A 54,213-nucleotide genomic window follows, 5' to 3' on the forward strand; every position below is an offset into this window, starting at 1 on the left:
GCGGGACAAAGGCATCGATGTCTATCATGGTTATGGACGCTTTCGGGATCAGCATCACATCGCGATATCGGACGACGAGGTCATCTATGGCAAACGCATCGTGATCGCCACAGGCTCCAGAGCAGCCGTGCCTAAGATAGATGGGCTGAAGGACGTAGACTATCTGACCAATGAGGACGTATTCGACATGACGGCGCTGCCTTCCAGCCTCATCGTTATTGGAGCTGGGCCTGTTGGCCTGGAGCTGTCCCAGGCATTCGCGCGGCTAGGCTCGCAGGTTACGGTTATGGTAAGGGGCAGCAAGCTTCTGAAGCGTGAGGATGCGGATATCGCTTCCACCCTTCAAGACCTGCTCTCTAGAGAGCTGAACTTCCGTTTCCATACCGATGTGACGAAGATTGAGGCAGCAGCCGAGGGGCGAAAGCGCGTCTATGCGAAGCAGGCCGGCGAAGAGATCGTGCTGGAGGCCGATGCTATACTCATCGCTGCCGGCCGAACGCCGAACACCGATGGGCTCGACCTCTCCCTTGCCGGTGTGGCATGTGACGGGGAGCATATTATCGTGAATAAGTCGCTGCAGACCACCGTCTCTCATATCTATGCGGTTGGCGATGTCCTGAAGGCCTTCCCCTTCACCCATGCGGCGGGCATGGAAGGCAAGATCGTCGTCGCCAATGCCGTGTTCGGATTACGGCGCAAGGTCAGCTATACCCATGTGCCATGGGTTACCTACACCGATCCCGAGCTCTTCCATCTCGGCATGACGGAGGAGGAGGCGCGGAGGGAGCATGGGGATTCTATTGGGGTATACAAAGTGAATCTGGATCAGGTGGACCGATTCATAACGGATCAGGAGACCCACGGCTTGGTGAAAATCATCACAGACCGCAGAGGCGCCATACTCGGCGCGCACGCTGTTGGCCGAGGAGCCGGAGATTGGATGCAGGAGGCTGTATTCGCCAAGCAATTCCGGCACAAGCTGGGCTCCCTGTCGCAAGTTGTGCATCCCTACCCGGCACATAGCGAGGCGCTGATGAAGGCGTCCAGCCAGTACTGGCGTCAGAGGCTGGTCCGGGGCTGGCTGCCGCGCCTGATGAAGCGTTATGTGAAGTGGTTTCGCTAAGTTAAAAAAATAGAAGCTAAACAGGGGGATTGAAATGCGGCTTACCTATCGACGAACGATTATCACGCTTCTCCTATTCGTTATCTTCTCTATCGCCGTCTCCTGCTCGGCCCAGAATGAGAAGCAGAGCCAGAGCGACAATGGCGCCAGCGGCACTACCGATGACGCCCTCCTATCCGGCTCCTGGGAGCAGGTGCTGTCAGCGGCCAGAGGAGGCACGGTCAACTGGTATATGTGGGGCGGGAGCGAAGCCATCAATACCTTCGTTGATCAGAAGTATGGCTCTGTGCTCAAGGAGCAGTACGGCATTACGCTCCGCCGTGTTCCTGTGAGCGATACAGCGGAAGCCGTCACCAAAGTGCTGAATGAGAAGCAAGCCGGCAAGCACAGCAACGGCAGCGTGGACCTGATCTGGATTAATGGGGAGAACTTTGCGACATTGAAGCAAGGGGATGCCCTGTTCGGCCCCTTCGCCGACAAGCTGCCTCATTCCGCCTACGTGGACTACTCCAATCCGGTGGTGGGCAGAGACTTCGGCCTGGATACGAACGGCTATGAGTCGGTGTGGGGCAGCGCCCAGTTCCAGCTCGTCTATGATGCCGACCGGCTACAGGAGAGCGAGCTGCCGCGCAGCTATGCCGAGCTTAAGGACTGGATCAAGCAGCATCCAGGCCGCTTCACCTACAACGCGCCGCCAGACTTCATCGGAACCCGCTTCGTGAAGCAGCTCTTCTACGAGCTGACAGGCGGCTATGAAGGCTGGGAGCAGCCCTTCGACCAAGCTGTATTCGAGACAGAGTCGTCCAAGGTATGGGACTATTTGAACGAAATTAAACCCTACCTGTGGCGCAACGGGGACACGTATCCGAAGTCCATCGCCGAGCTGAACCGGCTGTTCAACAATAACGAAATTGATTTTACCTTTACCCAGGAGATTGGCGGCATAGCCTCGGATATTAACAGGGGCATTCTGCCAGAGACAGCGGCTCCTTATGTGTTCGACACGGGAACGATAGGCGATTATCATTATGTGGCTATCCCCTATAATGCGGCTAACAAGGCGGCAGCGATGGTGGTGGCCAATCTCATTCTGGAGCCAGGGCTTCAATTCCAGAAAGCTTCCGCTGCGAGCGGCTGGGGCGACGGACTCGGCATTGACCCCGCTCGGCTGACAGGAGACCTGAAGAAGCAGTATGACGAGATTAGCGAGGAGCAGGGCCAAACAGCGGTCCCTGCAGACGTGCTGCTGAAGTTTAAGCTCCCGGATCTGGCTGCCGCTTATACGCCTGCCCTGGAGGAGGGCTGGAAGACACATGTTCTATTCCAGAAGTAAGCGAGCGCAACGGCTCATGGTGTGCCTCATGCTGCTCCCCGCATTCGCGCTGGTGCTCGGCACCTTCCTTGCGGGGACCGCTATCAGCTTGATACAGAGCCTGGATTACTTGCCCTTCATCGGGCATACCCAGCTGTCTCTGCAGGCCTATAGGGATATACTGGGTTCTACGGTCATTCTCCATGGACTGGTATTCTCGCTTGCTGTAGCACTGGTCGCCACTATCATCTCCGCCATGATAGCCATGCTGCTCGCCCATCTTCTTCGGCCCTATACCAATCAAGGGGGATGGCTCTACTTCCTGCTGCAATTCAACATCCCCATTCCCCATGTGGTGGGAGCCGTCGCCATAGGCATGCTGTTCAGTCAGAGCGGACTACTCGCGCGATTGGCAGCTGCCGCAGGCATGATTCAGCAGCCCTCTCAATTCCCCGTGCTGATCAACGATCAGTACGGGGCAGGCATCATCATGGAGTATATATGGAAGGAAGTGCCCTTCATTGCCATTACGCTGCTGAGCATCTTGAAGTCATGGGTTGTTCCCTATGAGCAGCAGCTGCAATTGCTGGGTGCCGGCAGGTGGCAGCGGTGGAGAATGGTCACCTTGCCCTTCATGCTTCCACCCCTGATCTCGTCCTGCATGATTGTGTTTGCCTATACCTTCGGCTCCTTCGAGGTTCCCTATATACTGGGATCAGTGAGCCAGCCGACGCTTCCCTTGCTGGCTTATGAGGCGTATCTCCATCCCGACCTCCAGCGGCGTCCTGAGGCCATGGCCATCAATATGGTCATTACCCTCATCAGTATGATCCTTATCGCAATCTATATGAAGTGGGGGGAGACGCATGCCGCAAGGCGAAGCTAAGCTGAAAGCACGCAAGTCTATCCTTCTGATGGTTCTCTGCGCAGCGGCCGTCATCCCGTGCATCCCCATTCTGCTGTGGTCGTTCTCCCAGCAATGGCGTTATCCCGAGCTGCTCCCGGTCTGGTCGCTGCGAGCATGGCAATCTATCTTCTCTCCCCATTCGCAAGTGCTCCCTGCCGCATGGAATAGTCTGGGACTGGCGATCGCTACGAGCCTGCTGTCCCAAGCAGCCGCTTATCCCGCTGCCCGAGCGCTGGGACTCTATGTGAAAGCATGGAGCAAGCCGCTTAGGCTGCTCATGATCGGTCCTTTGCTTATTCCCGGCATATCCATCGCGATAGGTGTTCATATGCTGTTCCTGAGGATTGGACTTGCCGATCTGTGGATCGGTGTCGTGCTTGCACATTTGATTACCGCCATTCCGTACGCCATATACCTGCTCTATGGGTTCTATGCGACGTATGACAGCGGCTATGAGACGCAATTGAGGCTGTTAGGCGCCAGTCGATGGCAGACCTTCCTCATGGCGGAGCTTCCGCTGCTGCGTCCTGCTCTGTCTCTCAGCGTGCTCTTCAGCTTTCTCATATCCTGGAGCCAATACTTATTCACCGTATTCATCGGCGGCGGCCATCTCGTCACGCTCCCCATGCTGCTATTCAGCACCGTATCGAGCGGAGACTATGCGCTTACCAGCGCGCTTTCCCTGCTGCTGGTTGCACCCGCACTTGTCATCGTGATCCTCACGGCCCTCAGCGTGAACCGAGATCGTTATCATGGAAAGGAGGCGAAGCGGGTCACGCCCGTCATATGAAACCATATTTCTTGCAGGTTGACGATATCAGCTATCATTACCAAGAGGGGCATTCTGCGTTCAAGCTGAAGCCGCAAAGCCTCACCCTCAGCAAGGGCCAATTGCTTGTTATTCTGGGCCCGTCAGGCAGCGGCAAATCCACGCTGCTGCAGCTCCTGGCGGGCTTGCTGCAGCCGGATACCGGAACAATCCTAATGGACGGCGCCCCCGTTCACGGGCTGCCGCCCGAGAAGCGCGGCCTTTCGATGATTTTCCAGAAGCCTTATTTGCTCCCGTTCCTGACTGTGGGCGAGAATGTCGAGATTGGCCTGAAGCTCCAGGGCATCCCTCGCCGAGATCGAAGGGCCAAGGCGGAGCATATGCTTCAGCAGATGGGGCTGTCCGACATGTACAACCGATCCATCTCCTCCTTATCAGGCGGCCAGGAGCAGCGTGTGGCGCTGGCCCGCTCCCTTGTCATCGAGCCCCGGCTGCTCCTGCTGGATGAGCCGTTCAGCCAGCTGGACCCTATGCTTCGACGCAGCATGGGACGCTGGCTGATGGATATGAAGCAGCAGTGGGACACCCCGATGATCATGATCACCCATGATCGTGAGGAGGCGCTGACGCTTGGCGATCATTTCCTCATTATGCGGGATGGCGCCATGCAGCAATGGGGCACGCTGGAGGATGTCTATTACGAGCCGTCCAATGGCTGGACCGCCCAGTTCATGGGCTTCGATAATGTGATCTCCGGCATAAAGACTGGAGCTCAGGTCCATACTTGTCTTGGTGTAAGGAAGCTAAGAGAGGGCTGTGCCGGGATTTCGGATGGTCCGGTTCAGGTGACGCTGCGGTCGGAATGGCTGGCGCTCACTGAGCCCGGGGAGCATTCCGCCATGACGGGGAGGGTCATCGCATGCTCCTTCCAGGGTGAATATTCGGAGGTAAAGGTGCAGATGGCCGAGGAGATGGTGGTAATCAAGCAATTAGGCATCGCCAGGCTTGAACCACAAAGCTTAGTGGGCGTACATATTAAGAATGATGCAGTCTGGTGTCTGCCAAGGGAGGTAAGCTGATCGATGCTGGATTCTTATGCGCGGCGTATCGTTCAACCCGCTATTAGCGGAGGCGCCAAGCTTCTAAAGGGTGCTGGACTCTCTGCCAATACGGTATCATGGCTGGCTATGCTGCTGGGTGTGGGAAGCAGCGCCGTATGGATGGCCGGCTACCCAGCCGCTGCTGTGGCTGTTCTGTGGATATCCGGTTATCTGGATGCCGTGGATGGCACAATCGCCAGAATGACCAAGCCCTCCAAGTGGGGGAATATATTGGATATTACGTTCGACCGTGTTGTCGAGGGAACGATAATGGCAGCCATCCTGATCATGTATCCCGAGCATATTCTGCCGCTAGGCTTGATACTTGCTGCCATTCTCGTTAACGTGACAGCGTTCCTGGTAGCCGGCAATGTGATTAGCAACTCCGGGGTGAAGGGATTCCACTACAATCCCGGCATATTGGAGCGCACAGAGGCCTTCGTCTTCTTCTCCCTGCTCATGCTGCTTCCGTCGATGGTTGCCGTCATCGCCTGGATCTTCCTGGTCCTGCTTCTGTTCACGACGATCAAGCATCTGCGCGACGTTTATGTCTGGCTCGAAGAGAACAGCCCCGATTAGCCTGTTCGCTGTTCTCTTCCTGCCAGTCTGCCAGTCTGAATGGCTTACCTAATCACCAATGCATGTGTGCCCAACGCGTCGTAGGAGGCGAAGAAGGCATCCGCGTCATAAGTCACTTGCCCTTCCAGCGGATTCATGACATGCACGATATTGCTTGCTTTGTTGTAGCCGTTCAGCACGACGCAGTGCAGATTGACCGGCGCCTTGAACAGCTCGCCCGTATCGCTGAAATACCATGACGAAGTCACCTTCGGAGGCGACAGGTCCAGTGTAACCCAGATGACAACGGGGCGTCCCGCGTCGAGCTCGGTGTAGATCCCCTCACGAGTGCTGCCCGTCAGATCCACCGGCGTATAGCCGCCGCCGAACTCGTCGAACACCTTGTTAGCCGCTTCGATAATAGGCGGAGCATAGGAGAACCACGCGATGGCGTCACGCGGATTGCCCGCATAAGCCTTGTTGGGATCGGCGCCATACAGCTTGCCATCCTTGCGGTAGAAGGGCTCCTGCGGCAAATAATGATCCGCCATGTTCTCCTTCGTCAGGTCGAAGCCCAGGCCGTTCAGCACGGCCGTCAGCGACGTAATCTCGCAGCCATTGGGCAGCTCCGGCTTCTGCATGACGACCGGAACGTTGTCGATGTACACCTCGGATAGATCCAAGGAACCGTCCTCGCCCCAAGCGTACCCCCGGACGAAGTCCGGAATCGCGCTAGTGAGCGCGACCTCCTGATTCTTCTGCAGAAGCGAGACGCTGACAGCCTCCTGGCTCAGCTCGAACGGCGCCATCACCTTGCTCTGCTTCACCGCGTAATGATTCCCGTAATTCAGCGGCGACGTTACGGCGCGCCCTTCGGCATCCGTCGTCACAACCTCCAGGGTCCTATTGGACGTCGTGTCGACAATTGCGATTTCTGTTCCCGGAATGGGATGCTGCGTTGCGCTGTCGGTATGAACAATTGTAATAGTGCCTTGCTCGATTACTGCTTCCTCCACAACCTTAGGGGCGTTCCCGGCTTGTCCACCCGAGTCTCCTGCAGGTCCCGCTCCGCCGCCTCCAAGCTCCAGGTCGCCTCTTGCGACCAGCACAGCTGCCGCGATGATGCCGAGTGACAACACGAACCAAATCAACCTTTTCAACGCTCCGTACCTCCATGCTAGACTGATTGCCAGGCTCAACGCTATGCTCAAGCTATACGCGGCCAGCTACTGGCTGATAAACCTCTGGTATGCCTCTTCGTCGAATACCCGGTCGATCTCGCCGATATATTCCGTATAGCGGTCGGGATGGCAGAAGCCTTCCTTGAAGCGGTACAGGCCGTCCGACTGATCCAGCTTGAACACCCCGCCGAAGTCATACCGCGCCTTGCCCTGCTCCACCGACCATTTGATCATTTCCCATTGCAGCAAATGAGGGGCCATCAGATTCCGTTTGTCGTTGCCGCTTGCGCCGTAAATGTACCAGGTTTTGTCCCCGTAGCTGATGGCAACGGCGGCCGCGATCGTCTCGCCCTCATGCTCCGCCAGATACACCCGCGTATACTCCCGGTAGGCATCCAGCATCCGGGAGAAGTAGCCATACGGCCGATACGAGATGCCATGGCGGTTGCTCATGATGACGTACAGATCATGGAAGAGCTCCAGATCCGACTTCTCCGCGCTGTATCTGGTCGTCACGCCCTTGCGTTCCGCCAGCCGGATATTGTAGCGCGTCTTGTGGTGGAAGCTCTCCAGCAGCTCCTGCTCCGACTTGCCCTTCAGATCAAGCACCATGTTGAAGCGCGGCTGCGTCGTGTCCTTCGCGGACACATTGCGGCTCCGCAGCACATAGCCGAGCTCCGCATACCGCTCACACAGCCCCTCGTCGTAGACCGTCTCCGGATCGAGTCGCAGCACGAAGGCGTTCTGGGCTCGCACAGCCGCCTCCGCCTCCTGCACCAGGCGGTGCACCAGCTCCGCGTCCCTCGGGTCGCACACGGGACCTTTGCACGCATAAGCGAGCTTCCCGTCGCCTACGGCGTTCACCATCAGCACCGACATCGCCGCGATGATCTCGCCCCCTTCTTCCAGGTACACGTACAGCGGAAGCCAGTTGCTCTTCACCTCCGACCATGCCATATCCTGCGTCGTAGACGCGAACGGCGACATGCGGATGAACCGCTCATAGCGGCTCCGTTCCTCTTGATTCGTGATGTCAACGATCGGCATTACAGATTTCCTTTCTGCTCATAGAATTGCTTGAACCTGTCCTCATATTGCTTGTAATACTTGCGGACATGCCACCAGCGCTTGATCGCCTTATCCGCGTGGTATTGAAGCGTCAGGCAATACTTCTTCTCCTTGATCAGCTTCTTCATATATTGCACGGCTTCCTTGTCCTCGGTATAGGTCAGCGCGACCTCCTTCGGCACGCCCAGCCACAGATGCTCCGTATGGGCATACACCGTCGGCTCTTCCTTGCCGTATACCAGGCTCTCCACGATAAACTTCGCCAGATTATACCCGCTGCCCGTTGTGAAGAAGCTGCTGCGGCCCTGGCGCAGGTTGATCTCGAATATCTTGTATTTGCCGTCACGCGCGTCATACTTCATATCGAAGTTAGCCAGTCCGGTGTAGCCGAGCCTCTCGAGGAACTGCTGATATTTGATATAAATGTCCTCATTGTATTCGTTCACGATAGCCACATAATTCCCGACCAGGGATGGCGTGCAATCCTCCAGCAGCGGACGGCCAAGACACATCAGGCGCACCTTGCCATGCTGATCGGAGTAAGCGTTCAGCACCCGCATATGGGAGTCGTCGCCAGGGATGAAATCCTGCACGATCATCTTCCCCGCGTAGGAGGAGCTGTAGATAGCCTGCAGCGTGCGGTCCAGCTCCGCTTGATCTTTGATGATATACGCCTTCTTCTTGCCCTCGAACGACGCTTCCAGATAAGCGATGCTGTCCGCGGGCTTCAGCGCGACGGGGAAGCCGAACGGCAGCTGCGGCGACTCCGCGTTCTCCTTGGTGACGATATATGTCGCGGGATAATCCAGCCCGTACTCCTCGCAGAGCGCGTAGAACCGGTCCTTGTACAGCAGCTCGTCGATCCACTTCTCCGCGACGAACGGCAGCTCGTAATAAGGCGCCAGCTTGTCCTGATTGCGAATGACCAGCTCCGCGTAGCTGTCGCTGCTGGCGACCAGCACCAGCTTGTCCGCCTCCTGCTTCAGCTCGCGCGCGAAGGCGATCATCTCGTCGGCGAAGACGGACGGCTCGTCGAGATTCTCTACGACCTTGATCGTCGTAATATCGGAATAGTTCGTCATGAACAGGCGGCCCTTGCCTATGCAGCGGCTCGTTACGCCATAGGCCATATGGAAGGAGCGCGCCATGCCGTAAGCGTTAATATCAGTGCCGAGAATGACGGGGATGAAGTCCCTGTTAGCCACTAAATCCATCTCCTTTGATCATCTACATATCCATAAAAAATCGCTTGTACCACACGAGGAACACATACGAGGTCCAAATGTAGCGGGCGCGGTTCCTGCGGCCGTGGTAATGCTCGTCCAGATAGCCGATCAGCTTGTCCGTGTTGAAGAACGCCTCCGCGTAGTCCGAGGAGAACGTCTCCTTCACGAGGTTGTAGTAGCGCTCCTCGCGCAGCCAATGGCGCACCGGCACGGGGAAGCCCAGCTTGGGACGGTTCGCCCATTCCTCGGGCAGCTCCTGCAGCGCCGCCTGGCGCAGGGCGTACTTCGTATCAATCGCGTTGACGCGATGGCGCGACGGGAGCTTCTTGCCCAGCTCCATGACGCGCTTGTCCAGGAACGGCACGCGCAGCTCGATGGAATGCGCCATGCTCATCTTGTCCGCCTTCAGCAGAATATCGCCCGGCAGCCATAGATGCAGGTCGAGATGCTGCATTTTGGTCACGTCATCCTTGCCCTGCACGTCGTTGTACACCTTGCGTGTAATGCTGGAGACGGACGGACCTTTGCGATAATCCGGCTTCAGCACGCCAAGCGCGTCCTCCTCGGTGAAGATGACGGCCTCTCCGATGAACCGCTCCTCCACCTTCTGTCCGCCCTTGACGAGAAACTCGGAAATCCGGTTAGCGGGCAGCTTCTTGGCAACATGATGCACCGCTCGGCGAATGCCATAAGGCAGCTTCTCGTAGCGCTCCATCTTCGGCGAGTTCTGGTACCAGGGGTATCCGCCGAATATTTCGTCCGCACCCTCGCCCGACAGAACGACCGTTACGTCTCTGCGGGCCAGCTCAGCCAGGAAGTACAACGGCAGCGAGGACAGATTGGAGTGCGGCTCGTCCATATGATATTGGATCGTCGGAAGGGCGTTGAAGCATTCCTCCGCCGTCACCATACGGCGCTCGTTGTGCACGTTCAGCTGCTCCGACAGCTCCTTGGCCAGGTTCGTCTCGTTGAACATCGCTTCATAATCGGCGAAGCCGACGGAGAACGACTTGTTCGGACGCAGCAGCGCCGTAATATAGCTGGAGTCGATGCCTCCGGAGAGGAACGAGCCGACCTTCACGTCGCTGATTCGATGAGCGGCTACGGACTCCCGCATCGTCTCGCGGATCTCCTCCACATAATGCTCCAGCGACTGCTCTTCCTCGCGGAACGACTTGTCCCAGTAGGATTGAAGCGTCATCTCGCCGTTCTTGAGCACCATATAATGCGCGGGCGGCAGCTTGTACACGCCCTTGAAGAATGTTTCGTCCATGGCCGAATATTGGAACGTCAAGTAAGGACGCAGCGCGTCCTTGTTCAGCTCCTTCACGAAGGACGGATGAGGCAGGAATGACTTGATCTCCGAGCCGAACAGGAACGTGCCGTCTACCGTATGGCGCGTATAATAGAGCGGCTTGATGCCGAAGCCGTCGCGCGCGATAAACGTCGTGCCGTCACGCTTGTCCCAGATGCAGAACGCGAACATGCCCCGCAGCCGCCCAAGCAGCTCCGTGCCGTAAGCCAAGTACCCGTAGATGAGCACCTCGCTGTCCGAGGAGGTACGGAACGTATAGCCCTTGCTCTTCAGCTCCTCGCGGAGCTCCTGAAAGTTGTAGATCTCGCCGTTGAAGACGAGGACAATGCTGCCGTCCTCGCTATATAAAGGCTGATTCGCCGCCGTCGACAGGTCGATAATGCTCAGCCTGCGAAAGCCCAGCACCACGCTGTCATCCTCGTGCACACCGCCGCTGTCGGGCCCGCGATGGACGATGGTCTCCAGCATATTGGCCATAATGGATGAATGATCCATTGCGTGGCTTCCTTTGATGTATCCTACAAATCCGCACATGCCTATTCACCTCAAATTTCATACAATTACACTCTTTACATGATACCTTTAACGCGGGGTTCTTGTCGACTTGCGCGGGCTTTGACAATTTCCCACAATTCCTTGATATTGTGTCCGCATTCCTATTCTAAAGTAAAGGAGCAAGCCAAGATATCAATCGAATGGAGGAATTGTACCATGACCAAAAAAGTGTGGACCAAGACGCTCGTGCCAGGCATTCTGGCGCTATCCATCGCGGCAGCCATGCCGGCGGGCGCATATGCAGCGGAGATCGGCCAGCGCACGGGAGCGGCGAACATCAAGGCGGAGGCGGCGAACGCCCTGAAAGAGAGGACGCAGGCGATTCGTGAGGCGCGATTGCTGGCCGACGGGCTTCACCGCGAGACGTACCTGCTGCTGCTTGCGGAGAAATACGCTCCTGCTACGCTGCCGGAGTGGGAGGCCGCCTTCGCGGAGCGCAAAGCGGTTAAGGAGCAGCTGCAGGCGCTGGAACCGGTTCAGAACCGGAAGGAGGACTTGCAGGCCCGGCTGGAGGAGCAGAAGGCGAAGCTGGACAGCGGCGAGCTTACACCTCGCGAGTTCAAGGAAAACGTCCTGCAATGGAAGAGCAGCAGGCAGAACGCATGGGAGCAGAAGCGCGACAGCCTGCAGCCTATGAAGGAGCAAGCGAAGGCGTTGAAGGAGGCCTTCCATGCCGCCATCGCTTCCGGTGACGCGGCCGCCATCCAAGCGGCTCTTGGCGACATGCTGGCTCATTATACGCAAGTAACGGCGCAGCTGGAGAAAAAGCTGGAGGAATGGACCGCTTCCATTTAAGATAAAGAGACATTGAAATGGGAGAGGGAGGCGAGCGGAGTTGCCGCATCTCGTGTATTTGGTAGAGGATGAGCCGCATCTGAATGGCGTGCTCCGCTCCTATATGGAGAAGGAAGGCTGGGGCGTGCGCGCCTTCCTGACGGGCGAGGAGGCTATGGACGCCATGCGCGGCGGACAACCCTCGTTGTGGGTGCTGGATATTATGCTGCCGGACACTGACGGCTACCAGCTGCTGCGGGACATCAAGGCCGCAGCGCCGGAGGTGCCCGTCATCTTCATCTCGGCGCGCGACGCGGAGCTGGACCGCGTGCTGGGGCTGGAGCTGGGCGGCGAGGACTACATCGCCAAGCCGTTCTCGCCGCGCGAGCTGATTATTCGAGCGCGCCGGCTTCTGGACAGGCTGGCCGTTCCTGCGTCGGGCGGCGGCGCGGGGGCGGTGTCCGGGCCTGGGCCGGAGCACCGCGGAACGGCGATACCGCTCCCTCCCTACCTCCTAATGCCCGGACAGAGAACAGTGACGGAAGGCGGCGCGGCGCTGGAGCTGACCTCTCTGGAATTTGACGTGCTGGCCTTCCTGGCGTCCAGCCCCGGCCACTCCTTCACCCGCGAGCAAATTCTGGACGCGGTGTGGGGAGCGGATTATTACGGCACGGACCGCGTGGTGGATGACGTCGTCCGGCGCATTCGCAAGAAGCTGCCGCAGCTTCGCCTGGAGACGCTGTACGGCTATGGCTACAGGCTGGTGCGCCCATGACGAACAAGCCGCTCCGCGTGCAGCTATGGTTCGTCCTGTGCGGCGTATTCGCATGCCTGTTCCTCCTCGTGCTGATCGCGCTGCGCCCGACGTTGAACGCTTTCTTCACCAAGGAGACCTACACCTCTATAGATAATGCCCAGCAGGCTGTCCGCTCCGGCGGACAGCTGCAGCTCGTTCTGGAGGGCGAGACGGGCTGGGAGCGCCAGCAGGAGCTGCAGAACATTCGGGCCGTTCAGCACATCGTGATGCTCGATAATGGCCGACTGGCGCCCGCTGCCAAGATACCGGGCCAATTGGGGCCGCACATTCGCAAGCAGGCGCTGACGCAGACTGCTGAATCGCAGCGGTACTCGCTGAGCAGCTCCGGGGACACCATTCGCTATATCATTTCCAAAACCTCATTGGCGGGACGCAGCGTCTATCTCATCTCCTACATGTGGGACACGTATCAGAAGGAGCTCACGGCGACGCTGTTCAAACGGCTGGCGCTGCTGTTCGCCATCGTCACCGTCATCGGGCTTCTGCCGGCCTATGCGCTGTCTCATTACTTGACGCGTCCGCTCCGGAAGCTGCAGGAGCATGTGCGGCGCATCGCGGCGCGCGAGTGGCATAAGCCCGTGCCTATTGAACGGTCTGACGAGATTGGCGAGCTGTCCGTCTCAATTGAAAGCATGCGCAAGCAGCTCGTCCAGCATGATGAAGCCCAGCAGGAGATGCTGCAGCAGCTGTCCCACGAGCTCAAGACGCCGGTCATGGTCATTCACAGCTACGCGCAGGCCATTCTCGACGGCATCTACCCCAAGGGCAGCGTAGAAGCGTCGGTGCAGGTCATTGAGAGCGAAGCCGATCGGCTGTCGGCCAGAATCGCGAAGCTCCTGTTTCTAACGAAGCTCGACTATATAGCGGAGCAGCAGCAGCCACCGGTGCGCCAGAGCATTCGGCTAGACAAGCTCGCGGCCGATGTTGTGGAGCGGCTGAGCTTGCGCAGGCCGGAGCTCTCTATTGCATGTCGGCTGGAGCCGGGCGTCGAGCTGCCAGGAGATGAGTCGCAGCTGACCGCGATTATCGAGAATCTCGTAGACAACGGCATTCGGTTCGCCCATTCCAGGCTGGAGGTGTCGTTAAGCCGGCAGCTCGCCGCGGGCTCCGGGCCGTCGCGGCCAGGGGGCGTAGCTCCAGGCATTGTGCTGGAGGTATGGAACGACGGCGAGCCGCTCGACCCCGAGCTCGGCGAGCGGCTGTTCCAGCCGTTCCAGCACGGCAAGCGAGGCCAATTCGGCCTGGGCCTCGCCATTGTGTCCCGCGCGGCGAAGCTGCATGGCGGGCGGGCCTTGGCGGAGAACGCGCGGGGCGGCGTTCGGTTTACGGTTTATTTTGGACCATGATGGGGATGGCTTACGCTACGGCACTGTCGCATTCGCATTCGCATGAAACGAGCTTTTTCGACATTTCTTGATAAACAGGCAGGATTTCCCCGATTGGGGAGCGAATGTTATCGGGAAAAGGAATGTACGGCAGAAGGAGAGACGGTCATGCATGGGAATGGCGACAAGGCACCCCTATATAAGGAGAATTTGACGCCCGAGCAGCTGTTGAAGATCATATTCGACTATACGGCCAAGATTGCGAACGATCAGCGGCTGGATTCGGTATTGATTCTGATGGCGAACATGGGGCGCGAATTGGTGCTCGCTGACCGCTGCGCCGTCTGGCTGGTGGACCAATTGCGGGAAGAGCTGTTCACCGTCGTCGCCCATGGCGTCGGGGAGCTTCGCATTCCATATGGAAGCGGTCTGGTGGGGGCATCCATCTGCTCCGGCGAGCCGATCTTCATCGATGACGCCTATAAGGATGACCGGCATAACCGGGACAGCGATGCGAAGACGGGTTACCGCACAAAAGCCATTATGACCATTCCATTCCGCAATAATGACGGAGAGATTATTGGCGCTTACCAAGCGATCAACAAGCTGACGAAGGAAGAACGCTTCTCTGAGCGTGATCTGGAATATTTGTCGCTGGCCGCTTCGTACACGGGCAAATCGCTGGAATCCGTTATGCTGCATGAGGAGATATTCGCTACGCAGAAGGAAATTATCGAGACGATGGGCGAGATCGGCGAAAGCCGCTCCAAGGAGACGGGCAAGCACGTTCGTCGCGTCTCGCAATATTCATATTTAATCGCGCTGGGCCTGGGCATGACGGAGCAGGAGGCGGATCGGCTGCGAAGAGCGTCGCCGATGCACGATATCGGCAAGGTCGCCATTCCGGACGCTATTCTGCAGAAATCCGGCAAGCTGACGGAGGAAGAATTCGAGCTCATGAAGAGCCACACGGTCATTGGCTACGAGCTTCTGCGTCATTCCCGCCGCGAGCTTCTGCTGACGGCAGCGATCGTCGCGCATCAGCATCATGAGAAGTGGGACGGCAGCGGCTATCCGCAAGGGCTACGCGGCGAGGACATCCATATCTACGGCCGCATTACCGCCGTCGCTGACGTCTTCGACGCGCTGGGCAGCGCCCGCGTCTATAAGCCCGCGTGGGAGCTGGAGCGCATCCTCTCTTTGTTCGAGCAGGAACGCGGCCGCCACTTCGACCCGCGCGTCGTCGACGCGTTTTTGGCGCAGCTCCCCCTCATTCTCGAGGTGAGGGACCGGGAATCGGACGTTTGACCGCCAGTACGGCTGCGCAGGCACACAGAACGGCAGCGCACACAGAAGAGGGGCAATCGCCCAGTCATTCGCATGACTGGGCGATTGCCCCTTTATTTGGAGTGTTGGCGACATGTAGACGTTTCTGGCACGTCTATTTGCTGCCGGACACCCGTTTCTGCACATTTAGACGTTTCTAGCACGTCTATTTGCTGCTGGACACCCGTCTCCGCTCATTTAGACGTTTCTGGCACGTCTATTTGCTGCCGGACACCCGTTTCCGCTCATTTAGACGTTTCTGGCACGTCTATTTGACACCGGATGCCCGTCTCGGCTCATTTAGACGTTTCTGGCACGTCTATTTGCTGCCGCTGTCCAGCAGCACCGCCTTGTACTCCTCGTCAACCGCTAGGAGGAAGCCAGCTCGCTCGGCCAAGTAGCCCGCCGCCGCATAAGCGGAGCCGCCTCTCAGGACAACCTCCTTATCGCTTGCGGTGAACAGCTCCACACTCCAATCGCCTTTTGTTGCAACAATGGAGCGCGACTCTTCCTTCCATACGATATCCGCGCCCCACACTTCCAGCAGCCTGCGCACCGGAATGTAGAACTCGGCAGGCTCACCCTTGGCGAATGGCATCTTCCCGTTCTGGAAGGCCATCAGCTCACCGTCCATCCATACCTGCGGCGTCTCGCCCGGAGGCAGAAGCTCCGTGGAGGCGATCAGATCCGCCGCGCTGCGAACCGGTGATAACGGCTGTGATGGATCAACCTGCAGCGCCTTGAGCGAGCCGTTTAACGTATCGGAGACATACAGCACACCGTTACTGTAGAGCAGCGCCGAAGGCTGGTTGAAGCCTGCCGCCTCGCCCGTTCCCGCTTCATTGCCTGGCGAGCTGGAGCCCGCAAGTGTAACCACCGTACCATTCGAGCGTACAGCGCGAATTCGGTTGTTCAGGCTGTCCGCGACGAACAGGACTCCCTCAGCATACGCCAGCCCTCGCGGACGGTCGAATAACGCCTCGCTGCCAGCGCCGTTGCGGTAGCCGCCCGTCATATAGCCGGTCAGCTCATCCTTGTCCGTTTCCTTGCCGGCATAAGTCGTTACACGCCCCTCAAAAATATAGCGTATAACGCTGTTGCCGGTATCCGCTACGTACAGACCGCCTCGCTCGTCAATCGCAAGACCAGTTGGCTCATTAAAGCGTGCAGTCGCCACAGGTGCGTCCAGGTACCCGCCCTCTTCGCCGCCCTTCCCGGCGAACGTCGTAACCTGGCCGTCCGGCGCAATGCGGCGGATAACGTGGTTCAACGTGTCCGCCACGTAGATGTGGCCCTGAGCGTCAATTGCAAGCCCTGTCGGCGCATGCAGCCTAGCCTCGCCACGCTTGCCATCGCTAAAGCCCGCCGTACCGTTGCCGGCCACGGTGTACACTTCGCCGTTCTCCAGCCTGCGGACAACATGATTGTCCGTATCGGCAATATACAGAATACCTTTGTCATCGGTAACGGCGAACGTCGGGTTCAGGAACGCGGCTGCCTTGGCCGTACCGTCCAGATAGCCTTCTTCGGCACTGCCGGTCACCTCCAACGGTTCACCGTCAGCCCAGCGCTTAATGCCGTTTTGACCCTGTACGACATACAAGCCTCCGTCCTTTGCTTCAGCCAGCCCCCACGGCTGGCTGAAGCCTTCGGCTGCGATGGACACCTTGTGTCCACCGCTGCTCGCAGCTGCGGCTCCCGCGCCGCGCGCGTCCTCCGCGCTGGCTGGCAGGCTTAGCGCTGCCGTTAAAGCGATCGCCATTAGGCCTCCCGTCCATACACCGGCGCGGGAGCCGCTCTTGAATTGTTTTCGCATCATATCGGTTCCTCCTCCCTTACGTTATACATGTGGATAAAGCTTTTCTACCTCGATATAAAGAATGACTTCTTCCGTTATATTAATTGGAACGACAAGATAGTAATAATATTCTGATTCTGATTCTGTGTAATCGTTCAGTTGGGTATATAGGAAAGCATTGGAGATGCGAAGTTTCCAGCCTCCCTCCACTTCTTCCCATACATAATCATCTTCGGTGAGCGTTACATTTTGCTGCTGGCTTCCGCTAAACTCGGGAATAATATCAGCCGGGTTTTCTGCATAGCCAAGAAATGAAGGGAACATCATTTCAGTAAAGCCTGTCAAAGTCCCTTGCGTCATCGAAAACTCAATTGAAGCCGGATTGTGCTCGATAAAGAAGCAGAAGCCTTCCTGAGGCTGACCATTGTCCACCATGTAGTAGCAATCTACGTAGTCAGATTCCTCCACAACAAACAAGTTTATTTCATTGTTGTTCGACAACAGTGGCAATTGACCTTCGGTGTCCTCTTCACGTTGAACCACTACCTCTGACTCTTGCACATCATTGGGGTAGTTTTTGTTGTATAGCACATCTGAAGCAATAGTAATGGTTACATAATCCCAGTAATTCAAAGCACTACTCTCGTCCAGAGTTATAACGAGTTCATTCCCGGCGACAACCACTTGCTCAATAGATTCCGACGAACACTCGTAGCATTCTGAACTAGGATTTCTCATGACACTTATTACCGATCCCCAATTAAAATGCTCAGAAGAATTGTCCACATTCAAACCAATCTCCGTTGTAAATGGAACTGAAATGGTACGATTATCTAGCAGGTACGAATAAATATCCCCATAAAAAGCATCCGCGTCAAACTCCGGCGCGCCTGCCGGCGGCGGTGGAGGCGTCGGCTGTGTGCCTGTGCCCGGCACTGGAGTCGGCGCTGGCGCTGGGGTCGCTTTCTCATAAATAATCGTCGATTTCTGCGCCTTCTGCTTCTCTTCCTCGCGCTTCGCCGCTTCCGCCTCAGCCGCACGCTTCTGCGCAAGCAAGTCCTGCACCCGCTTCAGCAGCGCTTCGTTCCCTCCGCCTGCTTGCAGGCGCTCCTCGAAGTCCTCCAGCGCTACCAGCGGCAAGCTCTCCGGCCGCAGGTCCTGTACCTCTCCGTTGCCATCCTTCTCGATCCAGAGCTCCTGATCCGGCTCCACAATCTCCTCATTGTCACCGTCTTCGCCATAGCGGGTCCATACTCCGCCCTCGAATACGCCGACATAGCTTCTGCCTTCCTCGTACGACACCGTAAATTCCGTGCCCATAACACCCATAATAGAGGTTGGCGTCTCAATACCGAAGCTGGAGTCTCCGCTCAGCTTCTGCTTAATCTTGATCAGCACGCTGCCCTTCTGCAGGCTAAGGCTTGTCTTGCCGCCCATCGCCTTGGCGCTCTTCACCAGCTCCGACACCGTCAGCGTCGTATTGGCGCCAAAGACAACCTCCTTGTCGCTTCCCAGCTCCATCGTCAGCTTCGCGCCCGCGCCGGTCATAATCGTGTCGCCCTGACCGATCGCCATGCCCTTGAAGGCGCTGAATTTCTTGGAGCCGCCGGATTTCTTCACCTCAGACTTGCCCGATACCGCGGTCACCTTGCCTGCCATCGCCGTGTTTTTGGCCAGTGCCGAGACTGGCCCAATAAGCGATAGCAGCAACGCAAGCACAAGCACGACTCTTAATCCCTTCATTGCAATCCCTCCAATTCATATATCGCTATGCCTTGCTCCTTGCCCTTCACCTTGACCTCGCCTAGAGAGGTCGCCTTCACCCGATCCTTGACAGCCTCGTACACCGCCTCGCTAATGACGATCTGCCCTGGCTTCGAGATGCTCTCCAGCCTTGCCGCCGTATTGACCGTATCCCCGATTGCGGTATAGTCCATTCGAGTCTTGGAGCCAATGTTGCCGAATACCGCTGGACCTCGATGGATGCCAATGCCGAATGCTACCGACAGCCCATATTTCTCCGTCAGCTTACGGGCAAGCTCACCGGATGCCGCCTTCATGGCCCACGCCGTCTCGACCGCCTTCATGGCGTGATCCTCCAGCGGCAGCGGCGCGTTATAGATCGCCATCGCCGCGTCCCCGATAAACTTGTCCAGCGTGCCCCCATATTCGAAGATGCACGTCGCGGCCAGATCCAGATACTGGTTCAGAATATCCACGACCTCCTCCGGCTGCGCCTTCTCCGACAGCGGCGTGAACCCGCGAATATCGACAAACAGCACCGTCAGCTCCCGTCTGGTCCCGCCGAGCTTCAAGCCCTCGTCGCCGCTCTTCAGAATTTCGTCCACCACCTGGGGAGCGACATACCGCCCGAACACGTCCGTCACTCTGCGCCGCTCCAGCAGCTCCTCCACGTATCGGTAAATAACCGCCACGAGGCAGCAGGCCGCAAGCAGAAGCACCGTGTAGCCTGTCGAGATTAGCTGACCCTGCGCGTACGCGTAGCGTCCTGCCAGCAGAAGCACAGCCGCCATAGCGACAACCGACAGCAGCGCGAAGCTCATACGAAGCTTCCTCAGCAGCACATAAGCCAGACCGGCTGCCAGGGCCAGAACCAGCGCATTCCAAGGCCATGCCCACTCACGCTTCATACGCTCATCGAGCAGCGCCTGAATAATATTGGCGTGAATCTCAATGCCGTACATCTCGGTCTTGGCGGCCATTGGCGTAAGATGGCTGTCGTTGAAGGCTGTCGCGTAAGGACCCACAAGCACGATCCGATTCTCAAAATAATCCGCAGGCACATCGCCGTTGATAACCGCCGAATAAGGAATCTCCTCGAACCCGCCAGGCCTGCCCGCGTAGTCGATATGGAAGCGACCGAAGTCGTCCAGCGGCAGCATGTCCGCATTGACGCCTTCCCCCACATGCTGCTGGTGCAGTCGGTAGATTGTCCAGGCAAAGCTGTCATAAGACGCATCCCCGTACTGAAAGCTCTGCAGTGACTTCCTGACCACGCGGTCGCGGTCCGGAATCGTGTTAATATGCCCCAGCGCAGCCGCTGACGCCTTAAGCTCCGGGAATGGCTCCTGCAGCTCCTGCGCCTGGATGGTGCCCCTGTCCACGGAGGGCGGGAACGTCCCGATGACCGGCAGCACCACATTGCCGGCCCGAGCCAGCGCATCTGCGAACGCGGTGTCCGCATCCGCATCCATCGGGGCCGGGAACGTCACGTCGAAGGCAATGACAGACGGCTTGCCCTCCGTCAATGTATCCACCAGCGCGGCATGCGCCGCCCGACTCCAAGGCCAGGCTCCAAGCTCCATAATACTTGCGTCGTCGATGCCAATTATCACGATCCGGGTGTCCAGCTCGGACTCCTGCTGCATAAGCCGATCCTGGATCACATAATCCACCGTGTCCAGCGAGCCTCTGTACATGAGGAATACCGCCAGCGCCGTCAGTATCGCAATAATGGCTCCGAGCTTTATTCGCATGCGGCTTCTCCCCCCTCTTCCTTCCTGTATGTCATCAGGCAATCAGTCCAAGCCACTGCCAGTACGGCACGCAGAGCGCCGCGATCAGCAGAACCGCGAGGCCGTAGCCAAGCGCTGTCCGGCTGCCTTGTTTATGTGTGAAAGCCTTGCCTTCTGTGCTGTAATAAGCCGTCAGATAAGTGGGAGACTGGTAAGCGAAGAAAAACGGGTCCGTCGCCAGCAAAATAATAAATACCAGCACCCAAGGGTGAATGCCCGCGGCCTCCCCCAGAGGCACAATAGCCGTCACAAGCAATATAACGGCTGGATCGTCCCGAACGATTAGCGTTACGCCAAAAGAAATAAGCGCCACAGCCAGCAGGAACAGCATCGGAGAGTCCAGCAGAGCGACGAGCGGACCGCCCACGTAGCCCGACAGCCATTCGGCGATGCCAAGCTGCTCCGCAACACCCGCGAAGCTGAAGGCGGCGCCGAGGAACAGCAGGAACGTCCAATCCATACCGGAGCCCAGCCTTTCCCTGTCGAGCGCCCCGCTGACGGTCAGCACAGAGAAGCCCGCCAGCATTATCCAGACGGGGGCGATGCCGTGAAGGGGCTCCAGCATCATGCCGACAATGCAGCTTACGACAGTCCAGAGCACAAGCTTCTCTTCCCTGGACAGGGGACCCAGCAGAGACAGTTGCTCGTCCAGCACCTCCGGCTTAATCGGCTTCGGCGGCTGAATGCCGCGGAATGCCCAGAGCAGCAGCCCGAGCATAACCGCCGTGAACAGGAGGAACGCGGGCAGCGCGTACAGCAGCCACTGCAGCCATGAGACCGGCTGATCCTTGGCGGCAAGCCCATAGGCCATGACATTCGTATAAGAGCCCGTCATGACGAAGGGGGCCGTGAAGCCGAAGAACATCATGGCGACAAGCCCCAGCCCCGCAGCGCCTCGGCTGCGTTCCGCGAACCCCATAGACTCCGCCAGCGTCTGAGCCATCGGCACGCCGATGGATACCTTGGCCGTTGAGGAGGGAAGCAGCGGTCCCATGAGCGTACCACCCGCTACAATGCCCCAGAGCTGCCCTCGGTAATGCGAGGGGAATCGCTTAAGCGCGTGCAGGGCGAACCGATACGTAATGCCCGACTTCGTAATGACCGCGCTGACGGCCATAATGCCGATCATATAGAGCCACGACGTGGAGCCGTAGCCGGACAGCGCAGCCTCCGGGGCGGCTACGCCTCCCAGCACCCAGAGCAGAATCATGCCGAGCGCCACAATATAATCGGGGATGACCCGGGACACCCATAGCAGCACAGCGGCCAGCGCAATGCCGATGAAGCGAATGGCCGGCTGAGTCAAATCGCCCTGTGGCTCCAGCAGGAAGGACACCACCACGCACAGCAGCGCCCCTGCAGCCGCTAACGCTTTGACGAAGCCTCCGTTCCCTCCGAGCGCCAGCAGTCCCGCCCCTTGAGCCAGACGCTGGCTTCGGGCTCTCAGCAGCTTCTGCCTCGCAAGGCTCAGGGAACGCTCTGACTCCATTCTCGCGGAGGCCGCATTCTCCGCGAGCTGCATGTAGTCCATGGCCTGCCGCGTGCGTCCTGTTCGTCTGCATAGCTCCATACCGCGCTCATACAGCGCGGACAGCTCTTGCGGCGCGAAGGCATGGCCATCATGCAGAGCCAGCTCCAGCACGGCCAAGCCCTCCTCTGGAGCATGCGCCTCGCAGTAAGGCAAGTACTCCCGCAGCACACCGAAGCGACCGGCAATCTGCTGCCGCGGACAATCCTTTACGGCCTCATGAAGTTCGTCCCACTCCGGCTTCGAGAGCGCAGCCAAGCCCTTCTCGTAGGCATCCAGCGCCGCCTGCCAATAAGCAAGGCCGCTCATCAGCCGGCATAAGAGGCCCCACTGCCCTTCTGCCTCGTAATAAGCTGCCGCTTGCAGCCCCCAGCTCCCCCGTTCCGCATCGCTGTACTCTCGCTTGGCGAATTCCTTCATTCTGGCGGCATAGGCAGGCTGCAGGCAAAGCTGATTCGATCCCTCATCAATGGCAATGTATAGCCTCATAAAAGCATGCTGCTCCACCTCATCCAGCAGCTCGCTCCCGAATTGATGCAGAGCCAGCCCCCTCGTTGCGACGGGAATAGCCGCGCACCAGGCCAGGAACCGCAGCACTCTGTCTGGCAGCTGTCCCAGCTCATGGGCCAGCCGCATATCCTCGCCGTCCTGCACCTTCTTCAGCCGGTCATTCGCAGCGATTAACCGCTGAGAGAGCAGACGCACAAAGAAGGCGGTGAACGTCGGGTTCTCGTCTACCAGCCGGTCAAACACCTCCCGGTGAATGACGAACAAGGAGCAATCGCTCCCTGCAATGGCAGCTGCCGATCGAGGCTCGCCCGTCAGCAGCGCCATCTCTCCCAGCACATCCCCGGCGCCGATGGTCGCAATCCGCTGCTGCCCTGGCACTTGCTCCAGCTCTTGCGCCGTCTCGTCGCTTGCTGATGAGCTCTCGCCCACATACAGCTCGATTTCGCCGTTCTCTACAATGAACATGCTGTCCCCGGGGTCGCCCTGCCGGAACAGCGTCTCGCCGCTGGGCAGCTGCCGCTTCTCCATGAGGCCTGCAAGCTTGGCCAGCTCCAGATTGGACATATTTCGAAACATGGGTATGCTTGTCAGCTTCATTGGTACAATCTACCTACTTACCACTCTATTTCCTTCCATCCTATCTGATCGAAAAGGAAGATTCAATTAACTTTTGTTATTTTTTTGTCGAAAAGTGAAAAAAGTGGCCTATTCTGTCGCGCAAACCGACTGCTGCAACAGGACAAATCCTCCAGAATGTCGAATCTAGTCTCTTATGATGAACAATCCAACTAAGCATATAGTCAAGCACCTGCTGTTTTGTCTTCTGTTCCTCTCTTTGTCGCTTACGCTGCGCTGGGTGTGGAATGATATGAATAAGATTCCTGATCAGCCTCAGGCCGTGGGAGGCGTCATTGACCTCCGCGGCTGGGACTTCCAGCATTCGCGAACGATTACGCTGCATGGCGAATGGGAATTTTACCCTAATGCGCTGTTTACCCAGGCCACTCTTGCAGCGCTGCCGTCTCCGGTCTCTGCTCAATACCTGCAGGTTCCCGGCAGCTGGGGGAGTCCATCAAACGGGCAGGAGAAACCCGCCTTCGGCTATGGAACCTACCGGCTTCGCATTCTGGTCGATCAGCCCTTGCATCAGCCCTATGTGTTTTGGTTCCACCGAATCGAGACCTCCTCCCTTGTAGAGGTGAATGGAGAGCGTTCGGCGCTCTTTGGTCTTCCTGCGGAACGGGCTGAGGATTACCGCCCGAAGGTCAAAGCCTATACGGCGGATTACATCGGCAACGGTGTTCAGGAAATCGAGCTGCTCATCCAAGCAGCCAATTACGACAACCCGTCAAACGGCGGTCTAATTGGACCTGTTCGCTTCGGATCGCAAGCCGCGGTGGATACGGAGCACTTCTATTCCATTGGCTTTCAGTTCGTTGTATTCTTCGTATTTCTCCTCCACGCTCTCTACGCCTTTCTATTATTTATGTTTAGTGGCAAGCAGGGCCCCTTCCTCACCTTCTTCCTCCTGCTGCTGTTTGCTGCGATGTTTGTCATCTCGGATCATGAGAGGCTGCTCCAGCTGTGGCTGTCATTAAATTACACATGGGATATGAAGATACGGCTGATTTCCTACATGTGGATGTCTTATTTCAACCTGAAGCTGATGAGATCATTTGCGGGACCCGCTTCCCACAGCAGCGCCCGCCCGTTCCGGGCCTTTACTGTCGCTCTCAGCTGCTATACCGGCTTTATTCTGGTTGTGCCTGTTACACTTGTCCATTACACGTTTAGCGTTCATATCTTTACTTTCTTTTATCTGCTGCCGCTGGGATGGAGTCTCGTTATGATTATTCTCATGATCAAGCGGAATGTAGCCGATGCGCTATATATTCTATTTGCGCTATCCAGTATTATCGCTAGCGCGCTTGGCGGCATATTTTTCAAAACTTATACCTATGATACTCAGTTTTATCCCATTGATATTTTAGCGGCTATGGTCGGTTTCTCGGCTTATGGATTCAAGCGCTTCTTCCGCAATGCCAAGGAACGGGATGAGCTGAATGAACGGCTGAGGGAATCCGATCGCAGGAAGGATCAATTTCTTGCCAACACCTCTCATGAGCTGCGAACGCCTCTGCATGGCATCATGAATATTGCGTTGGCAGCGGCGCGCAGAGGCCAGGAATCACAGGGCGGCTCAGGGGGCCCCGATTTGGAGCTTCTCATTAGGTTAAGCAGCCGTATGTCGCGTATGCTCGACGACCTGCTGGATGCCGCCCGCTTGCAGGATGGACGGATCAGGCTGGACAGAAAACCTCTGCAGATGCAGTCGGTGGCGCTTGGGGTCATAGGCATGCTGGACTTCATGCTAAGGGGCCGGCCTGTTCGGCTGGAGATGAATATACAGGAAGAGACGCCGCCGGTATGGGCGGATGAGCAGAGAATCATTCAAGTAATATACAATCTGCTGCACAATGCCATCAAATTCACAGAGCAAGGCGTCATTGTTATCCGGGCCGAGGTGCAATCGCAGCATCTCGTCATTGAGGTCGCCGACACCGGCGTCGGGATGGAGAAGGACACGATGTCTCGTATATTCAAGCCCTACGAGCAAGGAGCAATCGGCATAGAGAATGGCAGCGGAGTTGGACTAGGCCTTAGCATATGCAAGCAGCTGGTCGAGCTGCACGGCGGCGAGCTGACTGTGCGCTCTGAGCCAGGACGCGGGTCCAGCTTTACCTTCCAATTGCCTCTGGCCGACGCCTCGCAGCTTCAGAACCTGGACGCTGCGTCACATTCCAATGACATCGTAACGAGTTTAGGGGACGGTCTTGAAGAGGGCTACTCTTCCCAATATACAGGAAATACAGAGGTGGCCAGCAGTCTTTATCCTTCAGTACTGCATCCTATGCTGTCGCTGAATAAGCAAGGCATAACGACCATACTGGCCGTCGATGATGACCCCGTTAATCTGAATGTGCTGACGACTATCCTGACAGATGAGACGATTCGACTTCGCACGGCCGCTTCAGGCGACGAAGCTATAGCGATGCTCGATGAGGAGCAGTGGGATCTGGTAATTACGGATGTCATGATGCCGGGCATGTCCGGCTATGAGCTGACCAAGCGCATTAGAGAGCGGTTCTCGATGTCCGAGCTGCCCGTCCTGCTGCTAACCGCACGCAGCCAGCTGACGGACACATACACCGGCTTCTCCTCCGGAGCTAACGATTATGTAACGAAGCCGGTCGACGCCTTAGAGCTTCAATATCGCATCTGGTCGCTGACCATGCTGAAGAAATCCGTTGACGAAGGCTTGCGTATGGAGGCCGCGTCGTTGCAGGCCCAGATTCAGCCGCATTTCCTCTTCAACGCCCTGAATTCCATTCTGGCGCTAAGCAGCGTGGACCTGGAGCGAATGAACAAGCTGGGCGAGGCCTTCACCTCCTACCTGCGAATCAGCTATCAATTCATCAGCGCGGGCAAGCTTGTGCGGCTATCCCAGGAGCTGGAGCTTGTTGATGCTTATCTGTATATAGAGAAGGAACGGTTTGAGGACAGGCTGTCTATTGTGTGGGATGCGGATCGGGACCTGCAGCTGCTCATTCCCCCGCTGACCATCCAGCCACTGGTCGAGAATGCCGTCAAGCATGGTGCTGTCAGCCGCGCCAAAGGCGGCACCGTCACCATCCGAATAACGGTGGAGGAAGGCTGTGCGCTTATTGAGGTTCGTGATAATGGAGCTGGCATTCCAGCAGAGAAGCTTCATTCCCTACTGCTGGTCCCTTCCGCAGGCCAGGGCAGCGTCGGCCTATACAATACGAATCGACGACTGAAGCAAATCTACGGACAGGGGCTGCGAATCGCAAGCAAGCCTGGCGAAGGCACGACCGTCTCCTTTATCATTCCGATGCGGCGTGAGGCGATTGATCCTTATTAGACTGTTTCGCTATTGCTGCAGAGGAGTTGCTTCACGAAAAGCATCGATGCTATAATGTATATCGTTGCGCGCCCGTAGCTCAGCAGGATAGAGCGACAGTTTCCTAAACTGCAGGTCGTACGTTCGAATCGTATCGGGCGCGCCATACTTATACTTCGACACATTGACCCGCTATTTCTTACGAATAGCGGGTTTATTTGTACACTGGTTGGAGAAATGGGGAGGCCTACAAAATTGCAAAAAGTAATCCCTGCATTTCGCATAACGGATTATGAAAGAAGTAAGTCGTTCTATGTGGAGGGATTGGGCTTCCATGTGGACTGGGAACATCGATTTGAACCGAATTTCCCTGTTTTTGTTCAAATCACCAAAGATCACATGACTATTTATTTGACGGAGCATGCTGGAGACTGTCAGGTCGGTGGATTAATCCATTTATTCGTCCCCCATGTGGATAGCTGGTACAACGAATTATTGAGCAAACACGAGATCCTTGTCATTGAGCCTCCCCACGAAGATCTTGAAGGACTTCGCATGATGACAATCACTGATCCTGATGGAAATCAATTACGAATTTGTACACGTCTATAACCGCAACGCGATCGCTAGCGCTTCTGAAGGTGAGGCTCAGGACTTTTCGGCTGATATCATCAGAAACATGGGCCTTCGCCATTCATCCTTCATTTCAGGAATGTTGTGCAGCATTTCCTCTGAAGGAACAGGTTCCTTCACCGCTCTAATGCTGAAGCCAGCGTCGATTAAATGATTTATGTACGTTGATAATGTTCGGTGATATTTAATCACGTTGTCCACTAGAAATGATGTTTCACGAACCCCCTCATTCTGGTAGGAGTCGACCGCCCAGTGCAGCCGATTATTGTAATCATCGTAATACCAATCTTGTTCGGCTCGGCAAGTAAAAATGGGATGTTCAACGGAAAATACAAATGCCCCTTTAGCTTTCAGGCAAGTATATACCTTATGGCAGATGGCTTCAAAAGACTCGATATAATGAAAGGCTAATGAACTGATCACCACGTCAAATTGCGCTTCTGTGAAATGAATGTCTTCAATCGGCATTTTAATAAAAGTAATCATAGGGTCGTCCGTCAGCTCACGAGCTTTTTGAAGCATTCTTTCGGATAAATCTACTCCGACCACTGAACTTGCTTGCTGCTCCCGAGCATACCGGCAATGCCATCCAAAACCGCAGCCCAAATCCAGAACACTCTTGTTTTGCAACTCTGGCAATAAGGCTTGCAGCACATGCCATTCCCCTGCGGCCTCTAAGCCTTTCACTGAGCGGGGCATTTTTTTATACGCTGAATAAAAATTCACATCATCATACTTGTTTTGCTTCATCAATCCTGCACTCCTGTCATGGTTCTTATTCCGAACTTGTATGATTCATTTGTCTTTCCCATTGCACCATATTATAACGCAAATGCCCATATTCGCTTTTATATATGTTTGATTTTCGTTCATTTTCTTATTGTATTTACATGTCAATAACCATTATTTAAAGTTCACTTCTTTTTCCAATTGTGTTATCATACCTATAAAGAAGCCGAGTGCTGCTAACACTCGGCTCAACAATTGGCTTGGATGGGATTTCCCTTCTGAGTGAATCAGGAAAAAAACCCACCTATGGCGCTAACCTTGGGGTGGGTTTTTACTTTCTCTTGTTGTTAGAATTAATGTATGTTAAAAGTGCAAGGATAAACGATCCAAACAGAAACATGATCGTTAGCGCATCCTTAACCTCCATGGCCTCACCTCCTTTCGAAGGGAAACCATGCCCACCCAAGATTCAATTGTCCTTCCTATTATACCATCATCTACCACTCAAAATGAAGAACAAATGTTCGGTTTTTTTAATGATCTTAAACTCGTTAATTTCGTCTAACGTTTCGTATATTCACGACGCCTGTCAAATGCCAGGTGTGTCCACAGCAACCACATCTTCGAATTTATTTCTGGGTCCGAGGGCTAATGCCCGATGAGTGAATATGGTGTTATAGGATGTCGGGGCTCCTTCCAATTCTCATTCAAAATCCTTAAAATCATCTATGTAGTATCCCTTCGAAGTCCAACTATCTTTAGATTGTTGATAAATGTCTTTAATTATTCTATTTGGTGGTCCACATCTTGTTAATAGCCAATCCTTAATAAATTCAATATCCTTATTCTCATCATTCCAGATAAAATCCATAATCCCTGACTCTATTGCTCCACTATCCGGAACATATATCACAAAACGAGCTCCTGTATATATCATTATTTCATAGGAGATACTTCGAAGAGATTTCTGAAAATCATATTCCAGATCATTAAGTATAAATGTTAACCATCTTGTATAATGATCTATAAAACACACTCTCTCTGAAAATGTAAATGAAGTCCACATGGGCCATCGAGTTCTATTGTTCCTCCAAGTTCATCATGACTAACAAGCCATTCCTTCCTAATATCTCGAGTATTATTACTTTGAAGATCTTTAATAAACATCTTTGTTCTAGGAAATCGCTCTTGGCCTGAAGAATTTAATTCATTACATAAGGTTGTTATATCTTTTTCATTTAGGTTATGGCTTAAATAAGCCGTAAAGTTCATCCCCATGAACAAGCTCCTTTAACTCGTCTTTCCCCGATTTCCGATAACGTTCTTTGTATTCACGACGTCCGACGAATGTCGAATGTGTCCGGCTGGTACAGCCCCTCTGCCAATATCTCCTGCCGGACCGAGGGCGTTAGCCCGATGCGTGAATATGGTGTTATGTGAAGTACCTGACTTCTAGGAATATCAATCAAAAATCTTATTTAAATTTTTTACAAGTTCATTCAAATAGGTTTGATCCGATTCAATATTAAACGTTAATTCATTGTCCTTATCATGTCTCTCTCTAAAAGTTCCCTTTACTTCTATATATCCTCTGGTTTTATACTCAATATTCAATTCTAATGTTCCTTCAGAATTATTTAATTTAGCTACTCCCTTACATCTTTTATGTGCCTCTATTAATTCTAAATAGAACAATCTAATATCTTCAATTGAGATCCAAAGAATACCTGAAACTGAATAATTTCCACTTTTGATTTCTATTTCTGCAGCATCAATTGTCTCATAGTAGTTCTTCTTTTCTGTATCATTCATATCAGAATAAAGTGTTAATATTATCAGGCCCTCATCACATTTAATGATTTGAATGGTTTTCATATCTCTAACCTCTTTGTAAATTAATTTAAATGGATTTTCAGGTATTTCACATAACTCTTTATTTACGCACCTCTCCATAATACTAAATCAATTGGACATTTCCAACTATATTCGCGATTGGCAATAGTTGGCAGGTAATGGTACTATAGGGAGAGAATGCTTGACCGATAAAGGTGGCTTTTTAGTCCTCCATGAAAGCAGGTACATGTATGAAAAATATCATTTCAAGCTCGTTATTATTACTATTATTTTTGACAGCATGCAGCCATCTACCTCAAGCTGAACAACCGACTATGACTGAAACCGGTCGCAGTACTCCAACAGCAAGTATGACAAGTACATCTCAACCTACAGAACCAATTGAACCTTCGTATATAGTTGAAGAATTCCAAGGTGAAGCACTGGAGATCGTTAATTTAATTAATTTAAGAGTCCAATACTTATGGGAAGATAATGAAAGTGAATACAGCAAATTAATCTATGAGGATAGTCCTTTACAATCATTCCCTCTTTACAAAATTACGAAATTGAAATTGACAAGTGAAATAAACATCCAAGAACACAAAAATGTGTACCAAGCCGTAGTAAGTGTACAAGAATATCGAATGGACGGCGATCAACACAACAAAACTTATGTGCTTTTGAAAAGTAAAGAAAACAATGGTGTGTGGAAAATACAAGATATTGACTAGCATAAATAAGTAGGTTGGGAGCGTGTCCGATGCTGATTTTTATAGCTCCAGCTGTTGTATGGTTGATCATCTTGTTCTTCACTTCAGCCGAGTTTTATACCCGGTTCAGCATGGCCAAGTCCATACTTCTGTCTACTCTTCTCAATATTGTCCTATTTGTTATCTGTACGTTGATATGGTTTTCCGCCGAATCGGATGGACTGGCCCAGTTGATCGGTAGCACTATTTATGCGGGTCTATGTGGCTTGTGCACAATGAGTATTGTACTAATCATGATTCTGTTGCATTGATCCAAGAAGAAAAAACAACAGGAAACCCGCCTGTAGTGCGTGAGACATTGCCGATTCGAAAAAAGAAAGACAGCTCCTTAAAGCTTCGGATGCTGTCTTTCCTGCATAAGATCCCTTATTCAGGCTGAGGCTGCCATGTGTTTACTGGTGTGTATCCCTCAGCTACATGTCCCGCTGTGAATTGTGTTGGAATAACAACGTAACCAATAACGTCGAGATCCTCGTCATAGAGTACGACATAGCTTAACCGATCATAAACCGTTTTCGGTCCATTCTCTGATTGTTGTGAGTACTCCCCTCCAACATATATTTTTCCCTGAGCATGACTAGGAATTTCACGAATAGCTCCAAATGACGATGACATAAAACCCTCTGGTGTAGTGCCCGATTTCACTTGATCTTGAATAAGGGCGGACGGTAAGGAGGATGTCACTTGATTCAGTATCTCCGTACCACCAGTGGAATAATATTTGGCATTAGGAACGGCTTGCAGCAGCTTCGCATGGTCCCAATATCTTTCTACACCATGACTAAATGGCAATGTGGAATTCGGATTGCTAGTGAATTTATCAATTAATTCTTGTGTCGTAAGAGGCTCAATGGTATAACCGATGTCCTCTGTGATGCGCATTACAGGAGCCATGTTGTACTCGTACGGCCCCTCGTGCAATACTGTACCATTTCTAACCACTTGAATGTAGAAGCGGCCTGTTTGCTCTGTAAAATATTGTGTATCAATATATGCTGTCTTGTAGCTTCCGTTAGGACTTGCGTTCGAGATTGGAGCTGCCCCTTGCTCAATGGACGATGCTCCATCCTCGAGTTCATAGACATGGATGACATCCGTATTCAATAATGGATCAGCATTAATCATTTGTGCTTGAAGGTTGTATTGTTGACCCCACTGGCCGGTTCCAGCGTTATATTGGTTTATTTTATTGAGTTTAAAGCCTTCCTGAATGCTTCTCGGATAATGAACATACAGATTGTAGTATTTATGCCTTAGACCATCTCCGCTTGTGACGCTAATATTGATTCTTATATCTTCTTTAGGATTTAACGTAACTGGAATAGAACTGCTGCCCACACTCCCATAAGCGCCCCGCTCTGAAAGAGCCGTACCATGCCATACCGAATAGTACGCACTTGTATGCGGCTCAAGCGAAATGGTGAGCTCCACAGCCTCGGCCTCAGATACGCTGTTAATTACATGATAATCGAACACATCAGCACTAAATCCTGTTGCTGTGGATGGTTCATTGTTTGAGGTCTTATGATTTAAGATATAGTCACCAAAAACAATGTCCTCTAACGTCGACACCTTGCACGCGTCGCTCGTACATGGAGGAGTCGTTGGTGTTGGTGTTGGTGTTGATGCCGGCGTATCAACAGGACCCGGCGCCTGAGTAATTGGCGTTGGCGTTGGAGCGACCACACCGGAGTCGTCTACTTTGTTTGGCTGCTTCGCAAATTCGGAGCCTTTTGCTCCTTCATTCACAACGGCGTTCTCAATCTTGCCTTCCCCAATCATCTTTGCAACAGAATCTAGCACAAGCTTCAGAATAGAAGCTTCTTTGCTCACCTCAATATTGTTGCTGGCTGCGCCAGACTGAACATTCAAGTTGCTGATGGATCCGCTTGGAATCTTCACTTTAATATTGGATGAGAGCACATCCACATTCTCGTATTGACCTAGAAGCTCGACTTGGGAGCCTGCAGGCAATGCGTCGGAGAGCTCAACGTTTGCAATACCACTATCTGTTACAAATGACTCCTCGAGCTTAACAGGCGACTTCACGACAACATAATCAATTGAGGATTGACCTGCGACGACCAGACGTACAGAGCCGTCACGCTTATCCACGGATATGCGTACCAGCACGGAGTCCTCAAAGTGAATAGAGTTCGGTCCTCCTCCTTGAATGAGGGATTCTCCTTCTACCACAATGCCTTTAAAATATACATCACCCTCGCCTACCTCGGCTGTAACAGTCAAGTTGCCTGTGATGGTTACATTCTGCAGCGTCACGCCTGCAGCCGAAATGACGACATCGCCTCTAATCGTTCCATGTCCGAATTCCAATCCATAAATGCCCGGCTCATCAAACACAGTCGTCGGGTTAATAATGGCAAGAGCTGAATCCAACACGGTAACGGCTTGTGCCCTTGTCAGCCCGCCTTTTGGGCTCAGCGATCCATCGGATAGACCATTTAATATACCCGCATTCACTAAATTCGCCATTGCTTGCTTACCGGACTGCGTAAGCGTATGAGCGTCCTGGAATGATAGCAGAGCATCCAACGATGAATCCCCGAGCTGAAGCAGAGATGTAATCATATAAGACGCTTCTTCACGAGTCACTTGCCGTTTTGGCTGAAATGTGCCATCCTCGTAACCCTTTATGTATCCGGCCTTAACACCTATACCTATCTGCTCAAAGGCCCACTCTCCAGCTTTAACATCGGAGAACGTGCTGACTCCGCTGTCCGTAAGCCCGAAAGCACGGTTAATCAGCGTGACGAGCTCAACACGCGTCACCACTTGATTCGGCCGATAGGTGCCATCCTCATAGCCCTTCAGCAATCCATTGTCCACCCAAGCGCGCATGCTCGCTTCCGCCCAATGACCTTCCAGATCATCGCCAGCCGCTTGTGCTGCTGCGCCTGCGGCGCTGAGCATGCTCCACAACAACATGATTGACGTGAGCAAACTCAATCTTCTTTTTGTTATTCCCAGCATGTGTGTGAATTCCTCCTATTCTAGAGCAGCAGAGGATCCATTATTATCCTCCGCTATATGAAATATTCCTGATAGATTATAATACATAATCTGATACATTTCGACTATTTTTTTCGGATATTACCATCTACTCTCCCACCTGAATCCGTGACAGCTTAGGTCCCCTACCTCCTAGGCAGTCCGTATTTTGGAAAACAGGCGTAGAAGATTGTGTATCTTACAACATTCCCATCTTCGGATTCAAACAAGAAGCGCTTTTCACAGGAAGCAAGGCATGCGAAATAAACCTCCTTTTTTACAGGGGGGAGGCGACTGGTGGCTGTGCTTGCGTTTCATTCACAATAATCAGGCAAATGCCTGGTAGATTCGACGAACGGTTTGGAACCATGGACTGTAACGGCCGAAATTGAAGGACGTTTGTCGGGCATGGCGGCTGACTCTAGCTGCGATGTAGATGATGTTCTGAATGACAGTTCGGATACGACGGCGCCCGACGCCTCCACGAATCGGTGCATCATCTTGACGTAAGCTTTCTTGTCCCATGATGCGAAGCAGGTTATAGGCGAATACGCCAGCGTGCAGGACTAGCTCATTCGTATCGAACTTGCCTGCCGGCAATCGCTCCAAATCTAGATCGGTCTTAAGCTCACTATGAAATTGCTCGCTTGTGCCATGATCGCGATAAAGCTCAATGACACGCCATGGCGAGCAAGTCAGAGATGTCCAGTAAACGTTCACTTCCACATCTGGAAACATGAGCACCTGCCCATCCCGATCGATCGTACGCACGATGACTTGGAACACTTGACGCAGGTTACAATCGAAGTCTTTCTGTGGAAATGTAATCGCGCCGATGTAGGTGGTCTTCCCAGGGCGTTGCTCACAAGATATCCCTTTGTCTTCGGCTACTCGCAGCCAGCTTTCTTTGGAAGCGCCGCGAAGATTGACTTTAATGATGTAGTCAACCTCTTTCTCCGCGTGGCAAACTTGCAAGTTTTCAAGACTATCGTGAGCAGAATCCATACGGACGAGTAGACGATCACTTGTAATGCGACGAGCGTAATGAATCGTTTCCCGAAGGAAATCAGCACCATCTTTCTGGCTGTGTGTACTACCTTCACGCAATTGAAGATTTACGCCATACCCTTCTCGGCCCAAATAGGCAAAGATGGGGGCATATCCAAATGTTCCTTTGTACGTGAGGGAGACACCTTCTTTTTTGGTGCCGGAGTTATCGAACGGCGAAACGTCAATGTCCAGCGGTATGACCGTATGCTCGCCTGCGTCAAGTCCAGTTACCGGGGCATTGAGGTTTCGGATGAGGTCGGCAGATTCCTGCAACAGAATGTCATTCCAATTGGCATCTATTGTTTGTGCAGCGGCATCCAGTCGCTGACGGAGCGTAGGGCTTGAAGGCACTTTGCGAATACCTAGGCATGTTTGAAACACCGTATCTTTGCGAAAAGGCTCGATGTGGTCGAAATCGCTTTTACCTTGGCAGAGCAGACCAAGATAGCTTTTCATGACTTCGCCGTTCCCGTGGATCGGATTCTCCATTCCTTTAACGGCTGAGCGATTAAGACGCTGAGACAACTGTGTATGGGAAAGCAGCGCACCGACCGCAGCCAAGCCTGCATGCGTTGTTAAGAGGATTTCCTTAGATTGGGTGAATTGGATCTTCATATTCAGCACCTCGTTGGTGAAAGTAGAAAACAAGCGATTATCTTTAATTTTCGACTTCAGAGATGCATTTTCCTTTAAATATCTGGGTTTTTATGAACTATGTATCACGGATTCAGGTCCCAGAAACCAACCAGAACCTGAGCTAATAGTCATGCTCATAAGACTCATAGGAATATATCGGAAGAAGGATACAGACATAAGCTATACACATATGCCCTCCAATGATATATTTGAAGGAAATGTCTCTCAACAAAGGAAGTGTTTGTTCTGGAAACCTCTATGCAGGAAGGAAGCAAGCTTGAACGGCCGCTGGGCGTCTACGGACTAGGCGGCTGGCTTATTGTGGTACAGATCGGATTGTGGGGGTCCGTGCTCAGCGGGCTTGTGCTCCTGTTCGTCAATATCATCCCCTCCTACAGCCCCGACGTGTGGAATACCCTCACCATGCCCGGCTCGGATATGTACCATCAGCTGTGGAAGCCGCTCATTGTGTTCGAGACGATATTCTGTATCGCGTCACTGGCGTTTATTGCCGTTCTGCTGGTGTGCTTCTACAGAAGGAAGGCGGTCACACCCCGACTATTTATTATTTTGTACGCGGTTAATCTGGTCGTCACTATTATTGACACAGCTCTGGTTGTTACGATCCAGAATGCGATTGGCCTGGTCTCCCAAGGCAATCTGTATGCCGATGTCATCCGCAACGCCCTGACCTGCGCGATCTGGATTCCATATTTTCTGAAGTCTGAGCGGGTCGCCAATACATTTGTGAGATAGGAGGCTGCTGCCGATGAGAAAAAGCGTGATAACCGTCATCCTGCTTGTCATCGCCGCTGTTGCTCTAACCTCCGTCCTTATGAAGCAGTTCCGAGGGTCCGAGGAAGAGACGACGGAGGTTATTCAGCTGAAGCAATTAGGCACGAACGAGACGGTAACGGTCGACTTCTCCGATAAGCCCTCTGTGATGGTGCTGTTCACCTCATGGTGTACCTACTGCAACGCCGATGCGCCCAAGATCGTCCAGCTTCAGGACAAATACAAGGACCAGCTCAACGTCTACGGCATTAACCTGCTGTATCGCGACGAGGAGTCGGAGGTGCGGCGCTACGCGGATACCCATGGCATCGACTATCCCATCCTGCTGGATGAGTCGGGCGACATTCATCGGAAGTACGGGCAAACGCCGTTTCCAGCATTATTTTTTGTAGATAAGGAGGGGAACGTCGTCGACCGTCTGATCGGCTCCACGGATATCGAGACAATCGACAATTCCTTTCAGAATCTGACCCAATCCCCGTAACAAAAATGACAAATTGTCTATTCATGCCTATCCACTTTCTGCTAATATAGAGGGTGAGCCAGGTACTAGATTGCAACAATTGCAGCATATAATGCTCAGCAGATGGCTATTTATCGCGATGGGCGCTGCCTGTCGACCAAGAGGAGGAGACCACTTGAATCAACCGATGTATTCCATGTCCAGTGAAGAGCGGACGTTTGGCATGCTGTGCCACCTGCTTGCTTTCAGCGGATTTATTGTGCCGTTCGGCACCATTGTAGGGCCGCTGGTAATGTGGCTGATGAAGAAGGATCGCTCGCAATTCGTGAATGACCAAGGCAGAGAATCGCTGAACTTCCAGATCAGCTGTGTCATCTACGCCATTGTCGCCGGTGTGCTGACGCTGGTGTTTATCGGCGTGCTGCTGCTTATCGCTCTCGGCATTTTCTGGATTGTATTCGTTATTATCGGCTCGATCCGGGCGAACGAAGGCAAGCTCTACCGCTACCCGATGACCATTCGTTTTATCAAATAAAGCTCGGACCGCAACGCGAAGAACCCGCTGCTCCCATCCAGGGAAACAGCGGGTTCTTCATATATTCGCCGCTATTTGGGAAGCTGGGAGGCATACCGCTTGCGCAGCGCGTTCAAGCGATCCAGCTTATCCATCGCCCGCTGATCTCTTCGCTTGGTGACAGCTACCGCAATCGCCTCCGCGACGGCAATCGGTGCCGTCATGGAATGGAAGCCGTCCATCTCCCCCCGGTCGATCTGCAGGCAGTACTGGCTCTCCTTAATCATATCGGACACCAGCAGATCGGTGATCAGCACGGATGTGCAACCCGCTTCCTTGGCATGAGACAGAAGCACGGTCAGCTCGGGCGTCCGCTTTACGAACCCGAACAGGAGCAGAACATCTCCCGCCTCGGCATGCACGAGACTCTCCAGCAGCTCCCGGCCGCTTGCCGCCATACGCACCGTATCCACGCCAATGCGCCGCAAGCGGAAGGACAGCAGCTCCGCCGCGCAGCCAGCCGCCCCTCCCCCGTAGAGGAAGAGCTTGCGCGCGCCATCAATCTCCTCCACGACACGCCGGAATTGTGCCCGGTCAATCCGCTTCCCCGACTCCATCACATTAGACGACGCGAGGTCTGCAATCTCCGCCACAATATCCGCTTCCTCATGCTCCACCTTGTCCAGAATGTGCTGCATCTTGCGCGCGGGCGACGGCTGCTCGCTTCGGAGCAGCTGCTGCTTGAACGCCTTCAGATTGGCGAAGCCGACAGCCCGCCAGAATCGGGATACCGTCGCCGTGCTGACGCCAACCTGGCGCGCGATGTCCTCGTCCGTACAATACGGTATCTGCTGCAAGGCTCCTACAATATAGTTGGCGATCGCCTGCTGGCTCTTCGACAACGACGACAGCTCTGCTCCCCACTGTATCTCCATCCTGCCATCCCTCCGCTTTCTATTCTTGTTGCCGAGTATAACACGGGACGCAAACAAATGAAAGTTTTTTTGCAATAAATACAATCTGAAAATTAATTTACAAATACCTTATATCCTGTTGACGATGCGTTAACACAGCTTGCCTATATTGATATGGAAGCAATTATTCGAAGGAGGATCTTACCTATGATATCCACGCACAAGAAGCGATACGAGCTCACGCAATCTCAGAAGCTGATGGTGTTCATTCTATCCATGTCGCTGTACGGCATCTCCAACATGTTCACAGAATTAATCCCGGCCATCCAGCTGGGACCCATCGAGCTGAAGGTGGAATACTTCGCCTTCATTCCCCTGACGCTCTGCATTCTGTTCCATCCGCTGTACGCCGCGATCGGCGCATCCTTCGGCGAGATTATATTCGGAGAGCTGCTGCTGGGGCAATTCGGCGGACTGGGCGAGCTGGAGAAATTTATTCAATTCACGCTGGCTATGTACATTGCCGGCCTGCTGGTGAGAGACCCCCGCAACCGCAAGCAGCTGGCGATTGCTGCCTTCGTTGCGGTAGGCATTGACCAGATGCTGGGCGCCATTGTCGACATGGGCAAGGTATGGTTCGGCATTGAAGATCTCGAAGCGCTGCCCGGCATTCCGGAGAGCATCCTGCTTATCGAGGGCATCGGCTTCCTGAACGCTATGCTCATTACGGGCATTCTGTTCTCCCTCTTGCCAACGCTGTATCTGGTGCCGCGCCTATACGGCAAAATTGAGCCGCTGCTGGGCATGAAGCCGCGGGACGGCCGCATACCGGTCACGATGGGCGAAGTGCTTAAGCCTCGCCTCCTGATCCTGGCTGTAGTCCTGGTCTTCATTGCAGCCGCATCTGAATTTCTGGCGGAATCCGATATTAACTTCGCCGTATGGGAGCCGGAATTTGTGGAGCAATACGGCAATGGCATCACTTGGCTCAGCATAGGAGCTGCGACGGTCGTGCTTGTTCTTACCATTATGGCAGCCTTGCGCGCCAAGCGCCGGCAGTCGGCAGCACCGAAGGACGTGACCCCGTGAATCAGGAGAACAGTCGCGGGACACTCTCGGATTCGCAGCACGAAGCGCCCGCGCTCGTATTGAGCCATGTCAGCTTCCGCTATCCCGGCATGGAAGTCGACTCCCTGCGCGATGTGTCGCTGACTGTGCAGCGCGGCGCATTCGTCGCCATTGCAGGAACGAACGGCAGCGGCAAATCCACCCTGTGCAAATGTCTGAACGGCCTGATCCCCCACTATTACGTCGGGGATCTGACGGGCAGCATTCACATAGCGGGCTTGAACGCTGCGGAGGAGACCGTCGCCTCGCTCTCCCGCAAGGTCGCGTATGTCTTCCAGGACTTCGAGAACCAGCTGGTCCGTCCCACCGTCTATGACGAAGCTATATTTGCTCCGCTTAACTTCGGATATGGTGACTATCGCACCAGAGGCGAACGCGCTCTTGCGATGCTGGACCTAACGGGTCTGAAGGATCGGTGGATCTGGCAGCTCAGCGGCGGCCAGAAGCATCTGACCGCACTCGCCGGCACGCTGTCGCTGGATCCGGACATTATTATCGTCGACGAGCCGGTCGCTCAGCTGGATCCCTACCATGCCCGGCTCATCTACGACAAGCTCAAGGAGCTGAACCAGCGGCACGGCAAGACGATTATCGTGATCGAGCATCACACGGAGTTTATCGCCGAATATTGCGACACCGTTGTGCTGATGGACCAAGGGCGCATGCGATGGGCGAAGCCGGTTCGCGAGGCGCTGTCCTCCGTGGAGGAGCTGACCGCTCTGAACATTCTGCCACCGCAGGTTACGATGGCGGCACATGCCCTGTACCCGTCACACTCTCTCTATCCCATTACGCTGGAGGAGGGCGAGGACTTCTTCCGAGCGATCATCAGCCCAGCAAGCGAGCAGCAGCAAGGGTTAGCCGCTGCATCCCCCTCCACGGAGGACGAAGCGACTGGCTTAGCCAAGACGCCGCTCATCCGGTTCCAGCAAGTCGCTTATGGCTACAAGACGGTGACCAAGAAGCGGCATCCCGTTATCCGGAGCGCGGACCTCGAGCTCTGCGAAGGAGATCGCGTCGCGATTGTCGGCAATAATGGCGCCGGCAAGTCGACCCTCCTGAAGCTGATCTCCGGGCTCAAGAAGCCGGACAGCGGAGCGCTCTCCGTATGCGGGCTGGACACCCAGCGAACCTCCCCGGAGAAGCTGGCGGACTTCGTCGCCTACATCCACCAGAACCCGGAGGAGATGTTCATCGAGGACACGATCCGGAAGGACGTGGAATATTTCCTGAAGGCGCGCCGACAGCTGGGTAGCTCCGCCTTCATCGACGAGCTGATCGAGCGGCTTCGACTGACCGGCCTGCAGCAGCGGGACGGCCGATTGCTCAGCGGCGGACAGCAGCGCAGAGCGACGCTCGCAATCGCCCTAGCGATGCGGCCGACCGTTATGCTGCTGGATGAGCCGACAGCCAGCCTCGACGCCGCCAGCCGAAGGGAGCTTGGCGAGATGATGAGGGGACTGCAGGATCGCGTGAAGCTGAGCGTCATTGCGACGCATGACATGCAGCTTGTCGCGGAGTGGGCGAATCGCGTAATTGTGCTGCACGAGGGCGCTATCGCCATGGACACGGACCCGGACACCCTGTTCAGCCAGCCCGCCCTGCTGCGACAAGCCGGACTCGTCGCCCCGCAGATTACGTCGCTGTCGCACCGCCTGTCTCTGCCGAAGCCTGCGCTCTCCGTCGCCCGCTTCCTGGAGCGGAGCCAGCAGCACGATATGCTTAGTGAGAGGAGGCTCTTCCATGGAAGCCATGAAGCGTACGCTGCTCGATAAGATCAGCGTCGAGAATGTGAAGCTGGAGCTTATGCGCACCGCATTCGGCCGGCAATCGACACTGCTGGGACGGATGGACCCGCGCGTTCTCCTGATCTGGTATTCGGTCCTGGCGGTCATGCCTTGGTTCGTTCATAACGAAGCTGTGCTGATCGGTCTGCTGGTGCCCATGATCCTCTTCACGCTGTCCTCCAAGGTGAGTCCGCTCGTGCTGATCATTATGGCGATTGGCCTGCTTAGCGAGCTGACCTACATTCTGATCGCCTCCTTCCTGTTCGGGGGCAGCCTGGAAGGCATCTGGGCACTACTGACGCTCACGTTAAAAATATTAATCATCTCGCTGGCGAGCATCGCCGTCTTCTCCAGCATGGACCCCGAGAAGCTGAGCGACGCGATGCTCAGCCTGGGCATGCCCGCGCAGTTCAGCTTCGGCGTCTCCTACGGCTACCGGATGCTGCCGATTCTGATCGAGGAATATCACAACCTTATCCACTCGTATCGCTTGCGCGGCCGCGCGCCTGACAACCGCGGCTGGTTTGGCTGGCGATCGCTGCTGTACATCGTCAAGATCAGCGTCATCGCCTTTTATCCGCTAATCCTGAATACAGCCAAACGCACCCGAACAACGGTAGAAGCGCTGGAGGTGCGAGGCTTCACCTATTCCCTGGTCAGCAAGGACGCCAAGCGCCTGAAGCTCGCCTATCTTCGCGTCACTTGGCGCGACTATGTATTTCTGGCCATCAGCGTTCTGTATATCGCCGCGCTGTTCTGGTCGGCTCATACCCTTTGGCCCAACACCTGATCCTAATACAATAGAATGGAGACCAACATAAGATGAATATAGATCTGCACACCCACGGCAAGCTGTCCAAAAAAACCGACTTCTCCCTCGACTACTTCCTCTCCATGGCGAGAGAAGCAACGGAGAACGGATTGAACGCGATTGCTCTCACGGAGCATTTCAACACCCGTCATTACTTCGATATGATGGATCAGCTGGATGCTTCGTTCGACTATAGAGGAGATTATTATGAGGTGGAGGGGCTGCGCGTATTCTCCGGCATGGAGGTCGATGTCCGAGACAAGGGCCATATTCTGATGATCGGCCATCGCGACCTCATCCGTCAGCTGCGGCGCGAGCTGGAGCCTCATGTCGAGAAGGACAGCTTCATCCCCCTGGATACACTCCTGGATCGCACGGAGGGCTTGCCTCTTCTGCGCATCGGCGCGCATCCTACACGCGTAAGCACACCGCTGACGCATCATGACCCGCAGGTGCTGACCCGATTGGACGCCTTCGACCTGAACGCCAAGGATCTGTATGAGGCTGGTCCCGAGACAGCTGCCCATGTCAGAGAGCTTGCCGCCCATATCGGGCTGCCAGTCACCGCGGGAAGCGACTCGCATCAGCCGCTGCAGTTCGGCAGTGTGGTGAACAAGCTGGAGCAGACCTGCGATACGGCGGAGCAGCTTCGCGCCATCATTCGGGAAGGACGCTATACGCTCGACATCTCGCCTTGCCTGCATGTGAAGGTGAAGGGAGCGCAGATGATGAAGGAGCTGCTGAAGCGCTCTATGGTTGTGGCGTAGGGTAGGATAGGGTAGGGGCTATCCCGTCAAAGGTAATCAAGAAACGGCGTGCTACGTGCATTTTTTGTCCATGCACAACAAAAAAGCGGCACAGGGAGGCTCTCCCCGCGCCGCTATTCCTATTGTTAGAGTTGGCTGTTATAGTCCAGTCATTCCGCCGCCGAACAGCTTCGTTAATTCATCCGTCGTCAGAGCGTCCGCCGGAAGCTCAGGGAGCTCCAGCTTCTTGTTCAGCTCGGAGTATTCCGAGGTCATCGTCAGTCCCACAGAGCCGTTCATGCCAGTCTCCTCGTCCTTGATCGACACGGCAATCTTCGCCGCCTGATAGACCAGGTAGTCATCCTTCACCGCGCCTGTCAGCTCCAATACGTTGAACTTCAGGTTGTTCTGCAGCACGTTCAGAATTTCCGTCTTGTTCGTCTCCAGATCCGTCTTCGCCTTCTCCAGCTCGGCCTTCTCCATCTGGATGTACGACAGGAAGGCTTCATTGGCCAGCAGAATGTCCAGCACCTCTGGAAGCGCGTTATTCACCAGCGTCTCCACCGTCTGCGCATAATTGTCTTCGCTGATCGCGAACTTCACGACCCGCTCCGCCTTCAGGCCCTCCGGCAAGCCCGCGTCAGACACCTTCACTTCACTGAAGTACGTCTTCTCGTCAAAATGCTTCAGCAACGCAGCCGACAGCTCCTGCACCAGCTGCTGCTGCAACGCCATATCCATCTGCGGCAGCTCCGTGCCCTGCTGCTGAGCCAGCTCTTCGAGGTCCAGCACTACGTATTTATCCGCGATCGTCTCCGGAATGCCCAGCATCGGAATATTCGGGATCTTCACATACATTTGCTCCGCTGTCATGATCATCGGAATCGCCAGCTTCATATCCATCATGCCCGGAAGAGTGATCTCCATATTCATATCTACGCGCATAGGATCCTTCTGGAAGATGGCGTCTGCCTTGATCGTCGCATCCTTAATCATGCCCGCTACCGCAGCCATGGACAAGCCCATGCTGGCAGCGTCAGCCGATTCCGGCAACAGCAGCTCGTCAAGCTGGATTGTCATGGAAGACTTGTAGGAGCTTGCGTCCATCGTCTTGGCCGTCGCGTTCAGGAGCGCTTCCTTAGGCGGCGTTTGGGTACTGCAGCCAGCAATAGCGACCGTCAGCACTAGCATCATGATAAGTGCGCAGCGTTGAAACCATTTCATCAATCGGTTACCTCCACTAACTCTTGTATTTGTCACAGCATCTCCATTCTATAATAATGTGGGTGCAATTAGAAGGTTTTGGAACAAAAAAACACCCGTACCAGCATTTGCTGCTGATACGGGCTCCACGTCTAGCCTAACCCTCCGGGTTCAGATGGCTGACGTGATTTTTTTTCTTCACCTTTTTGGAACCGGAAATTGGCGTAGGCATGCCGCTGTCGTCATCCTGCCGCTTCTTCTCGTTATGGGGAACGGCATCCGGATTCGGTACGCTTCTAGGTTTGCTCATCGCAGGAGCCTCCTCTTACAATAGTCAGTTGCTGCCGCTTTCTTGATGCTCCAGGTCAGTCGGCTGATCGAAGTTGAGCGCATCCTGATGGCGGCGATCGTTCTTATCCTGATTCCATTGCTGCGCTTGATGGCTGTTCACGGGCTCCGCAGCAAGCGCCTCGACCACGTTGGACAAGTTTTTGTCCGCCGTTCCTTTGGCTTTTGTCATGTCTGCACTCTCCTTACGCGTGAGTCAGCTCACGAAGCGCCTGCGCGCATTCGTGCAGATGTCTCTGATAATCATGTATCAACTGTTGAATAATATCGGTACGCTCATCTACCGTGACATTGTCCCTCTCCACGTCGATCAGCTCAACCTTGACCTCCCGGGTGTCCACGTAAGTCACCTTGAAGTCGAACTCGTACATCTGGTGTCCCGCTGAATGAATGGTGACGCGCAACGCTTTGTCGTCTGCCTCGTCACTCTTGACCTCGCAGCGATCGGAGCTGTTCATGGTGCGGGGCAGCGTACGCTGCCAAGCGTCCGCAAGCTGCTGCGGCTGGATTCGAAGCTCATCAGATTTCGCCATAAGTAATAGCACCTCCACAGACTTAAGATGCGATGGCAGCGCCCTTTTTATACGATCCCCGGCGACCTCGCCCCAACAACGATCCCTCGTGGCGTTATTGACCGCTCCTGCACCTCTTTCGCCGCTATAGCCACACCTCGTGGCGTTGCTCCACCAATTTCCTGCTCCCGAGCACCAACAACGATCCCTCGTGGCGTTATTGACCGCTGCTGCACCACATTGGCCACTATAGCCACACCTCGTGTCGTTGCTCAACTAATTTCCTGCTCTTGAGCGCCAACAACGATCCCTCGTGTCGTTATTACTCGCTCCTGCACCACTTTCGCCGCTATAGCCACACCTCGTGTCGTTGCTCCACCAATTTCCCGCTCCCGAGCCCCAACAACGATCCCTCGTGTCGTTATTACTCGCTCCTGCACCTCATTCGCCGCCATAGCCACACCTCGTGTCGTTGCTCAACCCATTTCCCGCTCCCGAGCGCCAACAACGATCCCTCGTGTCGTTATTGACCGCTGCTGCACCTCATTCGCCGCTATAGCCACACCTCGTGTCGTTGCTCAACTAATTTCCCGCTTCCGAGCGCCAACAACGATCCCTCGTGTCGTTATTGACCGCTCCTGCACCACTTTCGCCGCTATAGCCACACCTCGTGTCGTTGCTCAACTAATTTCCCGCTTCCGAGCGCCAACAACGATCCCTCGTGGCGTTATTGACCGCTCCTGCACCACTTTCGCCGCTATAGCCACACCTCGTGTCGTTACTCAACCCATTTCCCGCTCCCGAGCGCCAACAACGATCCCTCGTGTCGTTATTGACCGCTGCTGCACCTCATTCGCCGCTATAGCCACACCTCGTGTCGTTGCTCAACTAATTTCCCGCTTCCGAGCGCCAACAACGATCCCTCGTGTCGTTATTGACCGCTCCTGCACCACTTTCGCCGCTATAGCCACACCTCGTGTCGTTGCTCAACCAATTTCCCGCTCCCGAGCACCAACAACGATCCCTCGTGTCGTTATTGACCGCTGCTGCACCTCATTCGCCGCTATAGCCACACCTCGTGTCGTTGCTCAACTAATTTCCTGCTCCCGAGCGCCAACAACGATCCCTCGTGTCGTTATTAACCGCTGCTGCACCACATTGGCCACTATAGCCACACCTCGTGTCGTTGCTCCACCAATTTCCCGCTCCCGAGCGCCAACAACGATCCCTCGTGTCGTTATTGACCGCTGCTGCACCACTTTCGCCGCTATAGCCACACCTCGTGTCGTTGCTCCACCAATTTCCCGCTCCCGAGCGCCAACAACGATCCCTCGTGTCGTTGCTCAACCCATTTCCTGCTCCCGAGCCCCAACAACGATCCCTCGTGTCGTTATTACACGCTCCTGCACCACTTTCGCCGCTATAGCCACACCTCGTGTCGTTACTCAACTAATTTCCCGCTCCCGAGCGCCTTCCCCCAGTCCCACCAGCAGCCCGCCCGCACTTGCCAAAAAAATAAAAAAACGCCCGGACGCGCATCGCATCCGAACGTTAGTGTCAGGCCTTTTAATGGTAGATTATTCATTTTAATGGCGGAGAGGATGGGATTCGAACCCATGTGGGCTTGCACCCTAACGGTTTTCAAGACCGCCCCGTTATGACCGCTTCGGTACCTCTCCACATATCAAGTTACTGCGTCACAAAAAACATTGTACCACAGGTCAAAAATACATAGCAAGCTCTTCTTGACCTATGGTACCCGGAATCGCACCTGTAAATCATGGTTGGCGAAGCAGCCGTTGCCTTACCCGTTAACGAGCGGCAATTACGTCAATGCCGCCCATATAAGGACGCAGCACCTCCGGAATTACGACCGAGCCATCCTCCTGCTGATAGTTCTCCAGCAAGGCGGCTACCGTACGGCCAACCGCCAGCCCAGAGCCATTCAGCGTGTGCACGAACTCCGGCTTGCTCTTCGGCTCCCGGCGGAAGCGGATGCCCGCTCGGCGTGCCTGGAAGTCCTCGAAGTTGGAGCAGGACGAAATTTCGCGATATGTATTCGCGCTAGGAATCCATACCTCCAGATCGTACGTCTTCGCCGATGTGAAGCCCATGTCTCCCGTACACAGCGTCAGCACGCGGTATGGCAAGCCAAGCAGCTGCAGCACCTTCTCCGCGTCGCTCGTCAGCTTCTCCAGCTCGTCATAGGAATCCTCCGGCTTCACCAGCTTCACCAGCTCGATCTTGTTGAACTGATGCTGGCGAATCAGGCCGCGCGTATCCCGGCCCGCCGAGCCCGCTTCGGAGCGGAAGCAGGCGCTGTATGCCACGAAATTTTTAGGCAGCGCGTCGGCATCCAGGATTTCCTCCCGATGAATATTCGTCACCGGCACCTCAGCTGTCGGGATGAGATAATATTCGGTATCCTTCAGCTTGAACAGATCCTCCTCGAACTTCGGCAGCTGCCCTGTACCAATCAAGCTGTCGCGATTCACGATATACGGAGGCAGAATCTCCTCGTAGCCATGCTTGTCGCTGTGCAGATCCATCATGAAGCTGATCAGCGCTCGCTCCAGCCTTGCGCCCAGCCCTCTGTAGAACGTGAAGCGCGAGCCTGTCACCTTCGCCGCACGCTCGAAGTCGAGAATGCCCAGCTCCTGCGCGATATCGTAGTGCGCCTTCGGCTCGAAGCCGAACTGCGGCAGCTCGCCGACACGACGCAGCTCCACATTTTCTTCCTCAGACGCGCCAACCGGCACGGACTCATTCGGAATGTTCGGAATGCTCAGCATCAGCTCGTCCACTTGGACATCCATCTCGCGCAGCTCGTCGTCAAGCGCTTTGATCCGGTCGCCTACCTCGCGCATCTCGACAATAAGCGCCTCAGCGTCCCCGCCCGTTTTTTTCAGCTTCGCTACTTCCTGCGACACCGTATTACGGCGATTCTTAAGCTGCTCCGTCTCCTGAATCACCTCGCGGCGCTTCTGATCCAGCTCAGGGAAGCCCGCAATCAGGTCAAGCGATGCACCACGATTCTTCAGCGCTTGCTCCACCTTCTGGAACTCTGTACGTAACAATTTGACATCCAACATGTAAGATCAAAGCTCCTCTCTCGAGAGCGTAATAGGTCCTATTCTTGCCTGCTCTTGACTGTGTCCTTGACTGCTCTTGCCCGCTCTTTCCTGCTCTTGCTCCCGCAAGCTTATGCCCGGGCAGCAGCCGCTTCCTTCACCATGCCGACAAAATATTCATGCAGCCTATAATCATCCGTCAGCTCAGGATGATAAGACGCCGCCAGCAGCGTGCCTTGCCTTGCCGTCACAATCTCGCCCTTGTATTCGGACAAGACCTCCACGCCTTCACCTACCGACTTGATCAATGGCGCGCGAATGAACACCGCACGTACCGGCTCGTCAATGCCCTTCACCTCAAGATCCGTCTCGAAGCTCTCGCGCTGACGGCCGAACGCATTGCGCGCCACCGTCATATTCATCAGCTGCAGATGCGCCTCTTCCTGGCCCTCAATCTCATTAGCCAATACAATCAGCCCCGCGCATGTGCCGAACAGCGGCTTGCCGTGGGCCGAGAATCCGCGAATCGCATCCATGAAGTCATACTTGCGCATCAGCTTGCCGATCGTCGTGCTCTCCCCGCCTGGAATAACCAGACCGTGCAGCTCCTCCAGCTGCTCCACCCGTTTAACAGCGACCGCCTCCGCGCCCGCCGCCTCCAAGCTTCGCATATGCTCCGCTACAGCGCCTTGCAGCGCCAGAACGCCAATCTTCATCGTCTTTTCGCCACCTTTTGTAAAAGGCCGGCCTCCCCCGAAGGCTTGGCCGGCTTGTCTGCTTGCTGTTATCTATACTTGCTGTTAGATGCCGCGGTCCTGCATACGCTCAGCAGCATGCAGCTTGCTGATCTCGATGCCTTTCATCGGCGTGCCGATGTTCTTCGACACTTCCGCGATCAGCTTGTAATCCGTATAATGAGTTGTCGCTTCCACGATTGCGCGGGCGAACTTCTCCGGATTGTCGGATTTGAAGATGCCGGAGCCTACGAATACGCCGTCAGCGCCCAGGTGCATCATCAGAGCCGCGTCGGAAGGTGTCGCTACGCCGCCTGCCGCGAAGTTAACAACCGGCAGCTTGCCAGTCTCATGAACGCCGAGCAGCAGGTCGTAAGGCACGCCCAGCACTTTCGCTTCATTATAGAGCTCGTCCTTCGACAAGCCTTGAATCTTGCGAATCTGGCCATTGATCAGACGAAGATGGCGCACAGCCTCCACGATGTTGCCCGTGCCTGGCTCGCCCTTCGTACGAAGCATAGCCGCTCCCTCTTGAATACGGCGAAGCGCTTCGCCCAGGTCCTTCGCTCCGCATACGAACGGAATCGTGAACTCGTTCTTGCTGATGTGGAACACTTCGTCCGCCGGCGTGAGCACTTCGCTCTCATCGATGTAGTCCACGCCCATCGATTCCAATACCTTCGCTTCTACATAGTGGCCGATACGGGCTTTCGCCATAACCGGAATAGAAACGACCTTCATAACCTCTTCAACGATGGTCGGGTCAGCCATACGGGCTACGCCGCCTGCTGCGCGAATATCGGAAGGCACGCGCTCAAGCGCCATAACCGCCGTTGCGCCTGCCGCTTCCGCAACCTTCGCTTGCTCGGCGTTCATAACGTCCATGATGACGCCGCCTTTTTGCATTTCTGCCATACCGCGTTTGACGCGCGATGTACCTGTTTCCATGTGTTTCGTTCCTCCTATTGTTCATCCCTTGGATGTTGGAATGTAGATATATACCGCAGTAGCTCTAACCATTGATTTTACAGGAACAACGGATAATCGACAAGCCTATATTCCCTGTTATTCGCTCGGAATTGGAATACATGAATTAGAACAAGTCCAAAATGCCGTTGAACAAATTCGAGAAGAAATCGCCGATCGCGCGGAAGAACAGCTTGAACCAGCCGGCCTTCTCCGCTTCCTCCGTCGTCACCAGATTGACCGTATACTCCAGGTTCTGTCCCGTCGCCTCATCCGCATACGTGTAGGTGACCGTTCCGACCTTCGTGCCAGCCGCGATTGGAGCAACCAGCTCGCTCTCCGGTACCAGCTCGAAGCCCTTCATCTCGATCTGCGACTCCTTGCCCTTCATTACCATGAACGTAATGTCCTTATCGGTGACCACAGGAATCTCCTTCAGCTTGCCCTTCTTAATCTTGACGGTTTCCACGGTTTCTACCACGGATTTCGGCGGCAGCACCGTCTTTTTCTCGAAGGTCGCATACGCATAGTTGTACAGCTTCGCCGTTTCGTAGAAGCGCGCGTCCTTCGTCGAGGTATCCATTACGACACTGATGTAGCGGATATCGCCCTTTTTGACCGTTCCTGTGAAGTTGTAGCCCGCAGCGTTAATGAAGCCCGTCTTCATGCCGTCAACGCCCTCATAAGCCAAGTGTCTCAGGTATTCATTATTCACATTCGAGCCCAGCATATAGTTGAAGTTAATCATCGGCTTGGTGTCGCGCTCGCGGAACTTATACTCCTGCAGACTGGAATATTCCAGGAAGTCGGGATGCTCCAGCAGAATATGACGAGACAATCTCGCGATATCCTTAGCCGACATCACCGTCGTATCCTCAAAGCCCGTCACACTGGTGAAATAAGCCGAGGTCAAGCCCAGCTCTCCCGCCGTCGCATTCATCTTCTCGATAAAAGCCGCCAGGCTGCCCGACACTTGAATCGCCAGCGCCTTCGTTGCATCATTCGCGGAGCCAACCGCCATCGCTATATATAAGTCCCGGACCGAATGCTGATCGCCCGCAGCCAGATAGATCTGCGATTCCGACGGATCGGTATTCGCAGCTTCAGGATGCACGCTGACGATATCCTCCCACTTCATTCGTCCGTTCTTGATTTCATTCAATACGAGATACTCCGTCATCAGCTTCGTCATGCTTGCAATCGGAAGCGGCAGATCCGGCTCAACCTCGAACAGCACTTGCCCCGATTCCGCTTCGATTAGAATGGCGGACTTCACCTGCAGGCCTAACGCATTCTCCGTGCTGGGCCTATTGTCGAACCCTACAGCCAGAGCGCTCGGCGCACCCAGAGACAACACAGCAACCCACAATGCCAGACATGCTGCTGTGACCGACAACCATCGAACCGGTCTTCCCATAACCTTCAATGTCGTTTCCCCTTTTCCCAATAATTTCGCCACAGCTAATTGTAACATAGGAGCACACCCCTATTAAACCTCATTATCGTTCACCCGCTTGTCAAAAATGAAACAAAACCCGCCCATGACGGCCTTCCAGCAAAGGCAGTCACAGACGGGTCCGATGGTGTCGCCGGTCGCGCCGGCTTCCATTGCTTACAGGGAGTAGTTCGGCGCTTCTTTGGTAATTTGCACGTCATGCGGATGGCTCTCGCGCAGGCCTGAACCTGTAATACGCACAAATTGCGTATCATTGCGGAGCTCCTCCAGCGTCGACGTACCGCAGTAGCCCATGCCGGAGCGCAGACCGCCAAGCAGCTGATGCACCGTGTCAGCCATAGGTCCTTTGTAAGGAACGCGGCCCTCAATACCCTCCGGAACAAGCTTGCTCTCGTTCTCCTGGAAGTAGCGGTCCTTGCTGCCTTCCTTCATGGCGCCGATCGAGCCCATGCCACGGTATACCTTGAAGCTGCGGCCTTGGAAAATCTCCGTCTCGCCAGGGCTCTCAGCCGTACCCGCGAACAAGCTGCCGATCATAATCGCGCTTGCGCCGGACGCAATAGCTTTGGTCAGATCGCCGGAATACTTGATGCCGCCGTCCGCAATAATCGGTACATTGTATTCTCTGGCCACCGACGCGCAATCGTAGATTGCCGTAATCTGAGGAACGCCGATACCCGCGATAACGCGAGTCGTACAGATCGAACCAGGACCGATACCAACCTTAACGACCGATGCGCCTGCTTCGATCAGATCGCGTGTCGCTTCGCCTGTCGCTACGTTGCCCGCAATAATCGTCAGCGCTGGATACGCTGCGCGAAGCTTGCGAACCGCTTCGAGAATGTTGATATGATGGCCATGCGCCGAGTCCACGACAAGCACGTCGATACCCGCGTTCACCAGCGCTTCCGCGCGGTCCATCGTATCCTTGGAGATGCCAACCGCCGCGCCGCACAGCAATCTGCCATGCTCGTCCTTCGCAGCGTTAGGGAATTGAATCGCCTTCTCGATATCCTTGATCGTGATCAGGCCCTTGAGCGTATTCTCATCATCCACCAGAGGAAGCTTCTCGATCTTGTGCTGCTGCAGAAGCACTTCCGCTTCCTGCAGCGTCGTGCCAACCGGCGCCGTCACCAGGTTGTCGCGCGTCATCACTTCACTGATTTTAATGGAATAGTCATGTACAAAACGAAGGTCGCGATTCGTCAGAATGCCGACCAGCTTCTTCTCTTCGTTCACAATCGGAACACCGGAAATGCGGTATTTGCCCATAAGCTCTTCCGCATCATACACATGATGGTTCGGTGTCAGCGAGAATGGATTCGTAATAACGCCGCTCTCGGAGCGCTTCACGCGGTCTACTTCCTCCGCCTGCTGCGCAGCCGACATGTTCTTATGAATAATACCGATACCGCCCTCGCGCGCGATGGCAATCGCCAAAGCGGATTCCGTTACGGTGTCCATGCCTGCGCTGATGAGCGGGATGTTGAGCTTGATGCTGTCGCTTAACCGTGTCGAGATGTTAACCTCTCTTGGCAGCACTTCTGATTTGCGCGGAACAAGCAAAACGTCGTCGAACGTTAGCCCTTCTTTAGCGAATTTCGTTTCCCACACGAGTATGTTCCTCCCTTGTTTTCATTGCCTCTGACGTATATTATTGCAATATTAGCAGAGGGGGTAGGGGCTGTCAAGGCAGGGAAAAAGCTGTAATGGCGCGGTTTTTCCCAGCTTTAATTATGCAGAATTTTGACAATCTTCAGAAAAAGTCCGGTAAATACGGCGTTCTCGCCGGAATTCGAGCTTGTAAGCGATTTAATGCTTCCGATGGACCTTCAATCCCATTCGAGCGGCCCCAATCGTTCGTATTCCGGTATCCCAGCAGCCATGAGGTTAACGCTCCAATTCCCAGCTTCACGACCTCGCCCTCCTCTGGCGCCGCGCTCGAACGAGCAATCTCTGCCGATCCGTCTGCCGCGATATGGAGCTGGTACCAGCCATTATTCCAGGGTGCATGCTCGTCCGCAACTTCCAAGCACACTCGGTCCTCCTGTTCCGCAGCCAGGAACGGGTATTCCTTCAAGAAGGCTTCAACCTCCACAATACGCGCCATAAAATAAGGCATAACCTCCTGCCGGATTCGCGGATCCGGCAAAACATCGGTCAGCCGATCATCGATCGGCGCAGTCCATACCACCTTCTGGATCATGGAATCATGCTGCCCGATGAATGACCAGATCGCATCGTAAGCGCCTCGCGTCAGATAGACGAGCTCGTGAATCGTCAGTGTCGATTCCTTCACCTCATAGATCAGATATCCTTGCGCGTTACCCTCGCTATCCTTATAGAGGACAGGCTGCCCCGGCTTCCTATTAGGAATACGGTGCTTCCACCACAGCTCGGATCTGGTTAGAGAGCCGTTATATCTGCTTGCATACTTCTCGTACACATCATGTAAACCTTCATAGCTTACCTGTCTTTCGAAGCCGCCGCTGTAAGGCTTGCGCGGAGGCAGCTGAGCTGTCTGAATGGTGTAAGTCTTGTGCTCCGTATAGGTCTCCCATCCATATCTGCGATAAAAGCCGAATGCGAACGGATGCAGGAACGACACATTCTGCCCCTTGTCACGCATGCGCTGAAGCAGATGAACGAGCAGCTTCCCGACATAACCTTGCCTCCGATGCTCCGGCCAAGTCGCCACACCTGCAACTCCACCCATAGCGAACAATCGCCCGCCAATATAAGTGGACAAGCTCATGACAGTGGCCTGTGCCGCCAGCTGTCCCTCTACGATCACGCCCCACCGCTCGGACGGCTCCTCTGAGATCCGAATCCGATCCTGCTCCAGCTGCTGCTCGGACCTCGTATATTGGAACGCAAACTGCGACAGCCTCATGCTCTCCTGGAACTGCTCTTCACCAAGGAGCTCCAACCTCACTTGATCCATCCCCTAACCTCCCTCGACCTAAGGATTGCTTCACTTGGTGTTATCATCTCACAATTCATCAGCTATGTTCAACCGATCGATCCACCTATGTTGAGTCAACAGCACCGCTCCCTCGACGCTTCAAGCTGGCGACATCATTTCAAGCACCGTCCCACCTTACACGACCACACATCGGCTATAATCTTGCACATTCGCATCAATTTGACTCTACACTAACTTTCCGAGCATTAATTACTGCAGATTCGCAGGATTTACATCCCCTACGTTGCAGCCTGCGAATAATGCTGCAAAAGTACATCAATTTCTTATATTTGTTTGCTCAAACGAGGAATTGCTGCGATTATACATCATTTCAAGCACACTTCTACCTTACACAACCACACATCGCCTATAATCCTGCACATTCGCATCAATTTGACCCGGCACTAACTTTTCGAGCATTAATTACTGCAGATTTGCAGGATCAACATCCCCTACGTTGCAGCGTGCGAATAATGCTGCAAAAGTA

48 protein-coding genes and 2 tRNA genes (1 of these 50 cut by a window edge) are annotated in these 54,213 nt (G+C 54.5%); 21 read left to right on the plus strand and 29 right to left on the minus strand.

From position 1 onward, the window contains the following. The 6 genes in view from AB1S56_RS24040 to AB1S56_RS24065 are tightly spaced (at most 34 nt apart) and all read left to right on the plus strand, a layout consistent with a single transcriptional unit that may run on beyond the window. Window positions 1-1,123, plus strand: partial view of an FAD-dependent oxidoreductase gene (locus tag AB1S56_RS24040; protein WP_340872461.1) — the 3' portion only. 308 nt of this gene lie to the left of the window's left edge; only the last 1,123 of its 1,431 coding nucleotides appear in the window; the start codon falls outside the window, past its left edge; its stop codon occupies window positions 1,121-1,123. A 34-nt stretch (window positions 1,124-1,157) separates the two neighbouring features. Beyond that, the gene (locus AB1S56_RS24045) at window positions 1,158-2,456 is read left to right on the plus strand and encodes an ABC transporter substrate-binding protein (protein WP_340872462.1); all 1,299 of its coding nucleotides are present in this window, start codon (window positions 1,158-1,160) and stop codon (window positions 2,454-2,456) included. Next, on the plus strand, window positions 2,437-3,321 hold the full coding sequence (locus tag AB1S56_RS24050; protein WP_340872463.1) for an ABC transporter permease subunit: 885 nt from the start codon (window positions 2,437-2,439) through the stop codon (window positions 3,319-3,321). Before AB1S56_RS24045 ends, AB1S56_RS24050 begins: the two co-directional genes overlap by 20 nt. Beyond that, entirely contained in the window at window positions 3,302-4,132 is an 831-nt protein-coding gene (locus AB1S56_RS24055) for an ABC transporter permease subunit (RefSeq protein WP_340872464.1), read from the plus strand. The genes AB1S56_RS24050 and AB1S56_RS24055 overlap by 20 nt, the downstream gene beginning before the upstream one ends. After that, complete coding sequence (locus AB1S56_RS24060; protein ID WP_340872465.1) at window positions 4,129-5,190, plus strand: ABC transporter ATP-binding protein; 1,062 nt, start codon at window positions 4,129-4,131, stop codon at window positions 5,188-5,190. Before AB1S56_RS24055 ends, AB1S56_RS24060 begins: the two co-directional genes overlap by 4 nt. Before the next feature lie 3 nt (window positions 5,191-5,193). After that, complete coding sequence (locus tag AB1S56_RS24065; protein WP_340872466.1) at window positions 5,194-5,790, plus strand: CDP-alcohol phosphatidyltransferase family protein; 597 nt, start codon at window positions 5,194-5,196, stop codon at window positions 5,788-5,790. A 44-nt stretch (window positions 5,791-5,834) separates the two neighbouring features. Here the strand turns inward: AB1S56_RS24065 and AB1S56_RS24070 are convergent, their stop codons facing one another. The 4 genes from AB1S56_RS24070 to asnB all read right to left on the minus strand — a co-directional run bounded on the left by AB1S56_RS24070 (window position 5,835) and on the right by asnB (window position 11,093). After that, complete coding sequence (locus AB1S56_RS24070) at window positions 5,835-6,929, minus strand: C39 family peptidase (protein WP_340872467.1); 1,095 nt, start codon at window positions 6,927-6,929, stop codon at window positions 5,835-5,837. Between the two features lie 66 nt (window positions 6,930-6,995). Beyond that, window positions 6,996-7,997 (minus strand): peptidoglycan bridge formation glycyltransferase FemA/FemB family protein, encoded by a 1,002-nt coding sequence (locus AB1S56_RS24075; protein WP_340872468.1) that lies wholly within the window; start codon window positions 7,995-7,997, stop codon window positions 6,996-6,998. After that, complete coding sequence (locus AB1S56_RS24080) at window positions 7,997-9,223, minus strand: ATP-grasp domain-containing protein (RefSeq protein ID WP_340872469.1); 1,227 nt, start codon at window positions 9,221-9,223, stop codon at window positions 7,997-7,999. Before AB1S56_RS24080 ends, AB1S56_RS24075 begins: the two co-directional genes overlap by 1 nt. 22 nt (window positions 9,224-9,245) lie before the next feature. Next, a complete protein-coding gene (gene asnB, locus AB1S56_RS24085) occupies window positions 9,246-11,093 on the minus strand; it encodes an asparagine synthase (glutamine-hydrolyzing) (protein WP_340872471.1) in 1,848 nt (615 codons plus the stop codon). Window positions 11,094-11,270: 177 nt separating this feature from the next. On the opposite strand from asnB, the gene AB1S56_RS24090 reads away from it, so the two are divergent. The 4 genes from AB1S56_RS24090 (at window position 11,271) to AB1S56_RS24105 (ending at window position 15,338) form a co-directional block, all read left to right on the plus strand. Next, the gene (locus AB1S56_RS24090; protein ID WP_340872473.1) at window positions 11,271-11,909 is read left to right on the plus strand and encodes a hypothetical protein; all 639 of its coding nucleotides are present in this window, start codon (window positions 11,271-11,273) and stop codon (window positions 11,907-11,909) included. Between the two features lie 40 nt (window positions 11,910-11,949). Next, window positions 11,950-12,663, plus strand: coding sequence for a response regulator transcription factor (locus AB1S56_RS24095; protein ID WP_340872474.1), 714 nt, complete (start codon window positions 11,950-11,952; stop codon window positions 12,661-12,663). Further along, on the plus strand, window positions 12,660-14,051 hold the full coding sequence (locus AB1S56_RS24100) for an ATP-binding protein (RefSeq protein ID WP_340872476.1): 1,392 nt from the start codon (window positions 12,660-12,662) through the stop codon (window positions 14,049-14,051). Before AB1S56_RS24095 ends, AB1S56_RS24100 begins: the two co-directional genes overlap by 4 nt. 147 nt (window positions 14,052-14,198) lie before the next feature. After that, complete coding sequence (locus tag AB1S56_RS24105) at window positions 14,199-15,338, plus strand: HD domain-containing phosphohydrolase (RefSeq protein ID WP_340872477.1); 1,140 nt, start codon at window positions 14,199-14,201, stop codon at window positions 15,336-15,338. Window positions 15,339-15,675: 337 nt separating this feature from the next. On the opposite strand, the gene AB1S56_RS24110 is transcribed toward AB1S56_RS24105, so the two are convergent. The 4 genes from AB1S56_RS24110 to AB1S56_RS24125 are packed head-to-tail and all read right to left on the minus strand — an operon-like array spanning window position 15,676 to window position 23,325. Then, window positions 15,676-17,175, minus strand: coding sequence for an SMP-30/gluconolactonase/LRE family protein (locus AB1S56_RS24110; protein ID WP_340872478.1), 1,500 nt, complete (start codon window positions 17,173-17,175; stop codon window positions 15,676-15,678). 21 nt (window positions 17,176-17,196) lie between these two features. Then, on the minus strand, window positions 17,197-18,897 hold the full coding sequence (locus AB1S56_RS24115; protein WP_340872480.1) for a FecR family protein: 1,701 nt from the start codon (window positions 18,895-18,897) through the stop codon (window positions 17,197-17,199). After that, entirely contained in the window at window positions 18,894-20,651 is a 1,758-nt protein-coding gene (locus AB1S56_RS24120) for an adenylate/guanylate cyclase domain-containing protein (RefSeq protein ID WP_340872481.1), read from the minus strand. Before AB1S56_RS24120 ends, AB1S56_RS24115 begins: the two co-directional genes overlap by 4 nt. A 34-nt stretch (window positions 20,652-20,685) precedes the next feature. Then, window positions 20,686-23,325: an SLC13 family permease gene (locus AB1S56_RS24125; protein WP_340872483.1), complete on the minus strand. Its 2,640-nt coding sequence runs from the start codon at window positions 23,323-23,325 to the stop codon at window positions 20,686-20,688. A gap of 271 nt (window positions 23,326-23,596) precedes the next feature. Between AB1S56_RS24125 and AB1S56_RS24130 the strand changes: the two genes are divergently transcribed. The 3 genes from AB1S56_RS24130 (at window position 23,597) to AB1S56_RS24140 (ending at window position 27,262) form a co-directional block, all read left to right on the plus strand. Continuing rightward, entirely contained in the window at window positions 23,597-26,671 is a 3,075-nt protein-coding gene (locus AB1S56_RS24130; protein ID WP_340872484.1) for an ATP-binding protein, read from the plus strand. Between the two features lie 68 nt (window positions 26,672-26,739). Continuing rightward, window positions 26,740-26,816 (plus strand) — tRNA-Arg (locus AB1S56_RS24135). An 89-nt stretch (window positions 26,817-26,905) separates the two neighbouring features. Then, entirely contained in the window at window positions 26,906-27,262 is a 357-nt protein-coding gene (locus tag AB1S56_RS24140) for a glyoxalase superfamily protein (RefSeq protein WP_340872485.1), read from the plus strand. Between the two features lie 36 nt (window positions 27,263-27,298). Here the strand turns inward: AB1S56_RS24140 and AB1S56_RS24145 are convergent, their stop codons facing one another. From AB1S56_RS24145 to AB1S56_RS24165, 5 genes are all read right to left on the minus strand, one after another. Beyond that, on the minus strand, window positions 27,299-28,033 hold the full coding sequence (locus AB1S56_RS24145) for a class I SAM-dependent methyltransferase (RefSeq protein WP_340872486.1): 735 nt from the start codon (window positions 28,031-28,033) through the stop codon (window positions 27,299-27,301). 310 nt (window positions 28,034-28,343) lie between these two features. Continuing rightward, window positions 28,344-28,439, minus strand: coding sequence for a putative holin-like toxin (locus AB1S56_RS24150; protein ID WP_219930283.1), 96 nt, complete (start codon window positions 28,437-28,439; stop codon window positions 28,344-28,346). Window positions 28,440-28,715: 276 nt separating this feature from the next. Further along, window positions 28,716-28,925 (minus strand): hypothetical protein, encoded by a 210-nt coding sequence (locus AB1S56_RS24155; protein WP_340872489.1) that lies wholly within the window; start codon window positions 28,923-28,925, stop codon window positions 28,716-28,718. Window positions 28,926-29,035: 110 nt separating this feature from the next. Further along, the gene (locus AB1S56_RS24160; RefSeq protein WP_340872491.1) at window positions 29,036-29,290 is read right to left on the minus strand and encodes a hypothetical protein; all 255 of its coding nucleotides are present in this window, start codon (window positions 29,288-29,290) and stop codon (window positions 29,036-29,038) included. 183 nt (window positions 29,291-29,473) lie between these two features. Further along, entirely contained in the window at window positions 29,474-29,887 is a 414-nt protein-coding gene (locus tag AB1S56_RS24165; protein WP_340872492.1) for a hypothetical protein, read from the minus strand. A gap of 209 nt (window positions 29,888-30,096) precedes the next feature. On the opposite strand from AB1S56_RS24165, the gene AB1S56_RS24170 reads away from it, so the two are divergent. Continuing rightward, window positions 30,097-30,579 (plus strand): hypothetical protein, encoded by a 483-nt coding sequence (locus AB1S56_RS24170; protein ID WP_340872494.1) that lies wholly within the window; start codon window positions 30,097-30,099, stop codon window positions 30,577-30,579. A gap of 405 nt (window positions 30,580-30,984) precedes the next feature. Here the strand turns inward: AB1S56_RS24170 and AB1S56_RS24175 are convergent, their stop codons facing one another. Further along, window positions 30,985-33,609: an S-layer homology domain-containing protein gene (locus tag AB1S56_RS24175; protein WP_340872495.1), complete on the minus strand. Its 2,625-nt coding sequence runs from the start codon at window positions 33,607-33,609 to the stop codon at window positions 30,985-30,987. 345 nt (window positions 33,610-33,954) lie between these two features. After that, entirely contained in the window at window positions 33,955-35,292 is a 1,338-nt protein-coding gene (locus tag AB1S56_RS24180) for an IS1380 family transposase (RefSeq protein WP_367903407.1), read from the minus strand. A 279-nt stretch (window positions 35,293-35,571) separates the two neighbouring features. Here AB1S56_RS24180 and AB1S56_RS24185 point away from each other — a divergent pair, with 279 nt between their 5' ends. From AB1S56_RS24185 to AB1S56_RS24195, 3 genes are all read left to right on the plus strand, one after another. Continuing rightward, window positions 35,572-36,069 carry a DUF2569 domain-containing protein gene (locus AB1S56_RS24185; RefSeq protein ID WP_340873497.1) on the plus strand — a complete coding sequence of 166 codons (498 nt, stop codon included), beginning with the start codon at window positions 35,572-35,574 and terminating at the stop codon, window positions 36,067-36,069. Window positions 36,070-36,082: 13 nt separating this feature from the next. Continuing rightward, window positions 36,083-36,592 (plus strand): TlpA disulfide reductase family protein, encoded by a 510-nt coding sequence (locus AB1S56_RS24190; protein WP_340873499.1) that lies wholly within the window; start codon window positions 36,083-36,085, stop codon window positions 36,590-36,592. 154 nt (window positions 36,593-36,746) lie between these two features. Further along, a complete protein-coding gene (locus tag AB1S56_RS24195; protein ID WP_340873501.1) occupies window positions 36,747-37,106 on the plus strand; it encodes a DUF4870 domain-containing protein in 360 nt (119 codons plus the stop codon). A 71-nt stretch (window positions 37,107-37,177) separates the two neighbouring features. On the opposite strand, the gene AB1S56_RS24200 is transcribed toward AB1S56_RS24195, so the two are convergent. Next, window positions 37,178-38,020, minus strand: coding sequence for a MurR/RpiR family transcriptional regulator (locus AB1S56_RS24200; RefSeq protein WP_340873502.1), 843 nt, complete (start codon window positions 38,018-38,020; stop codon window positions 37,178-37,180). 189 nt (window positions 38,021-38,209) lie between these two features. Here AB1S56_RS24200 and AB1S56_RS24205 point away from each other — a divergent pair, with 189 nt between their 5' ends. The 4 genes from AB1S56_RS24205 to AB1S56_RS24220 are packed head-to-tail and all read left to right on the plus strand — an operon-like array spanning window position 38,210 to window position 42,492. Beyond that, entirely contained in the window at window positions 38,210-39,088 is an 879-nt protein-coding gene (locus AB1S56_RS24205) for a cell division protein FtsQ (RefSeq protein WP_340873525.1), read from the plus strand. Further along, a complete protein-coding gene (locus AB1S56_RS24210) occupies window positions 39,085-40,902 on the plus strand; it encodes an ATP-binding cassette domain-containing protein (protein ID WP_340873503.1) in 1,818 nt (605 codons plus the stop codon). The genes AB1S56_RS24205 and AB1S56_RS24210 overlap by 4 nt, the downstream gene beginning before the upstream one ends. Further along, window positions 40,871-41,704 (plus strand): energy-coupling factor transporter transmembrane component T, encoded by an 834-nt coding sequence (locus AB1S56_RS24215; RefSeq protein ID WP_340873505.1) that lies wholly within the window; start codon window positions 40,871-40,873, stop codon window positions 41,702-41,704. Before AB1S56_RS24210 ends, AB1S56_RS24215 begins: the two co-directional genes overlap by 32 nt. 32 nt (window positions 41,705-41,736) lie before the next feature. After that, window positions 41,737-42,492 (plus strand): PHP domain-containing protein, encoded by a 756-nt coding sequence (locus AB1S56_RS24220; protein WP_340873506.1) that lies wholly within the window; start codon window positions 41,737-41,739, stop codon window positions 42,490-42,492. 138 nt (window positions 42,493-42,630) lie between these two features. On the opposite strand, the gene AB1S56_RS24225 is transcribed toward AB1S56_RS24220, so the two are convergent. From AB1S56_RS24225 to eis, 13 genes are all read right to left on the minus strand, one after another. After that, window positions 42,631-43,695, minus strand: coding sequence for a hypothetical protein (locus AB1S56_RS24225; RefSeq protein ID WP_340873507.1), 1,065 nt, complete (start codon window positions 43,693-43,695; stop codon window positions 42,631-42,633). Between the two features lie 136 nt (window positions 43,696-43,831). Next, window positions 43,832-43,984: a small acid-soluble spore protein P gene (locus AB1S56_RS24230; RefSeq protein ID WP_340873508.1), complete on the minus strand. Its 153-nt coding sequence runs from the start codon at window positions 43,982-43,984 to the stop codon at window positions 43,832-43,834. A 24-nt stretch (window positions 43,985-44,008) separates the two neighbouring features. Beyond that, window positions 44,009-44,194, minus strand: coding sequence for a hypothetical protein (locus tag AB1S56_RS24235; RefSeq protein WP_340873510.1), 186 nt, complete (start codon window positions 44,192-44,194; stop codon window positions 44,009-44,011). 13 nt (window positions 44,195-44,207) lie between these two features. Next, window positions 44,208-44,555 (minus strand): hypothetical protein, encoded by a 348-nt coding sequence (locus tag AB1S56_RS24240; protein ID WP_340873511.1) that lies wholly within the window; start codon window positions 44,553-44,555, stop codon window positions 44,208-44,210. A gap of 251 nt (window positions 44,556-44,806) precedes the next feature. Beyond that, window positions 44,807-44,989, minus strand: a complete 183-nt coding sequence (locus AB1S56_RS24245) for a hypothetical protein (RefSeq protein WP_340873513.1) — start codon at window positions 44,987-44,989, stop codon at window positions 44,807-44,809. Window positions 44,990-45,622: 633 nt separating this feature from the next. Then, on the minus strand, window positions 45,623-45,811 hold the full coding sequence (locus tag AB1S56_RS24250) for a hypothetical protein (protein ID WP_340873514.1): 189 nt from the start codon (window positions 45,809-45,811) through the stop codon (window positions 45,623-45,625). A gap of 313 nt (window positions 45,812-46,124) precedes the next feature. After that, a tRNA-Ser gene (locus AB1S56_RS24255) sits at window positions 46,125-46,213 on the minus strand. 132 nt (window positions 46,214-46,345) lie between these two features. Continuing rightward, window positions 46,346-47,626, minus strand: a complete 1,281-nt coding sequence (serS, locus tag AB1S56_RS24260; RefSeq protein ID WP_340873516.1) for a serine--tRNA ligase — start codon at window positions 47,624-47,626, stop codon at window positions 46,346-46,348. 110 nt (window positions 47,627-47,736) lie between these two features. Continuing rightward, window positions 47,737-48,321 (minus strand): pyridoxal 5'-phosphate synthase glutaminase subunit PdxT, encoded by a 585-nt coding sequence (gene pdxT, locus AB1S56_RS24265; protein WP_340873517.1) that lies wholly within the window; start codon window positions 48,319-48,321, stop codon window positions 47,737-47,739. An 84-nt stretch (window positions 48,322-48,405) separates the two neighbouring features. Further along, complete coding sequence (gene pdxS / locus AB1S56_RS24270; RefSeq protein ID WP_340873518.1) at window positions 48,406-49,287, minus strand: pyridoxal 5'-phosphate synthase lyase subunit PdxS; 882 nt, start codon at window positions 49,285-49,287, stop codon at window positions 48,406-48,408. 145 nt (window positions 49,288-49,432) lie between these two features. Further along, window positions 49,433-50,779 carry a D-alanyl-D-alanine carboxypeptidase family protein gene (locus AB1S56_RS24275; RefSeq protein ID WP_340873520.1) on the minus strand — a complete coding sequence of 449 codons (1,347 nt, stop codon included), beginning with the start codon at window positions 50,777-50,779 and terminating at the stop codon, window positions 49,433-49,435. 138 nt (window positions 50,780-50,917) lie between these two features. Then, complete coding sequence (guaB, locus tag AB1S56_RS24280; protein WP_340873522.1) at window positions 50,918-52,375, minus strand: IMP dehydrogenase; 1,458 nt, start codon at window positions 52,373-52,375, stop codon at window positions 50,918-50,920. A gap of 142 nt (window positions 52,376-52,517) precedes the next feature. Next, window positions 52,518-53,705 carry a GNAT family N-acetyltransferase gene (gene eis, locus AB1S56_RS24285; protein ID WP_340873523.1) on the minus strand — a complete coding sequence of 396 codons (1,188 nt, stop codon included), beginning with the start codon at window positions 53,703-53,705 and terminating at the stop codon, window positions 52,518-52,520. Between the last annotated feature and the right edge of the window lie 508 nt (window positions 53,706-54,213).

Source organism: Paenibacillus sp. PL2-23, from assembly GCF_040834005.1.
Lineage (GTDB): Bacteria > Bacillota > Bacilli > Paenibacillales > Paenibacillaceae > Pristimantibacillus.

Excerpts from the sequence above, each read along its gene's own strand:
- AB1S56_RS24045 (WP_340872462.1), top strand. The coding sequence starts at position 1,158 with ATGCGGCTTACCTATCGACGAACGATTATCACGCTTCTCCTATTCGTT.
- AB1S56_RS24050 (WP_340872463.1), top strand. The coding sequence starts at position 2,437 with ATGTTCTATTCCAGAAGTAAGCGAGCGCAACGGCTCATGGTGTGCCTC.
- AB1S56_RS24055 (WP_340872464.1), top strand. The coding sequence starts at position 3,302 with ATGCCGCAAGGCGAAGCTAAGCTGAAAGCACGCAAGTCTATCCTTCTG.
- AB1S56_RS24060 (WP_340872465.1), top strand. The coding sequence starts at position 4,129 with ATGAAACCATATTTCTTGCAGGTTGACGATATCAGCTATCATTACCAA.
- AB1S56_RS24065 (WP_340872466.1), top strand. The coding sequence starts at position 5,194 with ATGCTGGATTCTTATGCGCGGCGTATCGTTCAACCCGCTATTAGCGGA.
- AB1S56_RS24075 (WP_340872468.1), bottom strand. The coding sequence starts at position 7,997 with ATGCCGATCGTTGACATCACGAATCAAGAGGAACGGAGCCGCTATGAG.
- asnB (WP_340872471.1), bottom strand. The coding sequence starts at position 11,093 with ATGTGCGGATTTGTAGGATACATCAAAGGAAGCCACGCAATGGATCAT.
- AB1S56_RS24090 (WP_340872473.1), top strand. The coding sequence starts at position 11,271 with ATGACCAAAAAAGTGTGGACCAAGACGCTCGTGCCAGGCATTCTGGCG.
- AB1S56_RS24100 (WP_340872476.1), top strand. The coding sequence starts at position 12,660 with ATGACGAACAAGCCGCTCCGCGTGCAGCTATGGTTCGTCCTGTGCGGC.
- AB1S56_RS24105 (WP_340872477.1), top strand. The coding sequence starts at position 14,199 with ATGCATGGGAATGGCGACAAGGCACCCCTATATAAGGAGAATTTGACG.
- AB1S56_RS24110 (WP_340872478.1), bottom strand. The coding sequence starts at position 17,175 with ATGATGCGAAAACAATTCAAGAGCGGCTCCCGCGCCGGTGTATGGACG.
- AB1S56_RS24115 (WP_340872480.1), bottom strand. The coding sequence starts at position 18,897 with ATGAAGGGATTAAGAGTCGTGCTTGTGCTTGCGTTGCTGCTATCGCTT.
- AB1S56_RS24120 (WP_340872481.1), bottom strand. The coding sequence starts at position 20,651 with ATGCGAATAAAGCTCGGAGCCATTATTGCGATACTGACGGCGCTGGCG.
- AB1S56_RS24125 (WP_340872483.1), bottom strand. The coding sequence starts at position 23,325 with ATGAAGCTGACAAGCATACCCATGTTTCGAAATATGTCCAATCTGGAG.
- AB1S56_RS24130 (WP_340872484.1), top strand. The coding sequence starts at position 23,597 with ATGAATAAGATTCCTGATCAGCCTCAGGCCGTGGGAGGCGTCATTGAC.
- AB1S56_RS24145 (WP_340872486.1), bottom strand. The coding sequence starts at position 28,033 with ATGAAGCAAAACAAGTATGATGATGTGAATTTTTATTCAGCGTATAAA.
- AB1S56_RS24150 (WP_219930283.1), bottom strand. The coding sequence starts at position 28,439 with ATGGAGGTTAAGGATGCGCTAACGATCATGTTTCTGTTTGGATCGTTT.
- AB1S56_RS24160 (WP_340872491.1), bottom strand. The coding sequence starts at position 29,290 with ATGGGGATGAACTTTACGGCTTATTTAAGCCATAACCTAAATGAAAAA.
- AB1S56_RS24165 (WP_340872492.1), bottom strand. The coding sequence starts at position 29,887 with ATGAAAACCATTCAAATCATTAAATGTGATGAGGGCCTGATAATATTA.
- AB1S56_RS24170 (WP_340872494.1), top strand. The coding sequence starts at position 30,097 with ATGAAAAATATCATTTCAAGCTCGTTATTATTACTATTATTTTTGACA.
- AB1S56_RS24175 (WP_340872495.1), bottom strand. The coding sequence starts at position 33,609 with ATGCTGGGAATAACAAAAAGAAGATTGAGTTTGCTCACGTCAATCATG.
- AB1S56_RS24180 (WP_367903407.1), bottom strand. The coding sequence starts at position 35,292 with ATGAAGATCCAATTCACCCAATCTAAGGAAATCCTCTTAACAACGCAT.
- AB1S56_RS24185 (WP_340873497.1), top strand. The coding sequence starts at position 35,572 with ATGCAGGAAGGAAGCAAGCTTGAACGGCCGCTGGGCGTCTACGGACTA.
- AB1S56_RS24190 (WP_340873499.1), top strand. The coding sequence starts at position 36,083 with ATGAGAAAAAGCGTGATAACCGTCATCCTGCTTGTCATCGCCGCTGTT.
- AB1S56_RS24200 (WP_340873502.1), bottom strand. The coding sequence starts at position 38,020 with ATGGAGATACAGTGGGGAGCAGAGCTGTCGTCGTTGTCGAAGAGCCAG.
- AB1S56_RS24215 (WP_340873505.1), top strand. The coding sequence starts at position 40,871 with ATGGAAGCCATGAAGCGTACGCTGCTCGATAAGATCAGCGTCGAGAAT.
- AB1S56_RS24220 (WP_340873506.1), top strand. The coding sequence starts at position 41,737 with ATGAATATAGATCTGCACACCCACGGCAAGCTGTCCAAAAAAACCGAC.
- AB1S56_RS24225 (WP_340873507.1), bottom strand. The coding sequence starts at position 43,695 with ATGAAATGGTTTCAACGCTGCGCACTTATCATGATGCTAGTGCTGACG.
- AB1S56_RS24230 (WP_340873508.1), bottom strand. The coding sequence starts at position 43,984 with ATGAGCAAACCTAGAAGCGTACCGAATCCGGATGCCGTTCCCCATAAC.
- AB1S56_RS24235 (WP_340873510.1), bottom strand. The coding sequence starts at position 44,194 with ATGACAAAAGCCAAAGGAACGGCGGACAAAAACTTGTCCAACGTGGTC.
- AB1S56_RS24240 (WP_340873511.1), bottom strand. The coding sequence starts at position 44,555 with ATGGCGAAATCTGATGAGCTTCGAATCCAGCCGCAGCAGCTTGCGGAC.
- AB1S56_RS24245 (WP_340873513.1), bottom strand. The coding sequence starts at position 44,989 with ATGGCGGCGAATGAGGTGCAGGAGCGAGTAATAACGACACGAGGGATC.
- serS (WP_340873516.1), bottom strand. The coding sequence starts at position 47,626 with ATGTTGGATGTCAAATTGTTACGTACAGAGTTCCAGAAGGTGGAGCAA.
- pdxT (WP_340873517.1), bottom strand. The coding sequence starts at position 48,321 with ATGAAGATTGGCGTTCTGGCGCTGCAAGGCGCTGTAGCGGAGCATATG.
- pdxS (WP_340873518.1), bottom strand. The coding sequence starts at position 49,287 with ATGGAAACAGGTACATCGCGCGTCAAACGCGGTATGGCAGAAATGCAA.
- AB1S56_RS24275 (WP_340873520.1), bottom strand. The coding sequence starts at position 50,779 with ATGTTACAATTAGCTGTGGCGAAATTATTGGGAAAAGGGGAAACGACA.
- eis (WP_340873523.1), bottom strand. The coding sequence starts at position 53,705 with ATGGATCAAGTGAGGTTGGAGCTCCTTGGTGAAGAGCAGTTCCAGGAG.